52 protein-coding genes and 2 pseudogenes (2 of these 54 cut by a window edge) are annotated in these 57,671 nt (G+C 41.5%); 28 read left to right on the forward strand and 26 right to left on the reverse strand.

Annotated elements, in window-relative coordinates:
• Window positions 1-418: the final stretch of an alpha/beta hydrolase gene (locus RM049_RS10165; RefSeq protein WP_322704074.1), read on the forward strand. Its footprint begins 485 nt before the window's first position; the window shows 418 of its 903 coding nt (coding positions 486-903); its start codon lies off the left edge, out of view; its stop codon occupies window positions 416-418.
• 80 nt (window positions 419-498) lie between these two features.
• Here the strand turns inward: RM049_RS10165 and RM049_RS10170 are convergent, their stop codons facing one another.
• Window positions 499-1,512, reverse strand: coding sequence for a HEAT repeat domain-containing protein (locus RM049_RS10170; RefSeq protein WP_416212629.1), 1,014 nt, complete (start codon window positions 1,510-1,512; stop codon window positions 499-501).
• 132 nt (window positions 1,513-1,644) lie between these two features.
• Window positions 1,645-1,848 carry a hypothetical protein gene (locus RM049_RS10175; protein ID WP_322704075.1) on the reverse strand — a complete coding sequence of 68 codons (204 nt, stop codon included), beginning with the start codon at window positions 1,846-1,848 and terminating at the stop codon, window positions 1,645-1,647.
• Between the two features lie 306 nt (window positions 1,849-2,154).
• Between RM049_RS10175 and RM049_RS10180 the strand changes: the two genes are divergently transcribed.
• The 5 genes from RM049_RS10180 (at window position 2,155) to RM049_RS10200 (ending at window position 6,716) form a co-directional block, all read left to right on the forward strand.
• Entirely contained in the window at window positions 2,155-3,126 is a 972-nt protein-coding gene (locus RM049_RS10180) for a GTP-binding protein (protein ID WP_322704076.1), read from the forward strand.
• 86 nt (window positions 3,127-3,212) lie between these two features.
• The gene (locus tag RM049_RS10185) at window positions 3,213-4,274 is read left to right on the forward strand and encodes a WD40 repeat domain-containing protein (RefSeq protein ID WP_322704077.1); all 1,062 of its coding nucleotides are present in this window, start codon (window positions 3,213-3,215) and stop codon (window positions 4,272-4,274) included.
• 78 nt (window positions 4,275-4,352) lie between these two features.
• Entirely contained in the window at window positions 4,353-4,622 is a 270-nt protein-coding gene (locus RM049_RS10190) for a hypothetical protein (protein WP_322704078.1), read from the forward strand.
• A gap of 14 nt (window positions 4,623-4,636) precedes the next feature.
• Window positions 4,637-4,780, forward strand: a complete 144-nt coding sequence (locus RM049_RS10195; protein WP_322704079.1) for a hypothetical protein — start codon at window positions 4,637-4,639, stop codon at window positions 4,778-4,780.
• Window positions 4,781-5,111: 331 nt separating this feature from the next.
• On the forward strand, window positions 5,112-6,716 hold the full coding sequence (locus tag RM049_RS10200) for an NAD(P)H-quinone oxidoreductase subunit N (protein ID WP_322690090.1): 1,605 nt from the start codon (window positions 5,112-5,114) through the stop codon (window positions 6,714-6,716).
• A gap of 85 nt (window positions 6,717-6,801) precedes the next feature.
• Here the strand turns inward: RM049_RS10200 and RM049_RS10205 are convergent, their stop codons facing one another.
• From RM049_RS10205 to RM049_RS10220, 4 genes are all read right to left on the reverse strand, one after another.
• The gene (locus tag RM049_RS10205) at window positions 6,802-8,193 is read right to left on the reverse strand and encodes an ATP-binding protein (protein ID WP_322704080.1); all 1,392 of its coding nucleotides are present in this window, start codon (window positions 8,191-8,193) and stop codon (window positions 6,802-6,804) included.
• A gap of 86 nt (window positions 8,194-8,279) precedes the next feature.
• Window positions 8,280-8,822, reverse strand: a complete 543-nt coding sequence (locus tag RM049_RS10210; RefSeq protein ID WP_322672000.1) for a methanogen output domain 1-containing protein — start codon at window positions 8,820-8,822, stop codon at window positions 8,280-8,282.
• Between the two features lie 250 nt (window positions 8,823-9,072).
• Entirely contained in the window at window positions 9,073-9,201 is a 129-nt protein-coding gene (locus RM049_RS10215) for a hypothetical protein (protein ID WP_322672001.1), read from the reverse strand.
• Window positions 9,202-9,243: 42 nt separating this feature from the next.
• Entirely contained in the window at window positions 9,244-10,563 is a 1,320-nt protein-coding gene (locus RM049_RS10220; RefSeq protein WP_322672002.1) for a response regulator, read from the reverse strand.
• Window positions 10,564-11,235: 672 nt separating this feature from the next.
• Here RM049_RS10220 and RM049_RS10225 point away from each other — a divergent pair.
• A complete protein-coding gene (locus RM049_RS10225) occupies window positions 11,236-12,204 on the forward strand; it encodes a terpene synthase family protein (RefSeq protein ID WP_322704081.1) in 969 nt (322 codons plus the stop codon).
• Between the two features lie 116 nt (window positions 12,205-12,320).
• Window positions 12,321-13,712, forward strand: a complete 1,392-nt coding sequence (locus RM049_RS10230) for a cytochrome P450 (protein WP_322704082.1) — start codon at window positions 12,321-12,323, stop codon at window positions 13,710-13,712.
• Between the two features lie 145 nt (window positions 13,713-13,857).
• Here RM049_RS10230 and RM049_RS10235 read toward each other — a convergent pair whose 3' ends face one another.
• Complete coding sequence (locus RM049_RS10235; protein WP_322704083.1) at window positions 13,858-19,536, reverse strand: AAA family ATPase; 5,679 nt, start codon at window positions 19,534-19,536, stop codon at window positions 13,858-13,860.
• Between the two features lie 386 nt (window positions 19,537-19,922).
• Window positions 19,923-20,573, reverse strand: coding sequence for a response regulator (locus RM049_RS10240; RefSeq protein ID WP_322684915.1), 651 nt, complete (start codon window positions 20,571-20,573; stop codon window positions 19,923-19,925).
• 234 nt (window positions 20,574-20,807) lie between these two features.
• Between RM049_RS10240 and lipA the strand changes: the two genes are divergently transcribed.
• The 3 genes from lipA (at window position 20,808) to RM049_RS10255 (ending at window position 22,103) form a co-directional block, all read left to right on the forward strand.
• A complete protein-coding gene (lipA, locus tag RM049_RS10245; RefSeq protein WP_322704084.1) occupies window positions 20,808-21,728 on the forward strand; it encodes a lipoyl synthase in 921 nt (306 codons plus the stop codon).
• Between the two features lie 101 nt (window positions 21,729-21,829).
• The gene (locus RM049_RS10250) at window positions 21,830-21,964 is read left to right on the forward strand and encodes a hypothetical protein (RefSeq protein ID WP_322704085.1); all 135 of its coding nucleotides are present in this window, start codon (window positions 21,830-21,832) and stop codon (window positions 21,962-21,964) included.
• Window positions 21,954-22,103 carry a photosystem I protein PsaX gene (locus RM049_RS10255; protein ID WP_322669294.1) on the forward strand — a complete coding sequence of 50 codons (150 nt, stop codon included), beginning with the start codon at window positions 21,954-21,956 and terminating at the stop codon, window positions 22,101-22,103. The genes RM049_RS10250 and RM049_RS10255 overlap by 11 nt, the downstream gene beginning before the upstream one ends.
• Before the next feature lie 21 nt (window positions 22,104-22,124).
• Here RM049_RS10255 and RM049_RS10260 read toward each other — a convergent pair whose 3' ends face one another.
• Window positions 22,125-22,991, reverse strand: coding sequence for a branched-chain amino acid ABC transporter permease (locus RM049_RS10260; protein WP_322690097.1), 867 nt, complete (start codon window positions 22,989-22,991; stop codon window positions 22,125-22,127).
• Between the two features lie 206 nt (window positions 22,992-23,197).
• Between RM049_RS10260 and hrmK the strand changes: the two genes are divergently transcribed.
• Together hrmK and larE are read left to right on the forward strand one after the other, a co-directional pair.
• Window positions 23,198-25,093: a hybrid histidine kinase/response regulator HrmK gene (hrmK, locus tag RM049_RS10265; protein ID WP_322704086.1), complete on the forward strand. Its 1,896-nt coding sequence runs from the start codon at window positions 23,198-23,200 to the stop codon at window positions 25,091-25,093.
• A gap of 99 nt (window positions 25,094-25,192) precedes the next feature.
• Complete coding sequence (gene larE, locus RM049_RS10270; protein ID WP_322704142.1) at window positions 25,193-26,020, forward strand: ATP-dependent sacrificial sulfur transferase LarE; 828 nt, start codon at window positions 25,193-25,195, stop codon at window positions 26,018-26,020.
• A gap of 24 nt (window positions 26,021-26,044) precedes the next feature.
• On the opposite strand, the gene RM049_RS10275 is transcribed toward larE, so the two are convergent.
• The gene (locus tag RM049_RS10275) at window positions 26,045-26,401 is read right to left on the reverse strand and encodes a DUF4864 domain-containing protein (protein WP_322704143.1); all 357 of its coding nucleotides are present in this window, start codon (window positions 26,399-26,401) and stop codon (window positions 26,045-26,047) included.
• A 63-nt stretch (window positions 26,402-26,464) separates the two neighbouring features.
• Window positions 26,465-27,520 carry an SGNH/GDSL hydrolase family protein gene (locus RM049_RS10280; RefSeq protein WP_322672009.1) on the reverse strand — a complete coding sequence of 352 codons (1,056 nt, stop codon included), beginning with the start codon at window positions 27,518-27,520 and terminating at the stop codon, window positions 26,465-26,467.
• An 875-nt stretch (window positions 27,521-28,395) separates the two neighbouring features.
• On the opposite strand from RM049_RS10280, the gene RM049_RS10285 reads away from it, so the two are divergent.
• Window positions 28,396-28,590: a hypothetical protein gene (locus RM049_RS10285; RefSeq protein ID WP_094342069.1), complete on the forward strand. Its 195-nt coding sequence runs from the start codon at window positions 28,396-28,398 to the stop codon at window positions 28,588-28,590.
• 97 nt (window positions 28,591-28,687) lie between these two features.
• On the opposite strand, the gene RM049_RS10290 is transcribed toward RM049_RS10285, so the two are convergent.
• Window positions 28,688-29,593, reverse strand: coding sequence for a site-specific DNA-methyltransferase (locus RM049_RS10290; protein WP_322704087.1), 906 nt, complete (start codon window positions 29,591-29,593; stop codon window positions 28,688-28,690).
• A 116-nt stretch (window positions 29,594-29,709) separates the two neighbouring features.
• Between RM049_RS10290 and RM049_RS10295 the strand changes: the two genes are divergently transcribed.
• The gene (locus tag RM049_RS10295; RefSeq protein ID WP_322704088.1) at window positions 29,710-30,222 is read left to right on the forward strand and encodes a tetratricopeptide repeat protein; all 513 of its coding nucleotides are present in this window, start codon (window positions 29,710-29,712) and stop codon (window positions 30,220-30,222) included.
• A 107-nt stretch (window positions 30,223-30,329) separates the two neighbouring features.
• Here the strand turns inward: RM049_RS10295 and RM049_RS10300 are convergent, their stop codons facing one another.
• The 3 genes from RM049_RS10300 to psaA form a co-directional block, all read right to left on the reverse strand.
• Entirely contained in the window at window positions 30,330-30,800 is a 471-nt protein-coding gene (locus RM049_RS10300) for an REP-associated tyrosine transposase (protein ID WP_322704089.1), read from the reverse strand.
• A 153-nt stretch (window positions 30,801-30,953) separates the two neighbouring features.
• On the reverse strand, window positions 30,954-33,185 hold the full coding sequence (gene psaB / locus RM049_RS10305; RefSeq protein ID WP_322704090.1) for a photosystem I core protein PsaB: 2,232 nt from the start codon (window positions 33,183-33,185) through the stop codon (window positions 30,954-30,956).
• Window positions 33,186-33,305: 120 nt separating this feature from the next.
• Window positions 33,306-35,564 (reverse strand): photosystem I core protein PsaA, encoded by a 2,259-nt coding sequence (gene psaA, locus RM049_RS10310; protein ID WP_322699816.1) that lies wholly within the window; start codon window positions 35,562-35,564, stop codon window positions 33,306-33,308.
• A 541-nt stretch (window positions 35,565-36,105) separates the two neighbouring features.
• Here psaA and RM049_RS10315 point away from each other — a divergent pair.
• Both RM049_RS10315 and RM049_RS10320 read left to right on the forward strand, forming a co-directional pair.
• Complete coding sequence (locus RM049_RS10315) at window positions 36,106-36,243, forward strand: hypothetical protein (RefSeq protein WP_322704091.1); 138 nt, start codon at window positions 36,106-36,108, stop codon at window positions 36,241-36,243.
• Window positions 36,191-37,768 carry a hypothetical protein gene (locus tag RM049_RS10320; RefSeq protein ID WP_322704092.1) on the forward strand — a complete coding sequence of 526 codons (1,578 nt, stop codon included), beginning with the start codon at window positions 36,191-36,193 and terminating at the stop codon, window positions 37,766-37,768. The genes RM049_RS10315 and RM049_RS10320 overlap by 53 nt, the downstream gene beginning before the upstream one ends.
• Before the next feature lie 363 nt (window positions 37,769-38,131).
• Here RM049_RS10320 and glsA read toward each other — a convergent pair whose 3' ends face one another.
• Window positions 38,132-39,046 (reverse strand): glutaminase A, encoded by a 915-nt coding sequence (gene glsA / locus RM049_RS10325; protein ID WP_322704093.1) that lies wholly within the window; start codon window positions 39,044-39,046, stop codon window positions 38,132-38,134.
• A gap of 206 nt (window positions 39,047-39,252) precedes the next feature.
• Between glsA and RM049_RS10330 the strand changes: the two genes are divergently transcribed.
• The 5 genes and pseudogenes from RM049_RS10330 (at window position 39,253) to RM049_RS10350 (ending at window position 43,715) form a co-directional block, all read left to right on the forward strand.
• Window positions 39,253-39,870 (forward strand): Uma2 family endonuclease, encoded by a 618-nt coding sequence (locus tag RM049_RS10330; protein ID WP_322684922.1) that lies wholly within the window; start codon window positions 39,253-39,255, stop codon window positions 39,868-39,870.
• A 38-nt stretch (window positions 39,871-39,908) separates the two neighbouring features.
• Window positions 39,909-41,423: a thioredoxin-like domain-containing protein gene (locus RM049_RS10335; protein ID WP_322704094.1), complete on the forward strand. Its 1,515-nt coding sequence runs from the start codon at window positions 39,909-39,911 to the stop codon at window positions 41,421-41,423.
• Between the two features lie 92 nt (window positions 41,424-41,515).
• Window positions 41,516-42,085, forward strand: a pseudogene (locus RM049_RS10340) (HAD family hydrolase); the annotation flags it as partial.
• Between the two features lie 120 nt (window positions 42,086-42,205).
• Window positions 42,206-42,556, forward strand: coding sequence for a DUF952 domain-containing protein (locus tag RM049_RS10345; protein WP_322704144.1), 351 nt, complete (start codon window positions 42,206-42,208; stop codon window positions 42,554-42,556).
• A 241-nt stretch (window positions 42,557-42,797) separates the two neighbouring features.
• A complete protein-coding gene (locus RM049_RS10350) occupies window positions 42,798-43,715 on the forward strand; it encodes an RluA family pseudouridine synthase (RefSeq protein WP_322704145.1) in 918 nt (305 codons plus the stop codon).
• Window positions 43,716-43,897: 182 nt separating this feature from the next.
• Here the strand turns inward: RM049_RS10350 and RM049_RS10355 are convergent, their stop codons facing one another.
• The 3 genes from RM049_RS10355 to RM049_RS10365 all read right to left on the reverse strand — a co-directional run bounded on the left by RM049_RS10355 (window position 43,898) and on the right by RM049_RS10365 (window position 46,331).
• Entirely contained in the window at window positions 43,898-44,665 is a 768-nt protein-coding gene (locus RM049_RS10355) for a phycobilisome rod-core linker polypeptide (RefSeq protein ID WP_322672019.1), read from the reverse strand.
• Window positions 44,666-45,182: 517 nt separating this feature from the next.
• On the reverse strand, window positions 45,183-45,725 hold the full coding sequence (locus tag RM049_RS10360; RefSeq protein ID WP_322704095.1) for a hypothetical protein: 543 nt from the start codon (window positions 45,723-45,725) through the stop codon (window positions 45,183-45,185).
• Entirely contained in the window at window positions 45,726-46,331 is a 606-nt protein-coding gene (locus RM049_RS10365; RefSeq protein ID WP_409882169.1) for a phycobiliprotein lyase, read from the reverse strand.
• 302 nt (window positions 46,332-46,633) lie between these two features.
• Between RM049_RS10365 and RM049_RS10370 the strand changes: the two genes are divergently transcribed.
• The 4 genes from RM049_RS10370 to RM049_RS10385 all read left to right on the forward strand — a co-directional run bounded on the left by RM049_RS10370 (window position 46,634) and on the right by RM049_RS10385 (window position 49,010).
• Entirely contained in the window at window positions 46,634-46,804 is a 171-nt protein-coding gene (locus RM049_RS10370) for an NblA/ycf18 family protein (RefSeq protein WP_242060871.1), read from the forward strand.
• A 278-nt stretch (window positions 46,805-47,082) separates the two neighbouring features.
• On the forward strand, window positions 47,083-47,640 hold the full coding sequence (locus tag RM049_RS10375; protein WP_322672021.1) for a bleomycin hydrolase: 558 nt from the start codon (window positions 47,083-47,085) through the stop codon (window positions 47,638-47,640).
• A gap of 78 nt (window positions 47,641-47,718) precedes the next feature.
• Window positions 47,719-48,213: a bleomycin hydrolase gene (locus RM049_RS10380; RefSeq protein ID WP_322697648.1), complete on the forward strand. Its 495-nt coding sequence runs from the start codon at window positions 47,719-47,721 to the stop codon at window positions 48,211-48,213.
• 194 nt (window positions 48,214-48,407) lie between these two features.
• The gene (locus tag RM049_RS10385) at window positions 48,408-49,010 is read left to right on the forward strand and encodes a HEAT repeat domain-containing protein (RefSeq protein WP_322672023.1); all 603 of its coding nucleotides are present in this window, start codon (window positions 48,408-48,410) and stop codon (window positions 49,008-49,010) included.
• Between the two features lie 53 nt (window positions 49,011-49,063).
• Here RM049_RS10385 and RM049_RS10390 read toward each other — a convergent pair.
• From RM049_RS10390 to RM049_RS10400, 3 genes and pseudogenes are all read right to left on the reverse strand, one after another.
• A pseudogene (locus RM049_RS10390) lies at window positions 49,064-49,423 on the reverse strand (helix-turn-helix domain-containing protein).
• Window positions 49,424-49,427: 4 nt separating this feature from the next.
• Window positions 49,428-50,336 carry a HEAT repeat domain-containing protein gene (locus tag RM049_RS10395; RefSeq protein WP_322704096.1) on the reverse strand — a complete coding sequence of 303 codons (909 nt, stop codon included), beginning with the start codon at window positions 50,334-50,336 and terminating at the stop codon, window positions 49,428-49,430.
• A 32-nt stretch (window positions 50,337-50,368) separates the two neighbouring features.
• Window positions 50,369-50,608, reverse strand: a complete 240-nt coding sequence (locus RM049_RS10400) for a hypothetical protein (RefSeq protein ID WP_322704097.1) — start codon at window positions 50,606-50,608, stop codon at window positions 50,369-50,371.
• A 287-nt stretch (window positions 50,609-50,895) separates the two neighbouring features.
• On the opposite strand from RM049_RS10400, the gene RM049_RS10405 reads away from it, so the two are divergent.
• Window positions 50,896-52,167, forward strand: a complete 1,272-nt coding sequence (locus RM049_RS10405) for a HEAT repeat domain-containing protein (RefSeq protein ID WP_322704098.1) — start codon at window positions 50,896-50,898, stop codon at window positions 52,165-52,167.
• A 32-nt stretch (window positions 52,168-52,199) separates the two neighbouring features.
• On the opposite strand, the gene RM049_RS10410 is transcribed toward RM049_RS10405, so the two are convergent.
• The 4 genes from RM049_RS10410 to RM049_RS10425 form a co-directional block, all read right to left on the reverse strand.
• Window positions 52,200-52,760, reverse strand: coding sequence for a sugar O-acetyltransferase (locus RM049_RS10410; RefSeq protein ID WP_322704099.1), 561 nt, complete (start codon window positions 52,758-52,760; stop codon window positions 52,200-52,202).
• Window positions 52,761-53,017: 257 nt separating this feature from the next.
• Window positions 53,018-54,460, reverse strand: coding sequence for a glycogen synthase GlgA (gene glgA / locus RM049_RS10415; RefSeq protein WP_322704100.1), 1,443 nt, complete (start codon window positions 54,458-54,460; stop codon window positions 53,018-53,020).
• Between the two features lie 134 nt (window positions 54,461-54,594).
• Entirely contained in the window at window positions 54,595-55,566 is a 972-nt protein-coding gene (gene hemC, locus RM049_RS10420) for a hydroxymethylbilane synthase (protein WP_322672029.1), read from the reverse strand.
• Window positions 55,567-55,976: 410 nt separating this feature from the next.
• The gene (locus RM049_RS10425) at window positions 55,977-56,714 is read right to left on the reverse strand and encodes a phycobilisome rod-core linker polypeptide (RefSeq protein ID WP_322704101.1); all 738 of its coding nucleotides are present in this window, start codon (window positions 56,712-56,714) and stop codon (window positions 55,977-55,979) included.
• A gap of 831 nt (window positions 56,715-57,545) precedes the next feature.
• Here RM049_RS10425 and RM049_RS10430 point away from each other — a divergent pair.
• On the forward strand, window positions 57,546-57,671 hold the 5' portion of the coding sequence (locus tag RM049_RS10430) for a YegS/Rv2252/BmrU family lipid kinase (protein WP_322684931.1). The gene runs 846 nt beyond the window's last position; the window shows 126 of its 972 coding nt (coding positions 1-126); it begins with the start codon at window positions 57,546-57,548; its stop codon lies off the right edge, out of view.

Below are 57,671 nucleotides of genomic sequence, written 5' to 3' on the forward strand. Positions count from 1 at the left end.
GCGATCGCCTATACTTGGTCAAATTCTCTACAAACTCAACACTACCCCATCCTTTTTAAGTTTCATGTACCGCCGTCATGTTTTTACTGACGCGGCTAAAATTACACCCAGTTTCATTGAGCAGAAATGGGAAACAACTCAACAACCAGGAGCGCGATTTGCATCTGCTGCCTTTGTAACTGGTAATCTTGATGCTGTACGCGAACAATCTGATTTTTTGGAACTTGTAAAATCTTTAACCGTACCGCTCATGGTAGTAATTGGAGAATCCAGCCCCCCTAAATCACGAGAAGAAATGAACGCTTTGGTAGCCTTACCAGGAGTGAAAAGCGTTGTTATTCCTGGTTCTTTGGGATTGCATGAAGAATATCCAGCAGTTGTTTTAGAAGGAGTTCAAGATTTTTTGTTCTCCCGATAAAATTCAATCCTCATACCAAGACGCAAAGAATCATTTTGCGCCTTGGTGCGAGATTAAAATTAGTTCAAGCTACTGCTTCCCTACCTTGGGCGGGTTTTAGAAAACAAGCGGGAATCTTTTTCTTTTTTGAGGAAATTAAGAGAGCGACGCAAACGTTTTTTTCCTTCTGCAAACCCAAATAAATTTGCATACTCAGACTTGGGATTTTCTGCAATATTTAAAGCCGTTTCTAAGTAGGATATGGCGAGATCCACTTCTTGATTAGATAGCTTAGTTGCGTTATCTTGCCAGCTTTCAGCGATGCGTCCCAAAGCTTCTTCTGCATTATATCTAAGCTCCGGTTTCTTCAAAGCTTCAATAAGCACCGGGACGGCTGTTGTTGCTTTTTCCCCCAGGCTTTCTAAGGCAGAGGCAGCACTTGAACGAACCTGAAAGTCCAAATCATTTTTCAAAGCTTCAATAAGTGCGGAGACTACGATTGCTACTTTTTCACCGATGAATTTCAAAGCATAGGCAGCATTTGAGCGAACTTGTGTATTTTTATCCTCTTTCAAAGCTGTGATGAGTGCAGGCACGGCTTTTACTACTTCTTCACTCTTGCGTTTCCAAATACCAACACTTCCCAAGACAGAGGTAGCACCTATACGAACCAAATCATTTTTGTCTTTCAATCCTTGGATAATTACAGGAACTAGCGATGTTGTATCTTGCCCCATATTGCTCAAAGCACTAATAGCATTCGATCGCACTTGCTCGTTGTCATCTTTAAGTGTTTCCATAAGTACAGGAATTGCCGCTTTCAGTTCGTTTGTGAGTTTGACGTTAAAGTTGTCATCGCTAGAATAAGTAAAACTCATAGATTGAAAGGCCATGAGCGCAGCTAAACGTACTTCCGTATCACTGTCTTTCACTGCTGCAATCACAACGGGGATGACTGCTTTCACTTCAGGGGTAGATTTATTTAAGTCTTTGCCAGCAATGCTAATCAAAGCTGAGACAGCACAAACGCGAACTTCCGCATCTGGATCGTTTTTTGAGGTGGTAATTAAGTTTGGAATTACCTGACTAGCTACTTTTTTATCAATGCTTCCCAACAGGTGAGCAGCATCGGCACGCAGTTTTGTATCCCGGTTTCGTAACGCTTTAACTAAATCAGAAACAGCTTGTGAACCAATTCTTTGCCTAGCTCTAGCTGTTCTTTCAGAGCCACAATAATTCCTGTTTGGTTATTGGTAACTTGAAACACTCAGTGTGCGCTCCTTCTCTTGTCCCCAGGCGTTGCCCATCGGCAACATAGATAACCAAAGGCATAAAAATGAAATTTCTAATGCCACTTGAAATTTAACTAAAAAGCTAACTGGAATAGATGCAGATGCTTGACCTGTTTGAGTTACTTGCTTTTTCGAGCAGCTAGTGTTTTTTGAAACCACCACGCTTCTCCATCAAAGTATAGTTTTTTATGTGATGATTATCATAAATTTCCTATTCTTGTCAAGCTACTAACCTGCAACTTATGGCAGAGTAAACTAGCTTGGATGCAATATTCCTACCAAGCTATGCCAACTTATGAATATTTATTACTTATTACAGATGCACAAAAAGAAAGTGCTTCTTGATTAAATTATGTAATGATTTTGCTGAAACCCAAAATAACAGCAAGTTCGCACAAAAATATAAAAAGATTTATCATGGGCGATAATGATTATCCACAAGGTGAGACAAGAGGAATTTAGAGTATGGTGGCTGACGTAATCAACAATTCAGTTCCCGTTACTGTTCTTACAGGCTATTTGGGAGCAGGTAAAACGACTCTACTCAATCACATCCTCACCTACGAACACGGCAAAAAAGTTGCTGTGATTGTTAATGAATTTGGGGAAGTGGGTATTGATAATCAATTGATTATCGATGCAGATGAAGAAATATTTGAAATGAACAATGGTTGTATCTGTTGTACAGTGCGCGGCGATTTAATTCGCATCATTGGCAATTTGATGAAACGGCGCGATAAATTTGACCATTTAGTAATTGAAACAACTGGATTAGCCGATCCTGCGCCAGTGATTCAGACATTTTTTGTTGATGAAGATTTGCAAAGTCAACTGTCTCTCGATGCAGTGGTGACAGTCGTAGATGCCAAGCACATTTGGCAGCACTGGGATGCAGACGAAGCCCAAGAACAGATTGCTTTTGCCGATGTAATTTTACTTAATAAAACAGATTTAGTAGCGCCAGAAGAGTTAAATGAATTAGAAAAACGGATTCGGGCGATGAATGCGATCGCAAAAATTTACCGCACCCAAAATTCTGAACTAGGAATGGATGCTTTATTAGGTGTACAAGCCTTTGATTTGAACCGCGCATTAGAGATCGATCCAGATTTCTTAGGCGAAGATGCCCACGTACACGATGAAACTGTCTATTCTGTAGCTTTAGTAGAAGCAGGTGCAGTTGATGGAGAAAAATTAAACGCTTGGCTTTCGGAGCTACTGCGTACTCAAGGCCCCGATATTTTTCGGATGAAAGGCATTTTAAATATTGCTGGAGAAGATAATCGATTTGTATTCCAAGGAGTACACATGATATTTGATGGCAAACCCGATCGCCCCTGGAAACCCAGCGAAACCCCTAAAAATGAACTAGTCTTCATCGGTCGCAACCTTGATGCAGCCAAACTTAAGCAAGATTTTCTCGCTTGTTTAGCGTAAATAAAAAGTTAGGAGTTAGGAGTTATGAGTGATGAGTTAAAAATTCCTAACTTCTAACTCTTAACTCCTAACTCCTGCACATAACTATGAATATTACAACCAGCAAATCTAAGGAATTTGAACAACATTATTCCGGGACACTTTCAGATTATGTAACTGCGATCGCTTGGTCGCCACAAGGTCAAACTTTAGCAGCAACTTCTGCCGCCGGTGAAGTAGTTTTGTGGAATGATGGCGAACTGACAAGTTTACAAACTGGTAACGCTAAATCAGTAGATTGTCTCGCCTTTTCACCAGATGGGAAGTTTTTAGCCGTTGGTGGACAAGATGGACAGGTAAAAATTTGGCGCGACACTGAATTAATCGCCACGTTAGAAAATGCTCCCGCATGGGTTGACAAGCTAGCTTGGAATTACACCAGTAACCAACTCGCTTTTAGTTTGGGGCGTTATGTCCAAGTCTGGGACGCAGAGACTCGTGAAATTGTCGTGACGCTGAATTTCGACAACTCTTCAGTATTGGGTATAGATTGGCGCATTGATGGGCAGTATTTGGCTATTAGTGGTTACAAGGGAGTGAAAATTTGGCATAGTCAAAGCTGGGATGAAGAACCATACAGTTTAGATATGACTACTGTCAGTTTAGCGATGGCTTGGTCGCCCGATGGTAAATTCCTGGCTTCTGGCAACATGGATCGTAGTGTCACCGTTTTGGAATGGAACAACCCCGATCCTTGGGTAATGCGCGGCTTCCCTGGTAAAATTCGCCAATTGGCATGGTCAGAAGCTATGACCAAAGTAGGTGCGCCAATATTGGCATCCTCTAGCGTTGAAGGTATTGTAGTCTGGGAAAAGCTAGAGGATGATTCATTAGGTTGGGAAGCACGAGTATTAACTAATCATGTGGGTGTGATTAATGCGATCGCCTTTGCACCCAAAAGCTTCCTTCTGGCTTCTGCTGCTGCTGACGGTTGGTTGTGTTTGTGGAACCAAGCTAAGGAAGTATCCCAAATTATCACAGGTGTCTCTGGAGGATTTTCTAGCCTAGCTTGGCATCCCCAAGGTAAGTTACTAGCCGCAGGCGGTGAACAGGGCGAATTACTTGTATGGTCAAAGGTTTTGCGGGGTCAAGGATTTGGACGTAGTTAAGCAATACTTGGTAATTAAAATTGAAGCTGGGCAATTTATTAGCTATGCTGTATCAGCAAAGCTATCTTTGTGTGAATTATGAACATTGTCAAACTGATTTTACTTGCCTGTCCCGCATTTCTGGTATCTATGCTGCTGGTAATCAATCCAGCAAACGCATCCAGCCTAAAATCTGCTGATGCTACCCAATTTATGACGGTAGTATCTACACAACAAATTCCTGAGCCAACACCACATTTGATTCAAACATCTAATCCGATTATCGATCCAGTTGGTTGCAATTGTGCCAACTGTGTTCAGTCTAAATTTCAGTCGCTACAAGGCAAACTGCCATCCGCCGATTTTTAATAAATTTAGGAGTTATGAATATTGTACGGGCACAGCATTGCTGTGCCCTTATTAATTTTATGAGCTTTTTGTCGGTGGCGATCGCCTACGGCACGCTACGCGATCGCGCTGACTGCGACATAATTATTTATGTAATCAAGGTATTCACTAAAGATTAAAATAATTCGTAATTGATAATAAGTAATTCTTAATTACTATCAGTAACAACTTGTACCATTTTTCATTACAAATTACGAATTACGTAGCTTGCTTCTCCCCTTTGGCGAGTATTACGAATTATTTGGTCACGCCTGAAAAACGAAGTAGGAAAGTTGTTAAGTGAATCCCTGGATACTGAGAAAGCTGCTGGTAAGCTGGTGAAGTTGGTGCAGATAGCGATTGCACCCAAGCTGTTAAGCTCTTGTTAAAAGAGCTAGTCCGGGGATTAGAAAACTTGCTAGAGTGAACAGAGTTAGCCTTAATGTCTAATCCCCAAAACCTATACATCTCATGGATTTTGCTAATATTGCATCCCAGCTAAACGCTGGAACGATTTTGCCAGAGGGGATTGTTATTCTCACCCTCTTGGGGGTTTTGATTGTTGATTTGATTTTGGGGCGTACATCTGGACGCTGGATTGGATATCTAGCGATCGCAGGTTTATTTGCTTCGATTGTCGCCCTATATTTTCAATGGGACTCTCCCAATCCTATCGGTTTTACCGGTGGCTTTAATAGTGATGACTTGAGTATCGTCTTTCGCGGTATTATTGCCTTGTCTGCGATTGTGACTATACTGATGTCAATTCGCTACGTTGAGCAGAGTGGCACCGCAATAGCCGAATTTCTCGCTATTTTGCTGAGTGCTACTTTGGGAGGGATGTTTTTATCCGGGGCTAGTGAGTTGGTGATGATTTTCATCTCTCTAGAAACCCTGAGTATTTCCTCTTACTTGTTGACAGGTTATACCAAGCGTGACCCCCGCTCCAACGAAGCGGCGCTGAAATACTTGTTAATTGGAGCTTCCAGTACAGCAATATTTTTGTACGGTGTATCCCTGCTGTATGGACTATCTGGAGGACAAACCGAACTTAGTGCGATCGCTAATGGCATTGCTACAGCAAAAGTGGGACAATCTTTAGGTTTAGTGATTGCCCTGGTATTTGCGATCGCGGGTATTGGCTTCAAAATCTCCGCTGCACCCTTCCACCAGTGGACACCAGACGTTTACGAAGGCGCTCCCACCCCAGTCATCGCCTTTTTATCTGTCGGTTCCAAAGCAGCTGGTTTTGCCTTAGCCATCCGCTTGTTAACAACAGCCTTCCCCCTTGTTGCTGACGAGTGGAGGTTTGTCTTCACAGCTCTAGCCGTTCTCAGCATGATTTTGGGTAACGTAGTCGCCCTAGCCCAAACCAGCATGAAACGGATGCTAGCTTATTCATCGATTGCCCAAGCTGGGTTTGTGATGATTGGCTTGATTGCTGGTACTCAGGCAGGATACGCCAGTATGATATTCTACTTACTGGTTTACCTGTTCATGAACCTGTGCGGCTTTACCTGCATCATTCTGTTTTCACTGCGGACAGGAACCGACCAGATTGCCGAATACTCTGGCTTATATCAGAAAGACCCACTCCTAACACTAGCGTTGAGTATCTCCCTGCTTTCCTTGGGTGGTATTCCACCATTAGCTGGGTTTTTCGGCAAGATTTACTTATTCTGGGCTGGTTGGCAAGCAGGACTTTATTGGTTAGTTTTGCTGGGCTTAGTTACCACCGTCGTCTCCATCTACTACTACATTCGCGTAGTTAAGATGATGGTAGTAAAAGAACCCCATGAAATGTCCGACGCAGTGAAGAATTATCCCCAAGTGCGTTGGGATTTGCCTGGGTTAAGACCTTTGCAGGTTGGGTTGGTGGTAACATTTATTGCCACTTCTATAGCAGGGATTTTGTCAAATCCACTGTTTACGCTGGCTAACAACTCTATTTCCCATACCGCATTTTTGCAAGCAACAATCAACACTAATGTAAAAGCAGAAAATCCACTGCTTTTACCAAAGTTAGATTCGGTTAGTCAGTCGGAATCCTCTGTTGATTCTACTGCCAAGATATAACTGAGTCTCAACCAGATTTTGTAATCAAAAACACGCCTGTTTGCTAATTAGCATACAGGCGTTGTTATATCTTTTAACTTAAATTTTATAAAGCTGATTGAATAGGTATTTTAATTACAAATTCTGCACCTTTTTCTGGAATAGAAAAACAGTTAAGTTGCCCGTTATGTTTTTCAACTATAATTTGATAGCTTATATATAGCCCTAGTCCAGTACCTTTACCCACAGTTTTAGTGGTAAAAAACGGATCGAATAGCTTTGAGCGAACTTGTTCATTTATCCCCAAACCATTATCAGCAATACTAACTTCTATCCATTTTTCATCGATTAGCTCAGTTTTAATTTGAATTTGGGGATTATTATTTATCAGTTTTTGACTTTCAGTTTTTTGTGTATTTACTTCTGAATACTGACTGTTGAGCGCTGATGCTTCCAGTGCATCGATTGCATTAGCAAGAATATTCATAAACACTTGATTGAGTTGACCAGGATAGCAAGTTACATTTGGTAGCTGACTATATTTTTTGATGACTTTGATTTCTGGGTACTCATGCCTAGCTTGCAGGCGATGCTCCAAAATCATCAAGGTACTATCAATTCCTTCATGAATATTGACTTGCTTAAGTTCTGCTTCATCCAGCCTGGAAAAATTACGTAGTGATTTAACAATTTCCTGAATGCGTTCTGCTCCCACTTTCATGGATTGGAAGAGTTTGGTTATATCTTGAATCAAAAAATCTAAGTCTATTTCTTCTACTTGCTGTTGGATTTCTGGAAGAGTATTTGGAAAAGCTTGTTGATAAACTTCGACTAATTTCAGTAAATCCTGAGTGTATTTATGAGCGTGGTGAAGGTTCCCATAAATAAAACTCACGGGGTTATTAATTTCATGAGCAATACCAGCGACCATCTGACCTAAACTAGACATTTTCTCAGCTTGGATAAGCTGAGTTTGGGTAAGCTTTAGCTCATTTAGTGTGTCTTGTAAAGCAGTTGTACGTTCCTCGACCCGAATTTCTAGCTCTTGATTCGCTTTCTTGAGCGCTTCCTCTGCTTGTTTCCGTCTCTGAATTTCTTTGGCTAACTCATCAATTTTTTCGTTCAAGAGAACGAAATTACTGCTGGTCAGAGTTCTATTTTCCAAGCGTAAGAGAATTAAAGCTGAAGATTCAGGAGACCAAGGTTGAATAACGGCTCCTTGGCTACGACATATTAACGTTTGTCCATCATTCTTTCGTAAAGTCAAAGAGCCAATCACCATTGCCCTGCTACTTGAACAAGCTTGCAGATACTTTACAATATCGTTAGCAGGCTCAGTTACAATTTCAAAAAGTATTTTTCCCTGCAATTCTTGACGGCGTAACCCCAACATATCTGCTAATGGTTGATTGGTAGCTAACAGCTGACCCTCTCCACTTACCAGAAGTAAAGGTTCTGGTAAAACTCTGGCAAATTCAAGAAATTGTTCAGGAGTCATGGGGCTTCTACTTTCACGGTTTGACTCTACTTTACATATCTGCACTAAGCTTAATCCTGGAGTTATTTTGTTCGATAGTGAAGGATTTACACAGATTCTAGTCCCCTAAAGTATTCTCGACCTTCTGCATCTTCTGCTTCTTCTGTAAGTTTTAAGTAAACAATAACTTTACATCCAGAATTACCTTCTGCTATTGTCTCTTGCAATTCTACTTTTGCATATCCTAGATTATTAGCTGCGATCGTTCCAAAAACGTTTGAAGTCATCATGCACATGGCAGGGCGATTAATTACTTTATCGCCAAATGGGCAAACACGGTTGCCAAAGACAATTTTTTCATCATTCTGCTCAATGACATAAAAATCGCCCTGGATTCGTTTTTTTAAATCAATCAAGACATCAGCTACCTGCTTACGAGAAAGGTTAGAGATTTCCAGGGCAGATTTATAATCTTGGTTAATCTGCCTTCCCATCCTTTCACCAACAACGCTAATAAATCCCGAAGCTTCTTTTAAACCCACTACATCCTGCAAAGTACCAGATAATTCTCTGATTAGTGTACGTAAAAATATGTCGCGTTCTAAAGAAATATTAAGCGTAGCTATTGAGTCCTTGGGTACATCGATCATAAATTTTGAGAATACAATCTTGGAAGTACACTTATAGAGTTCCCCAAAATTTCTCTAAAGTAACTACTTAATCTTTTTATTTTGAGAATTTAATGTTTGCTTTTGGTTCTAATGAAAAAATGTCGATAAGAAATTATGAGCCTTATCGTTGTGACAGTTTACGGTTTTGCATAGTCTCTTCTAGGTTAAGTCCCCATTATTTTTTCTAACCCTCCTTCAAGAGTGGGGAATTAGATCGAGTCTTAAAAGGTTAGCCAGCAAAAATAATCCCAGCTTTTGGTATATCTTTTGCAAGAGAACTGGCACATTGCTGAAGAACTTCTTCAACTGCTGCAAGAGAATCTGGATCGTTACTGTGGTCTACTACTGCCTCGAACATAAATTTATTTATTATGTTAATAAATGTAGCTTACTATAATTATTAAATAGGAAGTTTAATGATAAATTCTGAACCTTGCCCTATTGATGAATTTACCTCTAGAGTTCCTCCATGTTTTTCGACAACAATCTGACGAGCAATTGATAAGCCTAATCCTGTGCCTTGACCCACAGGCTTGGTGGTGAATAAATAGTCAAAGATTTTTTGTTGGACATCAGCCGACATTCCCACGCCATTATCTTTAATCCTAATCGAGATATAATTTTTATCTTCAGTGAGAGTGGTTTGAATCAAAATTTGATTAGGATTTGCATCAATTTCCATATAGGTAAGTCCTATATTAGACTCCTCTAAAGCATCAATAGCATTAGCTAATAAATTCATAAATACTTGATTTAGTTGTCCGATAAAACATTCTAATTCTGGCAATATATCGTAATCTCTAATTACTTGAATATCGGGTCGATCTTCGGATGCTTTTAAACGGTGTTTTAGAATCATAATTGTACTGTCTATACCATCATGAATGTTGCAATACACTTTGCGATCGCTATCTGCTCGAGAAAAGGTTCTCAAGCTGGTACTAATGTTGCGAATGCGCTGAATTCCCTCTTTCATTGAGGAAATTAAATTAGGTAGATCGGCAAGTATATACTTCAAATCTATAGCTGCAATTTCCTCTTGAATTTCTGGAACTGGATTAGGATAGTGTTCCTGATAAAGGTCAATAATGTTAATCATGTTTTGGAAATATACTGAAGCGTGTCCAAGATTGCCATGAATAAAACCAACTGGATTATTAATTTCATGAGCAACTCCTGCTACTAATTGACCAAGAGCAGACATTTTTTCCGTCTGTACAAGCTGAAGTTGAGACTCTTGTAAGTCTTTTAATGCCCTAGATAATGCTGATGTCCTTTCTAAAACTCGTTTTTCTAAAGTTTTTGTGAGATTTCGTAATTGAAGATGGGTTTTAATTCTAGCTAATAATTCTTCTTGATGAAAGGGTTTTGTGATATAATCAACTGCTCCTATATTTAGACCCTTTACCTTACTATGAGTATCAGAATTAGCTGTCATAAAAATTACGGGGATATCACAAGTAGCTGAATTTTCTTTTAGTCTTTTGCAAGTTTCAAATCCATCTATTCCTGGCATCATCACATCTAATAAAATTAAATCGGGAAGTTGATACTCAACCTGCTTCAGTGCTTTTTCTCCATCATTTTCTGTGATAACTTTAAAGCCTACATTAGTTAATGTATCAAAGACAATTTCTAAATTAGTAGTAGTATCATCTACCACTAAGATTAAACTATCTTCTGGGGTGTAAAGCATTTTCATATCTGGTTTTTCATTCATATATTTAAATTAATTTTATTCATTGTTAGTTATTGCCTCTTGCCTTGCGATCGCAGCTAATTCCCCTCTATTTTCTTGGTAGACAGGCTGCCAATTTATCGTCTGACAACCCTATAGTTCCCAAAAACTCTGATAACAGCAACATTTTCACGCTAAATTGCTTATAGCTTTGCGTTGGGGCGATCGCTACATGAGGATACATTAACCACCAATCTTCATTTCAGTAGAAATAAGTATCTTCCTTTTGGAAGCTCGTGACTCATAAATTAGTTATTATTACCCTTGTCTTTTTACCAAATTAGTGCACTGCTAGCTCAGAAAAAGATTGTTAATGCTACAAGTTCATTGTTTCATTTAGTCAATAGTGTTTATCATGAGTATTTTTATATGTAACTTTTTTTTTACAAAAAATATAATTACATATAATTACGCTATAGTTACAACTATGTTTTTTAAAAAACATAACTAGTTAAGTTTGCAAATATTCATATAGATTTACATACCACTAGCAGTGACGTAAATATAATTTACACACTGCATAACGTGTGGTATTACAGTGAGTTCTTTTCAAAAATTTGTCATAGGCTTTTTATTAAGTCTATTGATTTTTTCTTCTGTAATTCATGTTCAGGACTTCTGATTTCTAACTCTGACTTCTAACTAATAATTACCATGAAGGAACTACTTTCCTCCGATTTATACTGTCCATTTTCATTGCATATTAATAAGTATGTTGATGTTTTGGAAGAGTATGCTTTTGAATGGGTACTACGCTTCAACCTCCTAGCAGATGAATCGTCTTATCAGCGTTTCTCCAAGGCGAAATTCTTTTTATTAGCAGCAAGTACTTACCCTTCCTGTCCGCTTGAGGAATTGAAGATTGCAAATGACTTATTGAGCTGGTTATTTATTTGGGATGACCAATGTGATTTGTCAGATTTAGGAAAACAACCTGAACTACTAAAGTGTTTTCAAAATAGATTTTTGGAAATATTAAATGGGGAAGAACTTACAAATCAAGATGTACCCCTTGCTTATGCCTTAAATAACTTAAAAAATCGAATACTCGAAAGAGGAAACACAAAATGGTTTCATCACTTTCTCTGTAGCTTTAAAGGCTACTTCCAAGGATGTGTGGAGGAAGCAACTAACCGTATACAGGGAGTTGTACCTGATATTGACACTTATATGGCGATACGTATATTAGCCGGAGGGGTGGAGCCTGTTATCGAATTGATTGAATTTTGCGACCATTTAATAATTCCTGATTTTGTACGAGAACACAACATGGTGAAAGAACTAAAACTGATGGCAAATAAAGTTCTTTGCTGGGGTAATGATATTTTCTCAGCACTCAGGGAAATGGAAGATGGCGACGTTCATAATTTAGTATTGGTACTGCATTATCAACAGAAGTTGCCTTTAGTACAAGCAATCCAGCTTGCTGTTGAAATCCACGATCAAGACGTGCTAACTATGATGAATTTAGAAGCATCTATTCCAAATTTTGGAGAAGAAAAAGATGCTGAACTCGCAAAATATATATCAGGATTGCATAGCTGGATAAGTGCCAACCTCGCTTGGTGTGCTCAATCTACTCGCTATCAGACTGCTGAAAAGCTTGAGGTAATTAAATCTTAAAAGAATTGCAAATTTCTAAGCCAAGTAAGAAACATTTGAACATAAAAATTGAATAGCCACTTATTACTCTAAAAATAAGGGCGGAAAATTAGCACAATTTCAGAATTAAACATTAAATGCAACTACCTAATCCTCTCAAAACCTCCTCTTTGCTACAAAAGCTTCAGTGGGTTACTGACCCTGTTAGCTATATGGAAAATGCAGCTCAACAGTATCCCGATATTTTTACTGGTAAAATAATCGGTTTTGGTGACACAGTAGTCTTTGTGAACCATCCCAAAGCAATCCAGGAAATTTTAACTAATGATAGAAAGAAGTTTACAGCCGTTGGGAAACTCAACGGAATTTTGCAGCCGCTTTTGGGGAATTATTCAGTCGTGATGCTGGAGGGCGATCGCCATAAACGTCAACGACAACTGGCAACACCCTCTTTTCATGGAGAGCGGATGCAAGCCTATGGTCAGCTAATCTGTAATGAGTCTGAAAAAATCTTTAGTCAGTTACCACTAAATAAGCCCTTTTTAGCTCGTAATCTAACACAGGAGATATCCCAGCAAGTCATTTTACAGGCTATCTTTGGCTTGTATGAGGGAGAAAAAATTCAAAAACTCAGGCAACTATTGCCGTTGCTGTTAGAGCTTTTTCAATCACCTTTCACTTCTAGCTTATTCTTTTTCTCATTCTTGCAACAGGATTTAGGAGCTTGGAGTCCCTGGGGGAAGTTCCTACGCAATCGAGAGCAAATCGATCAATTTCTCTACACTGAAATTGCCAAATGTCAGCAACAACCCGATCTAGAACGCATCGATATTCTCTCTTTGCTGATATCATGTCGGGATGAAGCCGGCCAACCGATGACGGTTCAGGAGTTGCGCGATCAGTTAATAACCCTAATACTTGCCGGTTATGAAACTACTGCATCGGCAATGGCTTGGGGATTGTACTGGATTCACCAAAAGCCTCTAGTCCGTGAAAAACTGCTCCAAGAACTGGACACTCTCGGTGATTACCCAGACCCTATGAGCATTTACCGACTTCCATATCTCACCGCTGTCTGTAATGAAACCTTGCGAATTCACCCTGTTACAATGTTTTCGTTTCCCAGGGTAGTGCAAGAACCTGTTGAATTATTAGGACATCCTTTAGAGCCTGGAACTGTACTGCTTCCCAGTATTTATCTCACTCATCAGCGAGAGGATTTATATCCCCAGCCTAAGGAGTTTCAACCAGAGCGCTTTGTTGAACGGCAATTTTCTCCCTATGAATTCCTGCCTTTTGGCGGTGGTGCCCGTCGTTGTATTGGCGAGGCTTTGGCTCTATTTGAAATGAAGCTAGTATTAGCAACCGTTTTGTCACGCTATCACTTGGCGCTAGTTGATCGGCGTCCAGAGCGACCTCAACGTCGAGGTTTTACCCTTGCGCCTTCCAGTGGAGTCAAGATGGTAATTACAGGGCGACGTGCGCGTCAAGAGTCTTTAGTTAATATGACAACTACACCCATATTCTAGTAGCTTGCCTGAGTTGTTTTGATAAGTCTTAGAACATCACCCAGTTTTTGTGACAAACTGGGTTTTTAGAATTGTATAGCAATTCTAAATGATAGGTTTTGCTTTACTTAACCCAACTTTGTATTTTCAAAGAAGCGTTACTAGTCTAAATATCTGACTGTTGCATTGGGATCTCAATCACGAACTCAGTCCCCTTTCCTAATGAGGAATCACAGGTTAAACTACCCTTGTGTTTGTCCACAATAATCTGATAGCTAATCGATAACCCCAACCCCGTGCCACTTCCTACCGACTTGGTGGTGAAAAATGGGTCAAATATTTTCTGCTGCACCTCTTTTGTCATACCAGAACCGTTATCGGCAATCCGAATTATCACCGTATTAGAATCTGTTAGTTCAGTAAAGATATGAATTTTTCCTACTTTATGAGGAGCTGCTGACGCGTCTATGCCCTTTGTGATTTGTTCCTTGTCATTTATTAATGCTAGATAACCAATGGCAAATGACTCTTCTAAAGCATCGACCGCATTACTCAAGATATTCATAAATACCTGATTGAGTTGACCAGGGTAACAAATAACTTCCGGTAATTTCCCATATTCTTTGACGACTTCTATTTCAGGTAAATTGATCTTTTGTTGAAGTCGATGCTGCAAAATCATTAAGGTGTTGTCTATACCCTCATGAACATCTACAGGCTTCATCTCAGCTTCATCTAAGCGAGAAAAGTTGCGTAAGCCCAAAACAATATTTCGGATACGCGAACTCCCCATTTTCATTGAATCTAAAATCTTGGGCAGGTCTTCTGATAAAAAAGCTATGTCAATCTCCTCAGTTTTCTCCTTAACTAAAGGCGAAGGATGGGGATATTCTTGCTGATAAATAACTATCAAATCCAGCAAATCTTGGACATAATCACTAGCATGATTAATATTACCATGAATAAAGTTAATAGGGTTATTAATTTCATGAGCAACTCCCGCCACCATTTGTCCTAAAGAAGACATTTTTTCACTTTGAATCAATTGAATTTGGGTACGTTGCAATTCTTGTAAAGTTTGTTGTAAACACTGATTTTTGTCGTTGAGTTCCTGCGTTCTTTTCTGAACTTTTTCCTCTAGGGTATGGTTGTATTCCTCCAAGCTTTCTTTAGCTTGCGCCAAATTTTTGTAGAGGATAGCATTCTCTAAAGATATTGCTGCTTGAGTAGTGAGGAGTTTCAGGACTTCTACGCGATCGTGTGTAAATGCTCCTGTCGTTAGATGATTTTCTAGATAAATAATCCCAATTAATTTACTTTGATTTAGAAGAGGTATAGACAATAAACTCTTAGGCTCTTCACTAATAATATAGGTATCACCTGCTAGAAAAGAAACAGCCATTACATCATCAATAACCAAGATTTCTCTGGAGCGTTTAACATAATTAATCAAAGTAATGGGAACATCGTAGCTTGATTCAAGGCAAGTTGATGGAAACTCAGTGTAGGTATGCTCAAAATTGGAACTTGAACAAACTGCTGTGACAGTTAATGCTAAGTTGTCACCTTCACTCAAAATTAAAGCGCATTTAGATGCTCCTGCATTCTCTATAACAACCTCCATCAAAGTAGAAAGAAGTCGCTCAAGCTCGATTTCTCCAGAGAGTGCTTGAGATGCTTTGATAAATGCGGCTAAATCCAGAGAGTCAGAAATACTTGTCTTCGAGCCAATAACAGTTTGTTGATTACTTAGGGTAGATAAAGATGATATAGATGTGTTATTGAAAGAAGTACTTTCCTCGCTGGAATGGATACTCAGTTTTTCTTGCTTAAATATGGAAGCCAGTAATTGGGGATAGCGTTTTGCCAAATCGTCAACCTTGGCTAACGCTCCCCAGCGAACGTAGCTATAGTAGGCATCAGTTAGGTAAGTTTGAGCAATCTTATCTTTGTCCCACTCTAGATAAAATTTAGCTGCAAGTTCATTAGCCAGAGCTTCTTCGTTGATATACTCATGTTTTTTCGCAAGGGAGATAGCACGATCATACGATTCCATCGCTTCAATATATTGATCTCCAATTCGATGCCGTTCAGCTTCTACAAGATAATATTTGTGTAAATAATTCATGGGGGCATGATGCGCCCATTTTTGCATTTTATCCTGATTGGCTTGTACTTTATCAAGAATAAACTTTTGCTCAGAAGCAGATACCTCAGAATACACCGCAAGTCTAGCCAATGAATCATAAAAATGGAAAAGAGGAAAAACTAACTGCCCTATACCACCATCTAAATACTTTTCTGCTAAATTAGCATTTTCAACCGCTTGAGAGAACTCATAAAATGAGTAGCATAATTGCAATTTGTTGTAATATAAATATAAAAGTCCTATAGCATCCTTCTTTTGAAGATGAAGCGGTTGTGTTATCTCCTCATTATATGCTTTACCGATCAGATAGCAGGGATTTACAACATTTCCTAGCCAGTTTAAAGTACTCTGCTGATATATACTATTCCAGTTAAATACTGTTTCTTGCTTGATTTGTCTGATGGCATTGCTGTAAGTTGCTATCTCCCATTCCAACTCTGTCAGTTCTTTACCAATGAAATATGTAGAGTAGCAATAATTATTAAGACAGTAAGCTGCATATTCTAAATCTCCAGTTTCTAGCCCGACAGAGTAAGCCTCAAGCAAAGGTTTTAATATTTCCCTACTATGCTCCTTCCAATGCCAGATAGATGTATAGAATACCATCATGATCTTAGTTTTTACTTCTTTAACATTAGATTTAACTAAAAGGCTCAAAGCTAATTTGCCAAATTGATAGCCAGATTCAATATCTCCTACTATCCCGCAGAGAATTACCCCGTAAGCAACATAGGCATAAGCAGACGAGGAAGCATTACCATATTTGAGTGATAAGTTGATTTGTTTAATAACAATCAGCAAAAACAGTTCAGGAGTGACTGAATAGGTCACGGCTGTTACAGCCGATAGAATACGCATAGCTACTATCTGCTGGGCTTCTGTCATCTGTGGTAGGTTCATTAAGTCATCAATGCGCCTGCCGTTCAGATTTAATGCTAATTCCGCCATTGCTAGTTGAATATCAGACTGACTTGGATGTTCAGGAAACTCCACTTCCAAAAGTTTCAAAAAGGTTAGAGCAGTATTTACAGCCTTCAGTGCTTGGTTCTGCGCCCCATAAGCTTTAATTTTGACTTCATAAACTTTTACTTTTTCTAGCAGTGTTTTTGCTCGTGCCAACACTACTTCTACTAATTGCTCCATTTGCCTAAAGTCGCCAGCTAGATATGCAGCCTCTGCTCCTGTCTCATACAAAGCTAGGATTAGTTGATATTTAGTCTCCCAACTATCACTTGCCAGCAATTGGATGCCGATAGTTAAATACTTAACAGCAGCGGGATAAGCTGTTGATGCTAAAGCCTTACGTCCAGCAATTAGATTCATCTGGGCCAGTTCATCTCGTTTAGCTTGAGGGGAGATGAATTCTACTGCGATATTAAACTGATTGACAAGCTCAAAAATCTTTTCTTCCTGTTTTGCAACAGGAATATTGTTCAATAACAGTAGCCCAATTTTTAAGTGAATTGGCTTTTTTTGTTCTTCAGGAATTAAAGAATAAGCGGCTTGCTGCACTCTATCATGGACAAATTTATACTTGGGTAGCTGTAAATGAGAATTTGAACATTGTGTAGATTCTATTCCATGAACAATGAATTCTTGATTAGTATTATCTTTTGAAAAAATGCTGTAATTTTCAGATTGTGGTAAAATTAGCCCATCAAGTAACGCTTGCCACAAGTCTGATGCTGTATCTACTACAGATTTTTCATTAACGATCGCCAGAGTTTTTAAGTCAAATTGATTTCCAATACAGGCAGCTAGTTTCAAAACTTTTTGGGTATATATTGGCAATTTTTCTATTTGCAGGGCGATAAATTCTACTACATCATCTGTAAGAGCTAAATCTTTGATTTTTGAAATATCATACTGCCAATGACCAGCATCAAAATTTAATACAATTAGCCCATCATCATGTAAAGTTTTGAGAAATTGAACAGAAAAGAAGGGGTTGCCTTTAGTTTTAGCAAACACCATCTGGGTGAGAGGAACAGCAACCAATTCTGGACAATGAAGTGTCTCAGCAATTAGATGATTTAAATCGCCTTGATTTAAAGGTGCTAAGGTAATCGTATTAATGATTACTCCTGCTTTTTGAATCTCCTGTAGTGTCAAAGAAAGCGGATGTGCCTTGGAAATTTCATTATCTCGATAGGAACCAACTAATAAGAAACCTCCTTTTGTTTCACGCATCTGTTCTGTCTCTTCTGAAATAGAAGACAACATACTTTCACACATTAATAACTGAATTAATTTCAAAGAAGCTGTATCTGCCCATTGCAAGTCATCGAGAAAGATAACTAGGGGATGTTCTTTAGTTGTAAAGATTTGGATGAATTTTTGAAACAATAAATTGAAACGATTTTTGGCAGCGCTGCCAGAGAGTTCTGTAACCTGAGGTTGTTTACCAATAATCTGTTCGAGTTCAGGAATGACATCAATAATCACCTGTGTTTGTGTACCTAATTCCCGCAGAATTTTGGATTTCCATTGTTGAATTTGAGCATCAGTTTCTGAGAGCAGTTGCCCAATTAAGTCCCGAAAGGCTTGCACTAATCCTGACAAAGGAATGTCACGTTGAAACTGGTCAAATTTTCCTTTGATGAAGTAACTACGCTGCCGCACAATAGGTTTGTGGACTTCATTAACCACGGCAGTTTTGCCAATGCCAGAGAAACCTGCAACTAATATCATTTCTGTTGCCCCGTCTGTCACACGCTTAAAAGCAGCAAGTAGAGTTTCAACTTCACTTTGGCGACCGTAGAGTTTTTCGGGAATTACGAAACGGTCAGAGATGTCTCTGACACCGAGTTTAAAGGGTGCAATATTTCCTGTTTCTTGCCACTGGCTTTGGCACACCTCCAAGTCATGCTTTAACCCCAAAGCACTCTGATAGCGGTCTTCGGCATTTTTTGCCATCAGCTTGCTGATGATGTCAGACAAAATTAGCGGAATATCGGAGTTAATCCGACTGGCTCTTGGCGGTTGTTTGGCAATGTGAGAGTAAACTAACTCCGTCGGATCTTTGCTGGTGAAAGGTAACTGTCCGGTGAGGAGCTGAAAGAAGGTGACACCGAGGGAATAAAAATCAGTGCGGTAGTCAATACCTCGGTTCATCCTTCCAGTTTGTTCTGGGGAAATGTAAGCCAGAGTACCTTCTAAGATGTTGGGATTCGTGAGAAATTGAATTTCTCTTGGCAGAAGGGTGGCAATACTAAAGTCGATGAGTTTGATTTCATTTGTGCTAGGGTTGATGAGGATGTTGGCAGGCTTGATATCTTTGTGAATGATGCGATCGCGATGCAGTCTTTCCAGGGTAGAAGCAATTTTAATCGCAATGTGGAAAAACTCGTTCAGGGAAAGCCAGTTTTCCTTTTTTACTTTGTCATCTATTTGCCAGTTTTGGAGGGAAATGCCACCAAAGTCTTCCATCACCAAAACATAGCTGTTACGGTAATTTTCTAAGCTATAGGTTTTGACTATGCCAGGAAAATCGAGGTTTTTGGTGATGATATATTGATTTCGGAACTGAGCTATTTCCGCAAAGGTAGGATATTCATTCCGCATCAATTTGAGAACGACTGATTTTTGGTCTTCTTCTCTAATACCTCGATAAACTAGGGTTTTACTACCTGAGTAGATTTGTTCAGTAATGCGATAACCAGGAAACGAATATAATGTATCTAATACTACTAACATTGCGGACTATGCTCATAATTATTGTTTCTATGGCTTATTATTCCCGCGCAAAGACTATCCTCATCATGAAAGAGGATTTTTTTGTTTAATTTGTATTAGAAAATGTGACTTGTAATATATTTTTATTACTAAATATCTGAATCTTAAACTGTATGTTTTCTCATCAAGTGAAGTACATATCGAAATCTCAACACAACCCTTCTTTGAACTTACGAAGAGAGAAGATAAAGTACAGCTTTACCGGGCTTAGGTCAAGCTGTACCTCACTAAATAATGATGATTTATCAACATAAGTGTTTTTGAACTAACTATTTTTATCCGCTTTTAATCGGACACCAGTATAGATGGTGTATTTTTGGCTGCGATAATAATAACGAGCACAAATACTACTTGATTTTTTGTTTAATAAAAGTCACAACCTGAGTAAGCTGTTTCTTCAAACCATCAATTTCTGCTTGCATTTTGACAATTTTCTCATTCAATGCATTAATTTCTGCCTCGGAGACTCCTCCAGTACTTGGGGTTGTGATGCTGGGGGCTGTGACGCTAGAGTTTGCAACGCTAGGAGCTACTACCGTACCATTGGCGACACCAGAGGTTGCTACTGTGCCATTTTTGACAGCAACCGCTGCTCCTACTGCGACTAGTTCTGGGCGTGGCTGTTTTGCCTTGGCCATAGCTAGCTTAATTGCACCAATTAGTTGTTTCTGATCGAAAGGTTTGCCCAGAAATTCAAAATATTCAAATGGTTCTGTGATTTTCTCAGTCACCTCTTCCTTGCGACCAGACATGATCACTAAAGGAATTTTCCTTAACTCTGGATCGGCTTGAACTTTCTGGAAAACTTCCCAGCCACTCATTTTAGGTAACAGAAAATCCAGCATAATCAGGCTGAGTTTTTCCTGAAGGATGAAATTTAGTCCTTCCACACCGTCTTTTGCTTCTAGTACCTCAAAATTGCCCGGAGGCAACATTTCTCGTACTTTTACCCTGACAACTGTAGTGTCATCGATAACTAAAATCTTGTTACTTGCCACGACTGTTTGCTCTAACAGAAACTATAAGTGTAAATAGCGGCTTTGCCGATTGTCCTTGAGAATCCTCCCACTATATACATAATTTCTAGCAATTGGGGGATAGTATATTTCGGTATAAATGACATTGTTAGAGGTGTTTTGCAAAACTTTTGCTTGCGCTCTTTTAAATTTGTGTCATTGTGATATTTAATCAACAGACCACTACATCTATATCCGCATCTTGCTTGGATGTTTATGATTTCGTCACAACAAGCCGAACTAAAGTCTGAAATTAAGGCAATGCCTAGCTGGTTACGTCGCCCGATTGGTAAAGCCAGTGAAATCTCTACCGTACAACGCATTATTAAGCAGCGCCAAATTCACACGATTTGTGAAGAAGGACGCTGCCCTAACCGAGGGGAGTGCTATGCCCAAAAAACTGCAACTTTTTTGCTAATGGGGCCTACATGCACACGCTCTTGTGCTTTCTGTCAAGTAGATAAAGGTCATGCACCAATGCCTCTTGATTTAGAGGAACCTGAAAAGGTTGCCCAGGCGGTGCAGCTTTTGGGATTGCGTTATGTGGTGCTGACTTCTGTAGCCCGTGATGACTTGTCCGATCGGGGTGCAGGGCATTTTGTAGAGACGATCGCGACTATTCGCCAATTGAATCCAGAGACTCAAATAGAAGTGCTGACCCCAGATTTTTGGGGTGGTGCTGGTGTTGGAGAAGAAGGTCAACGTCAGCGGATAGCGATGATTGTCAAAGCCAAACCAGCTTGTTTCAATCACAATATTGAGACAGTGCGGCGGTTAACTGGGCCAGTGCGCCGGGGAGCCAAGTACGATCGCTCACTTTTGGTGCTGGCTACGGTTAAAGAAATCGATTCGACAATTCCCACCAAATCAGGTTTGATGCTGGGACACGGAGAAACAGTTGATGAAGTTATTGAAGCAATGGCTGATTTAAGGGCTGTAGGATGCGATCGCTTGACTCTTGGGCAGTATATGCGTCCTTCTTTAGAACATTTGCCAGTCCAAAAATATTGGACTCCAGAGGAATTCGATCGACTTGGCAGATTAGCATGGGAAATGGGATTCAACCATGTTCGTTCTGGGCCTCTGGTTCGCAGTTCTTACCATGCTGGAGAGGAGGGAGTAGGGATTGGGGAGTAGGGGGGCAGAGGGGCAGGGGGGCAGAGGGGCAGGGGGACAAGTTTCTCCTTTGTCTCCCCCCTCTTCCTTGTCTCTTCTCCATGCCCAATGCCCAATGCCCAATGTCCAATTCCCAATTCCCAATGCCCAATTCCCAACTTCACACAAATATTCTTAAAGAATTTGAGTATTTGGTACACCAGTTTGGTATTTCTTTAAAAGTCATGACATTAGGAGAATCGGATTATGACCTCTAAAACAACGAAGAATCCTACAGATTTACCAGTTGCCGACAGTGGAGCTAAACCTCCCTACGCCTATCGCACAGGCTGGGCAATATTCTTGTTAGCTATCAATTTCCTGGTAGCAGCCTGGTATTTCCACATTATTGAATAATTAGAAGTGGAGTGGTGCTGCTCAAATCGTTCCTTTGAATAAACCTTTGGGGCGAATGAGCAGCACCAAAATCATGATTAACAGTGCTACACCTTGTTTGTATTGTGAACCCAGCCAAGGAGTGCTGATTTCCTGGACGATGCCAATGATAAAAGCTGCTGCGATCGCACCGTAGGGATTGCCAATTCCACCAAGTATTACTGAGGCAAACAATGGTAATATTAAAAACCAACCCATATTCGGGCGCACAGCTGTAATTAACCCATACATACTGCCGCCCAATGACGTAATCGTGCCAGCAATTACCCAAGTCCAAAAAATAACTCGGTCAACATTGATACCTGAAACTCTAGCTAAGTCCAGATCGTCGGCAACTGCTCGCATCGCCTTACCAATTTTGGTATTTTGCAGCAGATAATGCAGCGCCAAAATTGCTAGCACCGCCAACCCTAATACCAATAATTGATTTTGCGGTATCTTTAAACCCAAAATATCTAAAGCCGGAGTAACAGGTAAATTATAATTTTGGTTCCTGCCACCCCAGATAAAAATAATCCCATTGCGAATAAATAAGGCAAGTCCGATAGAAATAATAATCAGCGTAGTGGAAGTAGCACGGATAGAGCGCATCTTTGACCACAGTAACTTTTCCGATAACAGCATTGCTGCTACTGTTCCCGCCGCCGCCAAAATCATCGACAGCCAAATATTGACTCCAATGGTGTTCATCAGCCAAGTTAGATAGGCTCCTAAAGTGAGAAAGTCACCATGAGCAAAGTTAGATAGCCGTAAAATTCCATAAGTAAGAGTCAGTCCGACTGCGGCTAGAGCAATAATGCTCCCTACCGCAATCCCATTCACGATTAGTTGGGCGAATTGTGCATCCATAAGTTTTCAGTTGCGTTGAAAAAATTTTAGGTTAGGTTCATACAATAATTTTTTTTTGGACTAGCTGCTAAACTCGACATCATAAGTTATGGTTTATAACAACATAAGTTATCGTTTATAAATAAAAAAGAATTGTCCGTTAATATACATAAAATCCTGTTGGGATTTTTATGCGTAGCTAAACTTGTTCAGCGGTCTAGTTGACCATGCAGCAGTATTCAAGCTTACCAGACCAGAAATCACTGATAGATGCAACGCCAAAACTTAAACTTTTGACAACAATTGAGCAACTTCGCGCGCAGCTGTGGCTGGAGAGCAGCTTAAACCAGTTGCAAAGTCGCCTTAATGATTGCTTGCTTTCTGCTTGTAACACTGTCCCACAGCCAGAAGCAGCACAAGCGGAAATTTTCCAAACCGTGGTTAACGAGATTAACAGTGCTATTCACAGCAGTAATCTGGCACTTACAGAATGTGCCGTAGGCATCGCTATGTGTCAACCACAAGAAACTGTTGCCACAGTTTGCTATGTTTCTGGTTCTCCATCCCCAAATTCACCACCTTTATTTCTAGAAGTGCTGACAGCAGAAAAAAAGCTGCTGTTGAGATTGCAAGAAGTCATAAAAATTGAAGATTTACAACAGCTTGAGAATCAGCAACTACCGAGCGCTTGGCGGTTAGCGGATGATTCTGGCAGCGTTATCGGCTGGCTAATTCTTGCCACAGCGCCCCTAAGTTCTCATCATGAGTCGTTCATAGAATCGCAAGCTCAACTCAGATCGCAATTGATAACAAGGTCTGCCAAATGCTGTACTACAACCTTAGTACAACTTAGACACATCCTGTCTTGGCCGCAACGGTGTCAACAGTTAAGTAATTCTAATCAAGAATTGGAGCGCACCAATCAACTGAAAAATCAGTTTCTGGCAAACACCAGCCACGAAATTCGTACACCGCTTAGTTCCATTATTGGGTTTACCCATCTGCTTTTAGCTCCAGGGTACGAACCAACTAAAGAACGGCAGCAAGAGTATTTAAATATCATTCAGTCTAGCGGTAAACACTTACTAGCTCTGATTAACGATATTTTGGATCTCTCTAAAATTGAAGCAAATCAGCTAGAAGTACAGTGGGAAACAGTAGATGTCCCACTGTTGTGTAACAATGTTTTGGCATTGGTGAAAGAGAAAGCTGCTAATAAAAGTTTGAAACTGTGCCTAGAACTTGAACCTGATATTACAACCTTAGTAGCTGACCCCTTACGACTCAAGCAAATGTTGTTGAATTTACTCTTCAACGCCCTAAAGTTTACAAGTATTGGAAGTGTTGGCTTACAGATTGCTTCCAAAGGTGTATTTGTGCATTTTACAGTTTGGGATACTGGCACTGGCATTTCCCAGGAAGACCAAGTTCAACTGTTTCAGCCATATTTCCAAATTGCCAAGGCCGTAGCAGATGGTATTGAAGGTACTGGTTTGGGTTTAGCAGTGACTCAGAAACTCGCCCAAATTCACGGTGGTTGGGTGAAAGTTGAATCTGAAATAGATCGTGGCTCCCGTTTTACTCTTGTACTTCCTCTTAAGCAAGAGATGGGAGTGAGGGTAGATGAGGAAGCAGGAGAAACAAATTTTCCCTCATTTCCTCTGCCTTTGACACCTAGTTCCTCTGTAGAAATTTTGCTGGTAGAAAATGATTTACCCAATGCTGATTTGATGCAAATTTATCTACAAAAATTGGGATATCAAGTGACTTGGGTTAAGAATGCTGACGAGATGTGGGAAGCCCTAACACAGTTAGATCCAGCGGTAATTTTAATGGATGTTTGTTTGGCAGATGGAAATGGTCTTAACTTGGTACAACAACTGCGAGAACATCAGCAATATCGGACGATTCCGGTAATTGTTCAAACAGCAATGGCGATGAAAGGCGATCGCGAAACCTGTCTAGCGGCTGGAGTAAATGACTATATTTCTAAACCAATTGATTTACCACTTTTAGCCAGTCTGGTGGCTAAGTACAGTAAAGCACCAATGTTGGTTGATGAGGAGCAGGGGAGCAGAGGAGCAGGGGAGCAGAGGAGCAGGGGAGCGGAGGGGAAGTTATAGTAAGTCTTTCCTCTCTACCTTTTGTGCCCAAAGCGCCATAAGTAATGACTACAATATAAATGATTGGATGCTACAAGGTTTTGGCAGGATTGGGAAATGATGCTGACAGAAAAATTTGAGCAATTAAGAGCCTTATTTAAAGAAATGGAGCAGGCGTTGATTGCCTACTCTGGGGGCGTTGATAGCACTTTGGTTGCCAAAATTGCTTATGATGTGTTGGGCGATCGCGCTTTGGCTGTCACTGCTGTTTCTCCTTCACTGTTACCAGAAGAATTGGAAGACGCCAAAATTCAAGCTGCAACAATTGGGATTCCTCATAAAATCGTCCAGACTCACGAGATGGAAAATCCCAATTACACTTCTAACCCAGTTAACCGTTGTTATTTTTGCAAAAGTGAGTTGCACGATACCCTCAAACCTTTAGCTTTAGAGTTGGGTTATCCTTATGTGGTGGATGGGGTAAATGCTGATGATTTGCATGATTATCGCCCAGGAATTCAGGCGGCTAAAGAAAGAGGGGCGCGATCGCCTTTAGCAGAAGTCGGTCTTACCAAGGTTGAAGTTCGCCAACTTTCGCAACAACTCGGTTTACCTTGGTGGGATAAACCCGCTCAACCTTGCCTAAGTTCGAGGTTTCCTTACGGTGAAGAGATTACTGTCGCTAAGTTGCAACGAGTTGGTAGAGGAGAAATTTATCTGCGAAAACTAGGTTGGCAGAATTTGCGCGTGCGATCGGAAGGTGATACAGCACGTATTGAATTACCACCAGAACAAATCAAAGAGTTTGTATTAACTAACGATTTACAAACATTAGTTTCGGCATTTCAAGATTTTGGATTTATCTACGTAACCTTAGATTTAGAAGGTTATCGTAGTGGGAAGTTAAATCAGGTTTTAAATAGGGAAGCCTTGGGCGTTAAAGTATAGGATTTTAGTTCTATAAAATAGAGTTTATTTACCCTCTAGAGAAACTAGAAAGCAACCGTTAATTCCCCAGATATTATTGGGCTGTTTTTCCATAAAATATAAAGCCCTCAAGGGGACTCCATCAGGAGCAAGTAGCAGCACTGGTTGAGTTATGTTTCCCTGGATGGTTGTTATGTTCTCAAAAAATACAGAACGAGGACGGTATACTGCTTGGTAGCTTGTTTTTACCATCTGCATAAAATTTTCTGGGGTTACAAATTGCGCCTGAATCGCCGGACTAGCAAAGGCAAAAGCGCCTTGGGCATCATCTTTTTTAAAGGCTGCTAATTGGTATTCAATTACAGAACGTATGTTGATGGCATCAGTATGACTAACTTCCATAAATTTCAAAATTGCGTAGGCGCAGCCCATCGTAGACATCGCTGCAAGTGTCGGCACGATCGCTCAATTCTCACGCTGAGTGAGTGTGTATTCTATCTGCTGTAGTGCCGTTCGCCACACATCATATCCCTCTTGAGACAGGTGCAAGCCATCTGTGGTCAACTCTGGGCGCAAATTGCCTTCCATATCCGTAAACCAGCTATAAATATTGAGATAATTAGCACCTTCTTGTTTAGCGATCGCGGTTAGTTGGATGTTGAGGTGACGAATACGGCTATTGGAAATTTTTGGTAGACGAGTAGGCAAAATTGATTGGACAATGATTTGAGCTTTGGGATGAGTCTGGCGTAAACGCCGGACAATCCGGCGATAATTATGCAAAATTGTTTCATCACTAGCGCCTTTTCGTAGGTCGTTAATCCCAGCCATAATGTAAATAACATCTGGTCGCGTTGCTGAAAATGCCCCCAATCTTTTTAAAACGCCACTAGAGGTATCTCCAGATATGCCTTGATTGAGCCACAATTTACCAGCAGGCAGTTTTTCTCTGGGAAACCACATGCTCAAAGAATCACCAACCAAAATACTTAGATGATTGGCACCTTGACCTTGAGCGATCGCTCTAGCTTCTAAAGCTAATAAACTTTTCCAGTCGTCATAAGTTAGTTGACGTTTCTTGATCGACTCCCACAATGATTGCAAATTATCACTATCTACGCGTGTATAAATCTGACCTGTTTTCAGAGCTGCCAATCTTTGGTAGTAAAGTTGATTTCCAGATGTCAATAAGAGGCTAGTTGCTTGGGTGCTGGGGTTAAGTGATGACTCTGTTGATACTGGTAATCCCTGAGTGCTGAATTCTGGTACGCTAGGGACGTTTTTTTCACTTACTATTGGCTGCGAACTTTTTAGGGGTTGGAACGCTTGAGAGCTGAGTTCGGGTAAGGAAAGGTCGACGCTCTTGATAATTTTTGTACTGACTATTGTCTGCGAACCTTGTTTTAAATCCCACAGGAATCTAGAACTTTCTGGCAGGACAATTGACAGATGTGGAAGAGCCGATGCTGGTATTGCTAATCCTGTTAACAAGCCTGCTGCCAACAGATAAGGGTCCCTCATCGCTTTCTCTCTCCTCTACTCACTGCTTTTCCTTATGACGGCATTAATTGGCTGTATTCAGGAAAATTTTACTTCGGTTAAGTTATTATTCTTATTTACGCTGTATAGTTCTGTAAAGCGTGTTCATGAGATTATATTTGACAATTTACGATCTCTTTAAAGTAGGGTTTTCCCGGTGGTATACAAGTCTTATTTGTGCGAATACTTCTACTGAAAGCACTGTTTTCATCAGCCACTCGCTTTTTCTAACTCAGTTATCACAAATATAACTAGGTTTGCAAACTGGCGATTAGTGAGTTATTTTAGAGGATCTAAGAACAGAGGTTTTTGCTTTTGATGTTGCTAATATGTGAAATAAACAGCAGATTTTAGGTTTCTAGATTTCAGCTAATTGTCGCGATCGCGTGAGAGTTGGCTAGACCGAGAAAGCTACGGTAATACGTATACATTTTCGTTTTGTCAAGCACAAGTGAAAGTGTGGTCACTAAAAGAAGCTTCTGACCATTGTGGGGTAATTTGCAGCAGAGTTACAAGCTATGCGCGTCGTCAGAAAACGATAACAGTTGACTTTCCTGCTATATCTAAATTAGCTCGTATCTTTAATCTGACGATTGAGAACTTAGTAGAAATTTTGGAAAAAATAGCCAAAATTTTAACTTTTGAGAATATTGATATCATACGATAACGTGTCCTCAATGAGCAAGTATCAGGTTTGCCATACTGAGAATTTGATAACTCACTACACGTAATTTAAAATTTCTGTTTACTCATTGAAGTATGAGTTGAAACACACTTAAATTAAGTTTAGCTCTAGAGAATAACCTCATTGAAAGTGCTAAGATTTAGGCTGAATCATTAGTGTTTCCTTTTCTTCTGTGGCTAGAGCTAGTACAGCGATTGGTGTCAGTCCCATTATTAAAGAGATTGTGCAAAAACAGGCACATTCCACACGTTTGACCCTAAAAGAAGTTATTCTGATGGGGATGTTAGCTATTGATAAACTAGATGATCGAGGTCGTCAAGAGCTAGCCGATCGAGTTCATCAAATGCAAGTGAATGGAGAAATTTAATTGAGTAGCTATGAGTTAAGAGTTATAAGCGATGCCCTGAGCCTGCCGAAGGGTTATCAATTTTAACTTCTCACTCCTGACTCTTTACTTAATTTGGTTATTGGCTAAATCGATAACGACTTCCCATTACATAATTTTCATTAATTTCAAAAGATATCCATCGGCGTTGCAGAGTTTCAGCAACAAACCCAGTTGTATTAGAACCTGCGAACGGATCTAATACCATATCACCTTCATCAGTTAAGAATTTGATGAAGAACTCGGCAAACCCTTGAGGAAAACGTGCTGGATGGGGTCTAATTTCTGCTGCTTTGCAGCGTCGTAAATAAGCACTATTCGATTCAGTATTAGCAATTTCTAGCAAATTTGGCGGAATTGCACCTTGATTATCTTTTTGAAATTTATCAGAAATATCATGTCCACTAGGACGTATTTTTGCTTTATAGCCATTTTTGAGTAATTGTTTCATACTTTGGCTATATGGCTTTAAAACTTTTCTGTTATCTGCTTTAGGATTCGGTGTTTTAGACAACCACCAAACTGTGTTTACTGAGTCTTTCACACGAATTCGCCTAATTGTCACCCACTCAGCAGGGGTTGGCAGTCGAGCCGGATTATAGTGGTAAAATTCTTGAGCAAGAAAGAAACCTACTTCTTTGCATAATCTGACTAAAAGTTCGTATTGGTAGATACTCCGCACGGGATTGCCAGGTAAGTAAGCGCCGCCTAAATCTAGTACGAATGAGCCATTATCTGCCAGTACTCTTTTAAATTCATAGGCAAAAGGTAGAAACCACTCAATATATTTTTCAGCAGTTTCGTTACCGTATTCTTTTTTTCGTGTCAGTGCGAATGGAGGTGATGTGATAATTAAATTAATACTATTATCATCAATGAATTTAATAAGTTTAAGGCTATCACCTAAATATGCTGCTCCGTTCTGCTGGGTATAGTAGGGATTAATAATTATTTTTTTTGCTGGCGTTATTGGCTCTTCTTGCAAGATTTATCAAGTAATCTCAGTTTTATAGTTATAACTTGTTTTGATGTTATTGAAATACTACCATTTTTTGTATGGTAGAAATTTACCAGACATAATGATTTTAACGCGATCGCCGCTTGCGCGCTAGATTAAAAAGTGAATTAGGGAATAAACAGGGTGCTTTACAAGACTACAATAAAGTAATTGAGCTTAACCCTATAGATGATTTTGCTTACAGATTGCGCGCTAGATTAAAAAGTGAATTAGGGGATAAACAGGGTGCTTTGCAAGACAGCAATAAAGCAATTGAGCTTAACCCTAAAAGCTCTTTTGCTTACAGCGATCGCGCTGCATTACGGAGCGAATTAGGAGATAATCAAGGAGCATTACAAGACTCCAACATAGCAATTAAGCTTGTACCTGAATTTGATAATGCTTATAACAATCGAGGTGTTGCTCGCTACAATTTAGGTGATAAACAGGGAGCTTTACAAGATTATAATAAAGCGATTCAGTTAAACGCAAAAAATGCTACTGCCTATAATAATCGAGCTGAGGTTCGCTATAACTTAGGAGATAAGCAAGGTGCAATTAAAGATTGGCAGCAAGCCGCTAACCTTTATTTACAACAAAATATGCAGAGGCAATAGAAATAATTAAATTATTTCAATAGTCAATTATAGACTGGCACTTAAGGCTACAAAGGGGCGGGCAAGATGCCCACCCCACAAGAGAAGAGAAAATGTGATGATTGAGATTATTCAGGGAGTTGCCAAAAGAAGGGGTAATTTTCTGGGCTTGATGAGAGTCCTGCTTTTACAGGATTTTGTCTGATATATTCCCAACATTGTTGAAACTCTTGGTCATTCCTAACAATACGGTCATATCTTTCATCTTGCCAAACTGTTCCTATATGTTTCATAACTTTCGGAATTTGTTTAGCACTATAACCTTTAATACTTTTCATAATGCTACTCAATGACCAAAACTCATTTTTCGATTTGAGTAATGGCTGAATAAGCAAATGCACATGATTTGTCATGACTACAAAAACAAATATTTGATATCTGTTTTGATCAAAAAACAAGCAAGAATTAAAAACTATTTCTCTAGCTTCTAGGCTAAGTTCTAACTTTTCCCAAGTATTAAAAGTAATGAAATAAACCGCCCCATCTAACTCCCAATGAGGTAATCTTCTCCGAAAAATTTTCAACTTTGGCTCTTGCATTCAATATACTATTTCTAATTTTTCTATAACTTTTCTTGTGGGGTGGGCATCTTGCCCGCCCCTTTCTCTATTTTTCCCACCCAAAACCCAAAAAAATCCCCCACCTTGCGGCAGGGGATTTTTATTACTTATCTACAAAACTAGCAGTCGAAATTAACCGAACTTACCAGCAGTAGAAGCAATCAAGAATGCTGCGTAAGTCACGATGTAGCCAACAGTGAAGTGAGCTAAACCAACTACACGACCTTGAACGATGGACAGAGCCACGGGCTTGTCTTTCCAGCGAACTAGGTTAGCTAGAGGAGTGCGTTCGTGTGCCCAAACAAGGGTTTCAATCAACTCTTGCCAGTAACCTCTCCAGGAGATTAAGAACATGAAGCCAGTAGCCCAAACTAGGTGTCCAAACAGGAACATCCAAGCCCAGACCGACAGGTTATTTACGCCGTAAGGGTTGTAACCGTTAATCAACTGAGCAGAGTTAGCCCAGAGGTAATCGCGGAACCAGCCCATGAGATATGTAGAGTTCTCATTGAACTGAGCTACGTTGCCTTGCCAAATACCCAGATGTTTCCAATGCCAGTAGAACGTAACCCAACCAAGGGTATTGAGCATCCAGAACGCAGCGAGGTAGAAGGAATCCCAACCGGAGATGTCGCAAGTACCGCCACGACCGGGGCCGTCACAAGGGAAGGCATAGCCGAAGTCCTTTTTATCGGGCATCAGCTTAGAACCACGGGCATCCAAAGCACCTTTGACCAAGATCAAGGTGGTGGTGTGCAGACCTAAAGCGATCGCATGGTGTACCAAGAAGTCGCCAGGGCCAATTGTCAAGAACAGGGAGTTAGTACCAGCATTGATGGCATCTAACCAGCCTGGCAACCAAACGTTAGCGTAGTTGGGCCATGCTGTATGGGCAATACTATCTGGGTTAGATAGTAAGGTGTCTAAACCGTACAGTACTTTACCGTTAGCAGCTTGAACGAATTGAGCAAACACTGGCTCAATCAAGATTTGCTTTTCAGGAGTACCGAAAGCAACCACTACATCATTGTGGACGTACAAGCTGAGGGTATGGAAGCCTAAGAAAAGGGATACCCAGCTAAGGTGGGAGATAATCGCTTCTTTATGCTTCAATACGCGCTCAAGAACGTTGCCCTTGTTTTGTTCTGGGTCGTAATCACGTACCCAGAATATTGCTCCGTGAGCAAAAGCACCAAGTATCAAGAAACCAGCAATATATTGATGGTGCGTGTACAGCGCTGCCTGAGTTGTATAGTCCTTAGCAATAAATGCATAAGGAGGCATGGCGTACATATGCTGTGCCACCAAAGAGGTGATGGTTCCCAGAGCAGCTAGGTGAATACCTAACTGGAAGTGCAGTGAATTGTTATAGGTGTCATACAACCCTTGGTGAGGCAGGTTGAACTGACCTTCACTGTTGGTACCTGGTACTAACCCAGCTTTGGAGTTCAGCATTTCTTTGATGCTGTGACCAATTCCGAAGTTAGTCCGATACTGATGACCGGCAACAATGAAGATAACTGCGATCGCCAAGTGGTGATGAGCCATGTCAGTCAGCCACAAAGCTTCTGTCTGAGGATGGAAGCCACCCAAGAAACTTAGAATTGCAGTTCCTGCACCTTGAGATGTCCCAAAGATATGTCCAGGAGTGTCAGGGTTTTGAGAGTAAACACCCCAGTTGCCTGTAAAGAATGGTGTCAAACCTGCTGGGTGGGGTGGGGTATTCAGGAAGTTATCCCAACCTACGTGCTGACCGCGAGATTCGGGGACAGCAACGTGAATTAAGTGACCAGCCCAAGCCAGAGAACTAACACCAAACAGACCTGCTAGGTGGTGGTTTAGGCGATGTTCAGCGCTCTTAAACCATGCCAAGCTAGGACGATACTTGGGTTGCAAGTGCAGCCAACCAGCAAACAACAGTACGGCTGCCAGTATTAACAGGAATACTGAACCGTTGTATAGTTCGCCGTTCGTCCGCATTCCGATGGTATACCACCAATGGTAAAGACCAGAGTAGGTAATGTTTACCGGATTGCTAGCGCCAGCTTGGGTAAAAGCTTCGATCGCTGGTTTACCAAAGTGGGGGTCCCAAATCGCGTGGGCGATGGGACGGATATGAAGGGGATCTTTAATCCACTGTTCAAAGTTACCTTGCCAGGCTACATGGAACAGGAGGCTGGATGCCCACAGGAAGATGATTGCCAAGTGACCGAAGTGAGTTGCGAAAATCTTTTGGTAAAGATTTTCCTCTGTGATGCCATCATGGGTTTCAAAATCGTTGCCTGTAGCGATCGCATACCATATCCGACGAGTCGTCGGGTCCTGTGCGAGATCCTGGCTAAATTTCGGAAATTTTGTCGCCATAGGTTTAATAAATCCTCTGACCTTTAGCCATCAAATACCAGCGTCTAGAGTCCTGAGTTCTGAGTACCAAGTTTTGAGTATTTTCTCAGCACTTAGCACTCAGCACTCCACAACTGATTGCTACCCTACTGAAAGGATGTGTGCATGGAAGAATGCCCAGGTTGTGGCAATTCCTCCCAAGAGGTAGTGAGCTACCCCTACAGCCCGACCCTGAATAATGCTCAGAGCGCGAGGCTGAATTGCTGGTGCTACCTTCAGTTTGTTATGCGCCCAAACAATGGACTCAATTAATTCTTGCCAGTAGCCGCGACCACTGAACAGGAACATCAAGCTGAATGCCCAGACAAAGTGAGCGCCTAAGAAGAGTAGACCATAGGCAGATAGCGCGCTGCCATAGGAATTGATGACTTGTGTAGCTTGTGCCCACAAGAAGTCTCGCAACCAACCGTTGATGGTAATGGCACTTTGGGCAAAGTTACCACCAGTGATGTGAGTCACAGCACCATCTGCATCTACGGTTCCCCAGACATCTGATTGCATCTTCCAGCTGAAGTGGAAAATTGCGATGGATATTGTGTTGTACATCCAGAAAAGTCCGAGGAACACATGATCCCAACCAGACACTTGACAGGTACCGCCACGACCAGGACCGTCACAAGGGAAACGGAAGCCTAGATTTGCCTTGTCTGGAATCAGACGAGAGCTGCGGGCAAACAGAAATCCTTTTAACAGAATTAGGACAGTGACGTGGATCTGGAATGCGTGAATGTGGTGGATCATGAAATCCGCTGTACCTAAAGCAATGGGCATCATTGCCACTTTGCCACCTACCGCTAAGATTCCACCGCCAAACGCATAGCTAACTGGTTCTAAGGCATTGGGAGCAGTGCCACCAGGAGCTAAGGTGTGGATGTTTTGTACCCACTGGGCAAAAACTGGTTGCAATTGGATTGCTGTATCCGAAAACATATCTTGGGGACGACCCAAGGCACGCATCGTGTCATTGTGGATGTATAACCCAAAGCTATGGAAGCCAAGGAATATACACACCCAGTTTAGGTGAGAGATGATTGCATCTCGATGACGAAGTACCCGATCCAAGAGGTTGTTTTGATTAACCACAGGATCGTAATCCCGCACCATGAAGATACTAGCGTGAGCCGCACCGCCTACGATTAAGAAGGCTCCAATCCACATATGGTGGGTGAATATGCACAACTGTGTAGCATAGTCGGTTGACAGGTACGGGTACGGAGGCATCGCGTACATGTGATGCGCGATGATGATGGTCAGCGAACCCAAGAAGGCCAGGTTAGTTCCTAACTGAGCGTGCCAGGATGAGGTCAAGTTTTCGTAGAGACCTTTGTGACCTTCACCGGTGAAAGGACCTTTGTGGTTTTCTAGGATCTCTTTAATGCTGTGACCGATACCCCAGTTAGTACGGTACTGGTGACCAGCAACGATAAAGAGAACTGCGATCGCTAAGTGGTGATGGGAAATGTCCGTCATCCATAGGCTGCCTGTTACTGGGTTCAGACCGCCCTTGAAGGTGAGGAAGTCAGCATACTGACCCCAGTTCAAGGTGAAGAAAGGTGCTAAACCAGCAGCAAAGCCGGGATACAGCTCGGTCAACAAGTCTTTGTTCAAGATGAACTCGTGGGGCAAGGGGATGTCTTTGAGAGCAACGCCTGCATCCAAAAGCTTGTTGGTCGGTGCGGATACGTGGATTAAATGACCTGCCCATCCCAAGGAACCACAACCTAGCAATACTTGCAAGTGGTGATTCAGCATCGACTCCACATTCTGGAACCATTCCAATTTGGGAGCGCGTTTGTGGTAGTGGAACCAGCCGGCAAATAGGAATAAGCCTGCTAGTACCAAGCCACCGATCGCTGTGCAGTAAAGCTGGAATGAGTTGGTAATACCCCAACCACGCCATACATAGAACAAACCAGAGGTGATTTGAATACCGTGGAAACCACCGCCAACATCACCATTTAAAATGTCTTGTCCAACAATGGGCCAAACGACTTGGGCACTTGGTCTAACGTTTAGAGGGTCGCTTAACCAAGCTTCGTAGTTAGAAAACTTCGCCCCGTGAAAAATCATCCCGCTCAACCAGATTGTCACTACAGCCAAGTGGCCGAAGTGGGCTGAGAATATCTTGCGGGAGATGTCTTCTAAATCGCTTGTATGTGTATCAAAATCATGGGCGAGTGCGTGCAGGTTCCAAATCCATGTGGTGGTTTTGGGACCTCTGGCTAAGGATCTGTCAAAGTGCCCTGGTTGTGACCATCTCTCGAAAGACGTTGGAACCGGGTCGTTATCGACGATTACTCTTGCCTTCTTTTCCTCTCGCTCCGGAGGACTTATTGTCATTCGACCTCCTCTCTTGATAAGGAATGAGGAATCATGAATACCACAAAGTTAACCATTACCGCAAATTCCATTTTGCTGAAGCCGCGATGAAGACCTATGTGGATTGTTGTTTCTCGTTGAATTATAAAGTCTTCACTTGTACATTGTTAGAGATATTTTAACAATAATTCAAACTTGCTCAAATATTGCTGAAATTCATGCCTTAACTGGCTTTTAACTTCAAACTTTTTGTCCAAAAGTCAATAGTTTAGCTATTTAATTTACAAACAATAACAATTCGTAAAATTTATGATTTGACTGTATGTAACCGATGTCCCAACTTTTACTGCGATTACTCATGAACATTTATGTCATATTTCAATTTTTGCAAGTAAAACGTTGTAGAGAATATGACTTATTTTAAAATTTCATGAGATACAAAGGAAAACTTATGGGATGTGAGGTAGATTTCACCTTTTGGGCTATAGTTCCAGATGGACAGTTTGAGCCAAAATAATCTGTCAATTGTTGAAGACTATCACTGGGTGCAACGCATGAACTCGTGGCAGAAAAGGGTGTTAGAGAAGCTCCTCCCTCAGAGGTTTCCGATTCTCAGGTGGGTAATGATAATAGTGCTGGTATTAAGCTTGACCAGTTGCGGCGAGAAAGCCGACAGCCAGGAAGTATCTACTGGTTATAAAGAAAACTCCCCCAAGATTTCTCAAATTTCAAAGCAATTTTCGGAAGTTTCCCCTCCATCTGTTATTCAAGAACTGCGTCCAACTTTGGAAGTTTATCAGCCACAAGTAACAATTGTTACTCCAAAATTTGATGAAGTTCTTCAAGACAATAAAGTTACAGCCAGTTTTCAGGTTAAGGATCTACCGATATTTAAAGACCCACAATTACAATTGGGGCCACATTTACACGTAATTCTGGATAATCAACCTTATATACCTGTTTACGACCTGAATCAGCCCTTAGTTTTGCCAGACTTGTCTCCAGGTAGTCATACCTTGCGTGTCTTTGCCTCTCGTCCCTGGCATGAAAGCTTTAAGAATGAAGGCGCTTATGCCCAAACAACATTTCACGTCTTCACTAAAACCGACGACAACACCCCAGATCCTAAATTACCCCTGCTAACTTATAGTCGTCCTCAAAGTAGCTACGGGGCAGAACCAATCTTACTGGACTTTTACCTAACTAACGCTCCTCTGCACCTTGTTGGTAAGGAAAACCCCAACGACGAGTTCAGTGATTGGCGCATCCGCTCCACTATTAATGGTGAAAGCTTTATTTTCGATCGCTGGCAGGCAGTTTATCTTAAAGGCTTCCGTCCAGGGAAAAACTGGGTAAAACTAGAATTTCTCGATAATCAGGGAAATGCTGTCAAAAATGCTTTTAATACTACAGTTAGATTGATTGACTACCAGCCAAAGGGTAAAGACACTTTGTCGAGAATTGTCAGAGGAGAACTCACAGCAGATGAGGTGCGCCCTATTGTAGACCCGAATTATAAACTTGCACCTAAACCCACACCCACACCTTCTGTAGAAAAAACACCCCCAACACAGCCTAAGGTAGAAAAACAGCCGCTTCCGGAAACTGAAATTCCAGAACAATCCAAAATACAGCCAGAACAACCAAAATTAGAAGTTCCCACAGCTACACCAACTCCCAGCTTGTCCCCAACACCACCAGAAATTATTGAGTCTCCAGCACCAGAACCACAGCCAGAGGTAATACCAACTCCCGAATCAACACCGTTACCTGAAAAAGTAACGCCTCAGCCAACAAAACCTAGATTTGGTGGATTTTTTAACCGTGGGGCTGGTAAAGTTCCTACCCCAGAAGCACCAGTTGCACCATCTCCTAGTTTGCCACCCACACTGCCAGAGATTATTGAGTCTCCGACACCAGAAATTATTACGCCAACACCAGAACCACAGCCGGAGGTAATACCAACTCCTGAATCAACACCGTTACCCGAAAAAGTTACGCCTCAGCCAACAAAATCTAGATTTGGTGGATTTTTCAACCGTCGAACGACCAAAACACCTACTCCCCAAGTAACAATTGCCCCATCTCCTAGTTTGCCACCAACGCTGCCAGAGATTATTGAGTCTCCAGCACCCGAAATTATTACGCCAACACTAGAACCACAGGCAGAGGTAACGCCAACACCTTCTGCTGAATTACCCGAAAAACAAGTGCAACAGCCATAAAAAACAGGATTTAGTTATACCTTGAAGGCTGGTAGAGGCAGCAGAGAAGTGAAATAAATCACTTTTCTTCTGCGTCATCGGACTCAGCAAGATGTGTTAGAAAATTTCAAAATTTTTGCTTTTACTGAATAACTGGGAATTCTAAGTAAGTATTGACTCTTATTTTACTTAGGATTAATCTGGCTTTCTAGACTCCAGATGCAAATTTTCCATCAGTTTTCGGTGATATCGCCGTCGTACAATTGAGCCGAAAAGGGTGGTTCTCAAAAATATACCAAGCTTTTTTGACGAGTCGAACCATTACCCATCCTGTCGAAGTGCTGACAAGAATTTATCATTTCTCTGCCTATTCAAAAACAGGATTTAGCCAAAAATACTCAGCTGCAACTCTTGTGCTAAAGCCTCAACAAAAGCAAGACCCGCTACCGGATTTCCTACTTTATCCAAAGCTGGACTATAACAAGCGATCGCTCCCTCACCTGGTACTATTGCTACAAGCCCACCACCAATTCCTGATTTCATTGGTAAACCAATTCTGACTGCAAACTCGGCAGAAGCTTCATAAAGTCCACAAGTTAACATCACAGCATTGACAATCCGGCGGTTTTGTGCTGATAAATAGCTATTTTCACAAGCTAGCAGTTTTCCTAACAAGGCTAAATCTTCAACTTGCCCAGAAATACAGCATATTTGCTCGTATGTGTCAAGTGCTGTTTCAATATTTTCGAGATGACCAGCTTCGGCGAGATAATTAGCGATCGCTTCATTGGCTGTTGAACGGGTTAATCGCACTGAAGCCAGCATTTCTTCATCTAAACTTAGTTGGCAACCTGCTAATTGGTTAAGCCATTGACAGAATAAAAGAGTGCGTTGATTAGCGTTCTGTCCTGGTAACTTCTCAGACAGGGTAATTGCCCCACTATTAATCATCGGGTTGCGGGGATGGGCGCGATCGCTAATTAATTGTTCTAAAGAATTGAAGGGTGCATCTGATGGTTCCACCCCAACCCAGCCAAAAACAGTTTCTGCTCCAAGATGTTCTAGCAGATAAAGTAGAGAAAATGTCTTAATCACACTCATTAGCGGGAACACACAAGCTGTATCCCCAAAGCTGATGGTGTGTCCAGATTCACAGCAGATATGAACTGCAAACCAACCAGGATTAGCTAAAGCTAATTGCGGAATGCGATCAATAACTTTTCCGTGTTCAGCCTGAATTTTAGCTAGTTGAACCCAGGCGCATAAGTCCGTAATAGTTAGTTTGTCAAGTCCTTTCAAAGTATAAATTTTCTAAAAGTTCATTTATTAAATAGCAAGTAACAGTGATTTCTTATAATTGTACGTACGTTTGTCTAAGCCTCTAGTAGCAGCACGCGGTAATATATGATTATTTTTTATCGGCTTATTTCATCAAATTGGAAGGAAGAAACCAAGGAAGGTACAGCACTCTAGAATAAAAACACAACCTACAGTAATCAATTATTATGACCAAAACCTTACCTAAAATAGTTCCCTTTGACGAATTTATCACCTGGTATCCCGAAAACTCTGGGGTAAGCTACGAACTACATAATGGGGAAATTGTCGAAATGGCACAGCCAACTGGGAAACATGAAAGGATAAAAGGATTTTCATCTGCTGAATTGACTTTAGAGTTTAGACGATTAAATCTCGCCTACTTTATCCCCAATCAAGCAATTGTAAAACCACCGGAGAGAGAATCAGGTTATTTCCCTGATGTATTAATATTAAATGATGTGGCTTTGGTTGATGAACCTCTTTGGGAAAAATCTTCTATTGTGACTAAGGGTACATCAATTCCTTTAGTAATTGAGGTTGTCAGTACTAATTGGCGTGATGATTATTATCTGAAACTTGCCGATTATGAAGAGATGGGTATTCCTGAATATTGGATTGTTGATTATGCCGCTTTAGGAGCTAGGAAATTTATTGGTAATCCTAAACAACCCACTATTTCAGTTTATCAACTAATTGATGGAGAATACCAAGTCAGTCAGTTTCGGGGTAGCGATCAAATAATATCTCCTACTTTCTCTGAGTTAGAGTTGACGGCAGAACAAGTTTTTAATGCTGGTCAATAAATATTGATTTTACTAAATTATCAGAGTAGGCAATAAAGATGATTCCTCGTGTCAGAGCGCCAGAATTACCCCAAAATTACTCTTGGCTCAACACCGATAAACCCTTATCTCTTAAACAACTTAAAGGTAGAGTCATAATTTTAGACTTTTGGACATACTGCTGTATCAATTGTCTGCATATTTTGCCAAACCTGAAATATTTAGAACAAAAATATAAAGATAGTCTTACCGTTATTGGCGTACATTCTGCCAAATTTGACAACGAAAAGGAAACAGAAAATATTCGCCAAGCTATCCTGCGCTACGACATCGAACATCCAGTTGTAGTTGACAGAGGTTTTCGGATTTGGGAAGAGTATGCTGTGCGTGCTTGGCCTACGTTAATAATTATCGATCCAGAAGGTTACGCGATCGCCCAGATTTCTGGTGAAGGAAATCGTGACACTTTAGATGAGTTGATTCAAAAGTTAATTCAGCAACACCAAGACAAAGGCACAATTAATTTCCAAGAAATCAGCTTAACTTTAGAAAAACAGCGCCAACCATTAATCACACCTTTAGCTTTTCCTGGGAAAGTTCTAGCTACTCAAATGGGTTTATTCATTGCTGATTCTGGACATCACCGCCTAGTTATGAGTAGTTTCGACGGAGAAATTCTACATTTAATTGGTACTGGAAAATCTGGCTTAACTGATGGTTCGTTTAGCGAAGCGCAATTTTTTGCACCGCAAGGAATGGTTTATGATGCCGAAAATCAGATTCTTTATGTTGCTGATACAGAAAATCATGCGCTGCGGCGAGTTGATTTCAAGCACCAAATCGTTGAAACTATTGCGGGAACTGGCGAACAAAGCCGTAATATTCATCCTCATGGCGGTGCTGGTTTAGAAACCGCACTAAATTCTCCTTGGGATTTAGTGAAAGTAGGAAATACTTTATTTATTGCAATGGCTGGGCCGCATCAAATTTGGCAAATGGACTTAGAAACTGGCATCATTAAAACTTATGCTGGTACTGGTGCAGAAGCGTGTATTGATGGTTCACTTACTGAATCTGCTTTTGCTCAACCTAGTGGTATTACTAATAATGGGCAAGAATTATATATTGCTGACAGTGAAGTTAGTTCAATTCGTAGTGTGGAAATTGTCGAACCGTATCAAGTAAGAACTGTTTGCGGTAGTGGGGGTTTATTTGGTTTTGGCGATATAGATGGACAAGGTGAAGATGTCCGTTTACAACACTGTTTAGGAGTGGAATATGTTCAGAATTTTTTGTGGGTGGCAGATACTTATAACCATAAAATTAAATTAGTTAGCCCTAATGGGAATTGTCAAACAGTTTTGGGAGATGGTTCTGCTGGTTTACAAGATGGTCAAGGTAAGAACACTCGCTTTTTTGAACCTTCGGGATTGAGTGCTATAAATTCATATCTATATATTGCTGATACCAATAATCATGCTATTCGTAGCGTAGATTTGAATACTTTTGAGGTGACAACGCTGCAATTTCCTGGTTTATGCGCACCGGATATTTGTATTCCGCCTAATTTATAGAAGAATTATCTTCCTTAAAGGCAGAAATCAAAAATTTGTATTTCGTCGTCTGAGTATGAAATTTTAAAGAATAATATTTAGCGATCGCTCGTATGAAATTAGTCGTTTTTGATATTGATGGTACACTAACAAATACCAACAAAATTGATGAAAATTGTTTTGTACAAGCCTTTACATTGGAGTTTGGTATTTTTGGTATAAATACGAATTGGGCTGAATACGCATACACGACGGATTCTGGAATTACCCAACAAATTTTCAAAGAAAAATTAGAACGTCTTCCTTCAGATGAAGAGATAGTTAGACTCAAAACACGTTTTGTTAGCCTACTCCAGGAAGCGTTTATTAACAAGCAAGATTTATTCAGCGAAATTCCTGGTGCTGCAAATGTATTAGCTAAATTACAGCTAGACCCTGATTGGTGTGTTGCGATCGCAACTGGTGGTTGGTGTGAATCTGCCAAATTAAAACTTCAAAAAGCTAATTTACAAATAGAAAGTATTCCATTGGCTTCAGCTAATGATGCACTTTCACGAGAAGATATTATTAAGACAGCTATTATCAAAGCGAAGAATGTTTATCAAGTTGAAAAATTTCATAAAGTTGTTTTTGTAGGTGATGGTGTTTGGGATGTCAAAGCAGCCTATCAGTTGAATATTGCTTTTATTGGAATAGCTGATACTAAATTAAAAAATATAGGTGCTAGCAAAGTAATTAAAGACTTTACAAATTTAGAAGATTTCCTGAAAATATTACAACATGCAGTAATTCCTAAATTTTCTATGAACACTATTCTCCACATTACCAAACGCCAACAATGGGAACAAGCAAAAAATATCAATAGATATCGCGCTGATTCTTTAGACAGTGAAGGTTTTATACATTGTTCAAAGTCCACGCAAATACTCAAGGTTGCAAAAAGATTTTTTTATAATCAAAAAGAATTGGTACTACTTTTTATTGATTCTGATAAAGTCCAAGCTGAAATTCGTTATGAAGAAGCTGAAGTTGGCGAATTGTTTCCTCATATTTATGGTGAATTAAATATTGATGCTGTGTATCAGGTAATTGATTTTGAAGCTGGGGAAGATGGTTTATTTGATTTGCCGCAAGAAGTTATAAATTTAGAATAACGAATTAGCTTGTCTGCGACACCTACGCGAACAGCAAGGATGCAGAAGAAGAAAGACGAGAAGCCATTTAAAGCATTCCGCGCTTTACTTAAAGAAGGGGAATTAATAATCTAGAGCAATTGTGACCGAATTTAATTTACAAATCCAAGAAAATAGCGATCGCTTTGCCAACGGCAAGGGCGATCGCTTGTCAACTCCACATGAGGATGCTATACCTAGCTTGCTTCCCCTTAAGAGTACGATCCACTGCGTCAACACCAAAGGCGATCGCCTTGACCGTTACCTTTCCCAAGAATTACCAGACTTATCCCGTTCCCGCATCCAACAGTTAATCGAACAGGGTAATGTCCAACTTAACGATCGAGTTTGCACATCCAAGAAGATCAATGTCAAGGTAGGCGATCGCATCACTCTGGAAATACCAGAAGCGCAACCTTTAGAACTACAAGCCGAAGATATCCCCTTAGATATCCTTTACGAAGACGACCAATTACTTATTCTCAATAAACCCGCAGGTTTAGTTGTCCATCCTGCACCCGGCCATCCAGATGGTACTTTAGTAAATGCCCTATTGGCTCACTGTCCCAATTTACCAGGAATTGGCGGAGTCCAACGTCCAGGAATTGTCCATCGATTGGATAAGGATACTACGGGTGCGATCGCGATCGCTAAAACAGATATTGCCCATCATCATCTACAAGCACAACTGAAAGCAAAAACTGCACGACGAGAATACTTGGGCATAGTTTACGGTGCGCCAAAAACTGAAAGTGGCACTATCGACTTGCCCATTGGTCGCCATCCCCAAGACCGCAAAAAAATGGCTGTTATGCCTGTCGAACAAGGCGGACGAGTCGCCGTCACTCACTGGAAAATATTAGAACGCCTTGGTAACTTCACCTTAATTCACTTTCAATTAGAAACTGGACGCACCCATCAAATTCGCGTCCACAGCAGCAAAATCGGTCATCCTATTGTCGGCGATCCAGTTTATAGTTCTGGCCATTCAGTGGGTGTAAATTTACCTGGTCAAGCACTACACGCTTGGCGACTCAAGTTGCAGCATCCCTTATCTGAGGAGTTGATTGAGGTGACAGCGACTCCTCCCGCCCACTTCACAAAACTTTTAGAGATGCTAAAAAGACGAACTACACTTTAACGCCCAATGCCCAATCCCCAATCCCCAATCCCCAATCCCCATTAACAACTAGCGTGCATAAGACATGGAATAGAGTCTGTTTCACTTAGTTATATCTAAATAAAACTCCTACATAACCCAAGACTTATGCACGCTATAAAGCGATCGAATGGATGTACTAGCCAGCCACCGAGTAAAAATCGTTATTTAATTCCTGACAGTTGCCGATAAGGTACAGACTTTTCGATATCAATATTGTATGGCGAGATCCGTTGTGGAGCATTGCCAGTTGCATTGATACTTTGTGCTAAACCCAAGAATAAAGCTGGATCGCCAGCCTTGGGCTTTTGCTCTTGTGGAAGGAATCTGCGTACTTCGACTTGCCAAATGATTTGGGGGAAACCCAGTTTGGCACGGTGATAATCTTCGTATCGCGGAGATTTGATGTTGAATGGCAACTCACCCTCAGATTGGGATGGGAGTATCCGACGGCGCTGATAAGGCACTGTGGAGTATCCAAAATTGCTCAGGTACTCTTCAGTATTGAGCACTTCATCAATAAAGCCTACAATACCCTTGGTAGCGACTACAATTGACCAGGCGATTTTTTCCCGCTCGTTGTATGGATCGCGTCCTAGAACCCGCTGAATTACTTGCTCAACAAAACGATAGTTATTGTTGAGGTCGTAGAAGCTTTTCTTAAAGGTATTGGAAAGCACCAACCCACGAATAAAGTCCCGTACTGTAATTTGTCCATTACGGAGTTGAGACTCTAAATATGTTTCGCGATCGGCAGCAAAGGCGTAAAAGAAAATTTGACGATATGCTGCTTCTATCAGATCGCCTAAATCTGACGGAGAAAGTATATTGTCAGTAGTGAAAATCCTGGGTTGTTCATCACCAGGTACTTCATACGCAGCTACACGCTGGTTTTGACTTGAAGGGCTATATTCTAACAGAGGAAGTGGCACTCTAAAGCCTCCATGTTCTTAATTAAAGTTAACAACTTTTAATCACATATTAAGGGAGTAGTTGTATCAGAACTTCAGATTCTGATAAAATTTCACGAAACTTAACTAAGGGAAATTTAAGTATTCGTAGTATAAATGATTAGTTTGCTGGATTCAACCCATAGCTAATCAAGAAAAATAGGTAATCAGACTTCCAGCTTAATGACTACGTAAATGACTAAAAAATTTTATTCACATATTTTAGATTAGGAGATTCAGTTTCACCTTTTTGAACTGAAGCAATAATTTTTAACATTTAGCAAAAGAAATTAATAGGATATAGGAGATTGGGCATTGGGCATGGGGCATTGGGCGTTAGGAGTGCTGAGTTAGGAGTTAAGAGTTAAGAGTTTTGCTTATCCCCTTGTCCCCTTGTCCCCTTGTCCCCTTGTCCCCTTATCCCCTTGTCCCCTTATCCCCTTGTCCCCTTGTCCCCTTGTCCCCTCATCTCCCCTGTCCCCCTGCCTCCCTCGGCGACTCAGCGACCTATCCAAAATTCCAAGGGATCTATGGTTGATTTACAGTAAGGCCAGCTACGCAAAGTTGCTTCCATTCCTGCCTCCCAGTAGGGTGGTTCCAATCCCAGCCCTAAGCATAGATGAGATAGGATGCTAGCAAACTGCTCGTTGTGACCAAACTCTCCTAGATGGGCATGGGCGTATTCATGGACGACTACACCAAACCAGTCTTTAGGTGCAACTCGACCAACATCTACCAGAATAGTGATTGGGTTTGTGAGAATGTTGCACAGCCCATCTATGCCAAAAGATTGAGCTATGGGGACTGCAAAAATTTGGATGTGGCGACGCTCTTGGGGATGAAAACACTGATGACAAACTTCTAGATAGGTGTTGATCTGAGCGTTCACAGCGTTAATATTCTCACCGATCCAAGTGCAAATGGGAATGCGATCGCGCAGGTTATCAAACACATTCACCATATCCGCTTCTAAGGCAAATCCTTGTACCAGACGCAGATAATCTTGCCCACGAGTAAAAGCATCGCTCTGCTTAAGAATCATTCACCAGCCCAAAACTGAATAAAACTGTCTTTTTTCCAAAATATCCGCTCCTTGTCTTTGTGTTACTTCTTCTGAGCTAGAAGCCTCAACAGAATCAATGCGGCTTTCGCTACAAAACGATGCGGTGCTAAAGCCACCAAACCTTTTGACTGTACTGGTTCTTAGTCGCATATTTGGGCTGGCGAACCAGAATCGCTCAATGGAACTCATTGTTTCATATTCGGTTGTCAACACTAGTCCATCTTCATCATCCATGTGAAAAAGACCAACTACAGGCACTATTTCCGCATAACCTCTTTCACGGAGTAATTTGCCTTGCCTTGGATTATCGCCATCAGGCACGATCGCAAATATGGTTTTCCCCTGATGATTCTCCTCATCCTCTCGATCCCAGGCCATTGTCCCTAGCCAACGCACACGCGAACCACCGACACAAAGGCTGGGGTCAATCTCATGATAGCGGCACAATTCTATGATTTCGGGATGATTAGCATCGAGAGTTTCTACCTGTATATCCGATTCTCCTATCTCTGAGCGTTTGAACGCCAGATGATGAGTTGCACGTTGCGATCGCCACTTACCAGCACTTAGCTGAAAAAATTCCATTGCGTCTATCAATCTTCTGACTCCTACTTATTACTCCTGCGGATGATGTTTTACGAGGTCTTTGTTTTTAGAGTAGTTGGTATATAAACATTCTAAACATTACAGCGATTAGTGGTCAGCTTCAATAAACACCCTAGAAAGGGAGGGACAAATATGTTGTCATGTAATTGTAAACTTTTATGAGTCTGATTTCTTATAGCTTGACAATGTAGACATTTTAATATCCAAGTGCTAAACTAGTAGAAAGCGATCGTCTTCCACTAACAACAAATACTTTTCGATTCAATCAATCACAGGAGTGAATGATGGACTTTCCAGTCGAATTAACTTTAGAGCAACAGTTTCGCTTACAAAATTTGAAAGATCAGGTAAAAAATTTGAGTCAACAAGAGGCTCAAGAATTTTTACTAGAAGTTTTACGGCAGATGATGGTGAAAGATAATTTGGTCAAACATTTGTTAAAACAAGCTTGATCGAATAAAAAACAAAATTTTTTCCTTAAGACTTACGCAATGGGAGAGTTCCATCAAAATGCGTAAGTCTTAATTTTTTTGCTCAATTTCGGCTAAAACTTGATTTCTCGATCGGGAAAGCAAATTCCAGGTAAATATTACAGATTATTACTTTCTCTCTCATAGTAAAGACTAGGGCACTATCGATCCCCTATGTTTTTGTTTGGCTACTCGCAGTTAACCTGCTTGAAAACACGCCAGAAATAATATCCGCCATTTGTGAATATTAAGGAGAACTCATGGTTCTTGATGCTTTTTCCAGAGCTGTAATTTCAGCTGATGCTAAAACCGCTCCTATCGGTGGTGCTGACTTAGCAGCCCTTAAGTCTTTCATCGCTGAAGGCAACAAGCGCCTTGATGCAGTGAATGCGATCGCCAGCAACGCTAGCTGTGCGGTTTCTGATGCCATTGCTGGGATTGCTTGTGAAAACACAGGTTTGATTCAATCTGGTGGTAACTTGTACCCCACTCGTCGGATGGCTGCTTGCTTGCGCGATGCTGAAATCGTTCTGCGCTATGTAACTTATGCATTGTTGGCTGGTGATTCTTCCGTATTAGACGATCGCGCTTTGAACGGTTTGAAAGAAACTTACACAGCTTTGGGCGTACCCACTGGATCTTCTGTACGGGCTTTCCAAATCCTGAAAGCGATCAGCGTTGCTCACATCACCAACACCAACACTGAAGCTAACGCTGGCAAAAGATTCCGCAAACAAGAAGTTGTTCAAGGCGACTGCTCTGCTCTAGCTGCTGAAGCTGCTAGCTACTTCGATCGCGTTATTTCTGCTCTGAGCTAATCGCTCATGGTTAAAGGCTATTAGCCAAGCAAACTGAAATTAAAACTCGATCAAATCTAATCTGGAGTATAAAAAGCAATGAAATCAGTTATCACTACAGTTATTGGATCTGCTGATGCAGCAGGTCGTTTTCCAACCACCTCCGATCTAGAATCCGTTCAAGGTAGTATTCAACGTGCTAATGCTCGTTTAGAAGCTGCTGAAAAGCTAGCTTCTGGTATCGATGCTGTAGCTAAAGAAGGTTATGATGCTGCCTTCAAAAAATATCCTTACCTGAGCCAAGATGGTGAAGCTGGCGACACTCAAGTTAAAAAAGACAAGTGCCTCCGCGACATCAAGCACTACCTACGCTTGATCAACTACAGCTTAGTTGTGGGCGGTACTGGCCCTCTGGATGAGTGGGGTATTGCAGGTGCTCGCGAAGTTTATCGCTCTTTGAATCTGCCTACCGCTCCTTATGTTACCGCAATGACTTACACTCGCGATCGCGCTTGCGCTCCTCGCGACTTGTCTCCTCAAGCGTTGGTTGAGTTCCGCAATCTCCTCGACTACGTAATCAACTCCCTTTCATAGTCATAGGGATTGACTAGACGTAGACGAGCGATCGTCATACTCTAAAACTTAGGGACTCTCAGTCTGTTGCTTTGCCTGTATCAGGTTGGGTGATTGACCAAGAGTCCCTCTGTTGTTAATAATTCGTAATTTGTAATTCGTAATTCGTAATTAATGATTGAACTTGGGGGATTTAAACAGGGAAATTTTCTTTTATGACAATAGATTCTCTATTTGCACAATTAAAACACCCCAATCCCAATTTGCGGGAACGAGCTATGTGGGAACTGGCTGATGTCCGTGATGAAAATACCATTCCTCGGCTGATGGGTATTTTAGATGAAGAAGATGTCACTTATCGTCGAGCTGCGGTAAAAGCACTGGGTGCTATTGGGACAGATGCTGTACCGCTACTGGTAGAGTCATTAGTAAATAGTGATAATGCAACCATTCGGGGTAGTTGTGCTAAAGCCCTAGCACAGGTTGCTGCTAATCATCCCGATGTTCCCTTCCCGAATGAGGGCTTACAGGGATTGCAAACAGCGCTTAATGACCCAAATCCAGTTGTTTATATTGCATCCGTAATGGCACTGGGTGAGATTGGATCTCCCGCCTTTGAAATTTTGACTGAAGCTTTGAAAACAATAGATAATGTGGCGGTAGCTGTGGCGATCGTCAATGCACTCGGTTCGATGGGCGATATCCGTGGGGTGGAAGTGCTGACGGCATTGACAAATGATGAATCTGTCGATCCGTATGTTCGAGAGTCAGCAGTGAGCGCTTTGCCCCGATTAGATCAAGTGATTAAATATAACTGAGAGTAGCGATCGCTCTTACAACTACTTTTATCAATCCTAATAGGGCGGATACATTAGATGAACAGACTGGGTTTCACCTTGAAGTACTCTCCAAGTGCCTTAGCTTGTGCCTTACTAATCGACCGCTTACCGTTCACAACCTCAGATACCACGCCGCTCGACCCGATGATGCCCACCAAGTCCGCTTAACGGGTGCAACTGACTTCCATAATGTGTTGGAGAATTTCATGCGGTGCAGATTCATCCATTGGATAGTTCTGTGCCTCATACGCTTCAACCAGGGTTACTATCAGCTTATGCAGAGCTTGCTCTTCTGGAGTCCGGTTTTTGCAAAATGTTAGGCGCTCTGCTATTGCTAGGGCGCGATCGTACTCTTCTTCCGTCTCAATCACCTTGGGAGTGTAAATGTCCATCGCCTTATTCCCAAGCTTCTTCCTCTAACTGCTTCTCAATTTGAGAAATCGCCAACTTCATCACCGCCTGAACTCCCGCTTCTTCTTCCTCAGTTAATGCAGCTTGCAGGGGTTCTAAAGCAGCACCATCGCCAATTTTCATCAATGCCAGAGCTGCTGCTTTTCGGGTTTCCCAATCGGGATGATGTAGTAATTCAACAAGGCTAGGAATTGCGGAACGATAGGTCAGGCTACCCAAAGCTGCTGCGGCTTCACACCTGACAATTTCAGATGGATCGTTGAGAGCATTAATTAAAATATTAAATGCTCCTTCTTGAGTGCCTTCTTGAGCAATTTTAGCGATCGCACCCACCACCGCAGCCCGAACTTCAGCGGAGTCGGAGTTAATCTCTCGATATAAATGCTCCTTCGCCTCTGCTCCAATAAATCCTAACGCCCATACGGCATGGCCTTTGGCACTTTCTGGATACTCGGTTGACGCTAAGATTTTCAGCAATGCTGGTACAGCTGCCTCACCTATTTTGGCAAGCCCCCCCACAGACGAGGTTTTGACCACCATATCTTCATCATTTAACAGGGCATTGACCAAAGTCGGAACTGCGATCGGGTCAGCAATCAGTGTCAAGGTTTTAGCGCTGGCTCTCCGCACAACTGGGTTGGGATGATTTGCCACAGCTTCCATCAATAAAGGGGTCGCTGGTTTGCCGATTTTACCCAAAGCCTCTGCAAAACTCAACCTAACCATGCCTCGTGAGTCTCCCATACTCTCAACCATCCGCTTTACTAGCTCTTGGTCATCCGAGTTGAAGGTGTTTAAACTTAATTGCTCACTCACCGCTTTAAATAAAGCGTCAGTTTCTGCATGGGACAGATTTAACGAATCTGCCCCGGATTGAGTTTCAAAGTTGAGCATATAATCTCTAGCTAAACGATCGAGACAAATGACTAGTTGCTGCCACTCAGCGCAGCTTGCTGATTACGGAGTTCCTGGAGGGCAGAATCAATCTTGGCAAGCTCAGGCTCCAGGTTTGCCATAACGCTTACTTTCTTCAACTTAGCCCGTTTTGCAGTTTCCGTAGTTTCTTGAACTAGACGTTCCCGATATTGCTCAAGTTCTGCAATCACTTCTGCTACATCTTGAGCGGTTACGTTATCGGTTGTTGTGAGTTCTGAAGTTTCATCCATAAGTTTTGTTTCCTAAATATGTGTTTATATGAATGATGTGCGAGCGGTGTTCCCAAAAATGTTTGTATTTGGTTATTCGTTAAAGAGAGACAACTAACTAATAGCTGACAAATGTATATGTTTCGATCTTCTCAGATCGCGTTACCACTGGTAAAGCTTTTTGATGTAAATCTTCAAAAGTCTAACTCAAATACATTATTTTCTAATGCCCAATAACTAGTACCCAGTCCCTAGTACGATAGTAAAAGTGACTTCAAAGCAATTATCCAAGAGCAATTTACAGATCAATGGATAAACGTTTTTTTAAAATGTTTGGGCTAACAGAAGAAGAAGCGATCGCAATTATCGATACACCATTAGAACAACTCGAAGACGCTTCTGATAAGTATATTGCTGTTTCCCATTTAATTAACTTCCCGACTGAGCAATCGATCGCGGCTTTGGTGCGGGCGATTGAAAACAGTAACCCTGATGAGTTAGACCACCGCATTGTCCGACGCAAAGCTGTGGAAAGTCTGGGGCGATTGCAGGCACAATCAGCTTTACCTGTAATTAGGCAATGTCTTAAAGATGATGATATTTATACTGTTGAAAATACCGTGTGGACGATTGGAGAAATCGGGACTAAAGATCCAGAAATTCTCGAAGAGGTGGCGCAACTCCTGGATAAACCAGGTCAAATCTATCGAGTCATTATTCACACTTTAGCTAACGCTGACTATCAACCGTCCCTTGAACGTGTACGAAAATTTACTTTATCTGAGGATGAACCTACTCGTAGTGCGGCGATCGCTACAGTTTGTCGCTTCACGGGTGACTACTCCCAAATTACTGAAGTAATGGCGCTACTGCAAAGTTCAAGCGTCAATGCACGACGCGGTTGCATTCAAGATTTGATTGATTCTCGCTACTACAAAGCGATCCCAGAAATCGCTCGTTGTCCAGTATCTCTGGTATTCCGGTTACGAGCATTGCGGATGCTTTTGGATGCAGGCGTTCCCAGTGGTGAAATTACCTTTACAGAAATTCAACCTTACTTAGAGCAAGTACTCTACGATCGTCCCAACGACCTCGATCTAGTACATGAGTATGACGCCACCCCTGTTCTAGATTTTGTGATTAACGAACTCTACGAAACCGATTTTGGACGTTGCTATTTAGCGACAAAAACCTTACTAGATATCTATGCACAAGAAGCACCAGCAGCACTGTTAACAACTTATGGCGACAAAGCATATAACGACTATGGCGCTCATTATCATGTGATGAAACTTTTCGGTTGGCTGAAATATGCTCCCGCCTACGATTTATTAGTAGAAAACCTGCACAACCGCGAACCTCAGTTTCAAAAATCTCGTGCGGCGTGTGCGATCGCTCTTGGTGAATTGGGTGATTCGCGAGCAATTCCTGAAATCAAAATTTGCCTGAATACACCGATTTGGGATTTGAAATACGCTTGTTTATTAGCACTAGACCGCTTAGGAGACTCGTCTGGGCGGGAAATTTGCACTGGCGATCGTGATTGGTTAATTAGGGCGAAAGCAACAAGTACTCAATAGTTAGAAGTTAGAATTCAAAAGTTATATTGAACCTAGATATCCGTTATTTCCCGGATAACACGGCAGGGGTTGCCAGCAGCTAACACCCCGGCAGGAATGTCGTGGGTGACTACGCTACCCGCGCCGATGACGCACCCCGAACCGATTGTCACGCCCGGACAAATGACAGCCCCGCCGCCAACCCACACGTCAGAGCCGATCTCGACCGACTTGCCGAACTCCTGCTGGCGGCGCAACTTTGCGTTAAGCGGGTGGGTGGCAGTATAAATCTGCACCCCTGGGCCAAACAATGTGTAATCTCCGATTTTGACCTGGCAGACATCGAGTACGACGCAGTTGAAGTTGAAAAAGCACTTCTTCCCGATCAGTATGTTGAACCCGTAGTCGCAGAAGAATGGCGACTGTATCCACACGTCCTCGCCTCCTGCGCCTAACAGTTCTTGGAGGATGTGCTGACGCTCCTCGTGTTGGGAAAAGCGCATGGCATTGAGGTCTTGACACAAGTCCCGCGCCCGGTCGCGAGCGCGGACTAGTTCAGGGTCAAGCTTGTTATACAGCTCTCCTACCAACATCTTCTCGCGTTCACTAAGCACAATGACGCCTCTTTACAGCAGATTGCAGGTTCATGAAGTACAATACTAAACCAGATTTCAATTTCAGTAAACCGAAAAGTTTTGCGTTAGCGTACCCCTTTGGGGCAGCGTCTCTTACAGAAGCTCACCGTACCCCTTTGGGGATCTTGCTATGCATAGCGTCTCGTAGAGAAGGTATCGCCCGAATCCATAACTAGCAAATTGAGTTATTTAAAGTTAGGAGTAGAAACGCACATCTGTACGCCTCTACTGGCGGTTTAGGACTTACTACTGGTGACTGCTTCGTTTAAAACTAACTTTGGTTCTGGTGTCTCCTCTTCTTCTTCTGGCAAGCCGAAAATTGACCTGTACAACTTCACGTACTGCTTGGCAGATTGATACCAGCTAAAATCTTGACTCATGCCACGTTGCTGTAGTTCTTGCCATTGCGGTTTGAAACGGAAGCCTTCCCAAGCTCGGATCATAGAGGTGAAAAGGTCTAACGGTTCATAGCGATCGAAGCAATAACCAGTACCAGCAGCATTTTCAGGGTCATGATGGCTTACAGTGTCAACTAATCCACCTGTGCGACGGACAATCGGCACAGAACCGTAACGCAAAGCCATCATTTGGCTAATACCGCATGGTTCAAAACGGCTAGGCATCAAGAAGGCATCAGTACCAGCGTAGATCCGGCGAGACAAGGCATCGTTATACAGTAAGTAAGTTGCCATGCGTCCGGGGAAACGGGATGCTAATTGCCACATCTGAGTTTCATAGTAGCGATCGCCTGTCCCCAACAGCACAAACTGGGCATCTGTATAAGATAGAAAGCGATCGAGGATTTGCAATATCAAATCAATCCCTTTTTGTTCTACTAATCGGGTAACAATCCCAATAAAAAAGGCTTTGGAATTGACTTCTAATCCTACTTCTTGTTGCAAAGCAATTTTATTGGCTTTGCGTTTTTCTAAAGTATCAGTAGTAAAGGTTTGCTCAATGTATTTGTCATTTTCTGGGTTATAAACTTCGGTATCAATACCGTTGATAATCCCAGATAATTTACCGCTAATAAAAGACAGCAAACCTTCTAATGTTTCACCGTAAGTAGCTGTCTTGATTTGATCGGCATAGGTAGGCGAAACTGTATTTACCTTATTGGCAAATTGTACCGCCGCCGCCATGACGTTGTGTCCTTGCATATACCAGGGACACCAAGTAATTTTCTCTAAATACCAACGCCACGGCCCTTGATAAGCCAGGTTATGGATGGTAAACACTGTGGTGATATCAGGATCTTGGTGCATCCATACGGGAATCATTCCTGTATGCCAATCGTGACAATGGATAATATCTGGCTTCCAGTAATTCCAGGCGAACTCGGCTGCACCATTAGCAAACAATGTGAACCGCCAATCTTCATCATCTCCAGAATAGATGCGGCGCGGCATGAAGGCCGGATGTCCAAATAAGTACAAGGGAACATCAGTACCAGGCAGAACACTTTCATACACTGCAAAGTGCTGGAACATCGCATCTCCCCACCAAATGGGTTCATAGGGAATTTCCATTTTGTCTGGCAGGAAGCCGTAGTAAGGCAAGAATATCCGCACATCATGCCCCATTTCTCTCAGGACTTTGGGTAATGCCCCGACAACATCACCCATTCCTCCTACTTTCGCAACTGGTGCTGCCTCTGCTGCAACAAATAGAATCCGCATGGTAATTTTTGCTTCCCTGAGTCAATATTGTCAAATTAACTTTTTGAAATCCCGACCAACGCGACAAGTCGCGTCTGGCACATCAGTGCAACGGCGATCAATTATTATCTAATCACATCGGCTTGCCCAATTGCTTAGGAACCGCGCTGAATCACCGCAAAAATTTCTGATAAAATTTCTTGCGCACCCTGTTTTCGCAACAGTTCTGCTAGTTCTGTGCCTAGTGCTTCGGCGTTATTGGCAAGTCCGGTGACGGTATCTTTGACAAACTTTTGACCATCTACACTGGCGACTATCCCGGTTAAAGTTAAATTATCACCAGATATTTCTGTATTTACACCGATAGGTACTTGACATCCACCCTCTAGAGAACGGAGAAAAGATCGTTCGGCAAGACAGCGATCGCGTGTTTCAGTATGTTCAATTGCTTTGAGTAGAGATAGCACTTCACTATCATCAGCACGGCATTCTATTCCCAAAGCTCCTTGTCCAACCGCGTGGAGGGAGATTTCTTTAGGGAGAATTTGATGAACGCGATCGCCCATTCCCAATCTTTCTAATCCTGCTGCTGCCAAAATCAAAGCATCGTATTCACCTGCATCCAGTTTTGCCAACCGTGTAATTAAGTTTCCTCGCACATCCTTAAAGGTAAAGTGAGGGAAATGATGGCGTAACTGTGCTAACCGCCGTAGAGAAGATGTACCAATTACCGCACCTTCTGGCAACGTATCGATTTGTTTATCTTTGTGCTTTTCATGCACCACTAATGCATCTGCTGGGTTTTCCCGTTCAGTAATTGCTGCTAACGTTAATCCTTCTGGTAAGTGAGTCGGCAGATCCTTAAGAGAATGAACTGCAAAGTCAATCTCTTGATCGATCATTCCGAGTTCAAGTTCTTTAGTAAAAAGTCCTTTATCGCCAATCTTAGCTAATGCTACATCCAAGATTTTATCGCCTTGGGTAGACATGGTGTGGACTTCAAAAGTGATATCAGGAAAGCTTTTCTGGAGTTGCTCTTGTACCCAGTAGGTCTGAACCAGAGCAAGTTGGCTTTTACGTGAGCCGATCCGAATAGTGCGTGGGGGACTAGAAACAACTGAAGTCATAAAACAATATATCAAAGGAGGCGATAAATTCACTCTCATCTAGACTACCGTAGTCAGGGACTCATGCGAATTTTGGGTTTTGGATTTTGGATTTTGGATTACAATTCTTTACCAAAAGCTTGTTTGTGGAATCTCAAATATATAGAAGGGGATGGGGAACTTGTACTGAGCTTGTCCTGAGCGTAGCCGTAAAGCCTGCGGCATAGCTACGCTTAGGGCGCAGTTGAAGTATGGGGAATGGGGAAAAGGAATTTTCATTGCTCCTTGTAAGCGGACTTTAGCTAACTATTGAGTCCGTTGTTGAAGGCAGTGTTCTAGTTCAGCGTTGAGTGTTTGTAGCTGTTTGTAAAGTTCTGACTGTTGAATGTAGCGATCGCTCACAATGGCGATCGCTACATCTCAAGTTTCAGCTAGTACCCACCAAATTTTGGGAAATAACCAAATGCAGTCAGCAAACTAAACAAGACAATCAGTGCCAGTGTCGAAGCTAATAGCAATAACACCACATCTCTGTCAGAACTGCGTAAGAAGGTTTGTAAATTAAAAGGCTCAACCTGCTTTTTCGTCAAGGTAAGCGGTAATTTATCGCGATAATCTTCGCCATAACGAGCTATTCTGGCAAATGGTAATTCTCCTAAAGAGCGTCCTTGTAAAATCCGTCGCCGTTGATAGGGGACTGTATTGTAACCAAAGTTACTCATATACTCCTCACTATCCACCAAATCGTCGATAAACCTGTGCAGTCCTTTACTAGCTAGCACAATCGACCAGGCTAGTTTTTCGCCTTCATTGTAAACCTCACGACCCAATAAGCGCTGTATGCATATCTGCACAAAGCGGTAATTGTTGTTGCTTTCGTAATTGAGTCGCCGAAATGGATCGGATATTGCTAACCCTCGAATGAAATCCCTAGTTGTAATTTGACCAGTTCTCAGTTGGGATTCTAGACAGATTTGGCGGTTACTATCAAGCATCTGTTGTTCGTGGAAAATCTGGCGATAGGCTGCTTTAATCAAGGCATCCATTTCTAGTGATGATTGCAGATATTCGGTTGTATAAATTTTAGGTTGCTCGTCGCTAAGAATCTCATATCCAGATACACGATGATTTCGAGATGAGGGGAAATAGCTTAACAAAGGAATAGACATATTAGAGCTATAAATTTGCAGGGATTGGGAATTATGTATGAGCCAAAACATTTCTGCTAGCGAGGCGTTGAGTCAGTACCGAGTTCTGAAGATTCCCAACTCAGCATTCCTGAAGGGCATTTAATTTTGCTTTTGTCTCCCTTATCCCCAGTTATTAGCCCTTTGAGTTGTAATTGCCGTAAAATTGATTACTAGTATGCCAAGTTTAAGTTTGTAGTAAGGACTTCAGTCCTTATTTTCTAAGCACTAAAGTGCTTACTACAAACCCTCAAGATTAACTTAGACATTGTACTAGTAGGCTGTAGTGTAATTTTGTCTACCTTTAATAAGTTGCTCAAGCAACTTGTCTGATTAATGGAGATAGTAGCTAGATTTACGTATTGATGAGAGCGCAACTGAAGAGATGCCTAAAGTTTAATTCAATTGCCCTTCGCTACTAAACAGATAAACTTGCGATCGCTAATTTCACTTTGCTGAAACTACGACTCAAGAACAGTAATTTGCTCACTTCCCATAATATAGGAATTTCCTAAAACCTGTCTATATACAATTCTGATGATGGCTTTAAATTTTTCTACCGACTAACCAAATACCTTTCCAGTTGAGTAAGTCTGTTGAAAAAGGCGGCTGAAAATAGGGTTATTTGGGAAGGTTTTAATAACGATTAAAGGTTCTTGCCTTTTCTTGGTGGTATGATGCGATCGCACATCGCGCTGAACTTGGTCAATATCTCTAAAAAACTCAGCCCGAAAAAGGAAGTTGAAAATTTACAGGAATGCTAAGAATAATTTGTTATCTTCATTAGTTATCCAAGCTTAGTTATTATACCTTATGAATCGTTCCGCCTGTTTAATCTTCAATCCTGTTGCGGGTCAGGGCGACCCAGATACAGAGCTAGCAGAAATTCGGGCAATATTAGAGCCAGAGATCGATCTAGATATTTATTTTACAACTGAA

It is taken from the genome of Nostoc sp. DedQUE04 (assembly GCF_034530995.1).
Taxonomy (GTDB): Bacteria; Cyanobacteriota; Cyanobacteriia; order Cyanobacteriales; family Nostocaceae; genus Nostoc.

What these genes read in the sequence shown, in the direction of transcription:
- RM049_RS10180 (WP_322704076.1), top strand. Translation starts at nt 2,155, where the DNA reads ATGGTGGCTGACGTAATCAACAATTCAGTTCCCGTTACTGTTCTTACA.
- RM049_RS10185 (WP_322704077.1), top strand. Translation starts at nt 3,213, where the DNA reads ATGAATATTACAACCAGCAAATCTAAGGAATTTGAACAACATTATTCC.
- RM049_RS10190 (WP_322704078.1), top strand. Translation starts at nt 4,353, where the DNA reads ATGAACATTGTCAAACTGATTTTACTTGCCTGTCCCGCATTTCTGGTA.
- RM049_RS10195 (WP_322704079.1), top strand. Translation starts at nt 4,637, where the DNA reads ATGAATATTGTACGGGCACAGCATTGCTGTGCCCTTATTAATTTTATG.
- RM049_RS10200 (WP_322690090.1), top strand. Translation starts at nt 5,112, where the DNA reads ATGGATTTTGCTAATATTGCATCCCAGCTAAACGCTGGAACGATTTTG.
- RM049_RS10205 (WP_322704080.1), bottom strand. Translation starts at nt 8,193, where the DNA reads ATGACTCCTGAACAATTTCTTGAATTTGCCAGAGTTTTACCAGAACCT.
- RM049_RS10210 (WP_322672000.1), bottom strand. Translation starts at nt 8,822, where the DNA reads ATGATCGATGTACCCAAGGACTCAATAGCTACGCTTAATATTTCTTTA.
- RM049_RS10215 (WP_322672001.1), bottom strand. Translation starts at nt 9,201, where the DNA reads ATGTTCGAGGCAGTAGTAGACCACAGTAACGATCCAGATTCTCTTGCA.
- RM049_RS10220 (WP_322672002.1), bottom strand. Translation starts at nt 10,563, where the DNA reads ATGAATGAAAAACCAGATATGAAAATGCTTTACACCCCAGAAGATAGT.
- RM049_RS10225 (WP_322704081.1), top strand. Translation starts at nt 11,236, where the DNA reads ATGAAGGAACTACTTTCCTCCGATTTATACTGTCCATTTTCATTGCAT.
- RM049_RS10230 (WP_322704082.1), top strand. Translation starts at nt 12,321, where the DNA reads ATGCAACTACCTAATCCTCTCAAAACCTCCTCTTTGCTACAAAAGCTT.
- RM049_RS10235 (WP_322704083.1), bottom strand. Translation starts at nt 19,536, where the DNA reads ATGTTAGTAGTATTAGATACATTATATTCGTTTCCTGGTTATCGCATT.
- lipA (WP_322704084.1), top strand. Translation starts at nt 20,808, where the DNA reads ATGATTTCGTCACAACAAGCCGAACTAAAGTCTGAAATTAAGGCAATG.
- RM049_RS10250 (WP_322704085.1), top strand. Translation starts at nt 21,830, where the DNA reads ATGTCCAATTCCCAATTCCCAATGCCCAATTCCCAACTTCACACAAAT.
- RM049_RS10255 (WP_322669294.1), top strand. Translation starts at nt 21,954, where the DNA reads ATGACCTCTAAAACAACGAAGAATCCTACAGATTTACCAGTTGCCGAC.
- RM049_RS10260 (WP_322690097.1), bottom strand. Translation starts at nt 22,991, where the DNA reads ATGGATGCACAATTCGCCCAACTAATCGTGAATGGGATTGCGGTAGGG.
- hrmK (WP_322704086.1), top strand. Translation starts at nt 23,198, where the DNA reads ATGCAGCAGTATTCAAGCTTACCAGACCAGAAATCACTGATAGATGCA.
- larE (WP_322704142.1), top strand. Translation starts at nt 25,193, where the DNA reads ATGCTGACAGAAAAATTTGAGCAATTAAGAGCCTTATTTAAAGAAATG.
- RM049_RS10275 (WP_322704143.1), bottom strand. Translation starts at nt 26,401, where the DNA reads ATGGAAGTTAGTCATACTGATGCCATCAACATACGTTCTGTAATTGAA.
- RM049_RS10280 (WP_322672009.1), bottom strand. Translation starts at nt 27,520, where the DNA reads ATGAGGGACCCTTATCTGTTGGCAGCAGGCTTGTTAACAGGATTAGCA.
- RM049_RS10300 (WP_322704089.1), bottom strand. Translation starts at nt 30,800, where the DNA reads ATGCAAGAGCCAAAGTTGAAAATTTTTCGGAGAAGATTACCTCATTGG.
- psaB (WP_322704090.1), bottom strand. Translation starts at nt 33,185, where the DNA reads ATGGCGACAAAATTTCCGAAATTTAGCCAGGATCTCGCACAGGACCCG.
- psaA (WP_322699816.1), bottom strand. Translation starts at nt 35,564, where the DNA reads ATGACAATAAGTCCTCCGGAGCGAGAGGAAAAGAAGGCAAGAGTAATC.
- RM049_RS10330 (WP_322684922.1), top strand. Translation starts at nt 39,253, where the DNA reads ATGACCAAAACCTTACCTAAAATAGTTCCCTTTGACGAATTTATCACC.
- RM049_RS10335 (WP_322704094.1), top strand. Translation starts at nt 39,909, where the DNA reads ATGATTCCTCGTGTCAGAGCGCCAGAATTACCCCAAAATTACTCTTGG.
- RM049_RS10345 (WP_322704144.1), top strand. Translation starts at nt 42,206, where the DNA reads ATGAACACTATTCTCCACATTACCAAACGCCAACAATGGGAACAAGCA.
- RM049_RS10360 (WP_322704095.1), bottom strand. Translation starts at nt 45,725, where the DNA reads ATGATTCTTAAGCAGAGCGATGCTTTTACTCGTGGGCAAGATTATCTG.
- RM049_RS10365 (WP_409882169.1), bottom strand. Translation starts at nt 46,331, where the DNA reads ATGGAATTTTTTCAGCTAAGTGCTGGTAAGTGGCGATCGCAACGTGCA.
- RM049_RS10370 (WP_242060871.1), top strand. Translation starts at nt 46,634, where the DNA reads ATGATGGACTTTCCAGTCGAATTAACTTTAGAGCAACAGTTTCGCTTA.
- RM049_RS10375 (WP_322672021.1), top strand. Translation starts at nt 47,083, where the DNA reads ATGGTTCTTGATGCTTTTTCCAGAGCTGTAATTTCAGCTGATGCTAAA.
- RM049_RS10380 (WP_322697648.1), top strand. Translation starts at nt 47,719, where the DNA reads ATGAAATCAGTTATCACTACAGTTATTGGATCTGCTGATGCAGCAGGT.
- RM049_RS10385 (WP_322672023.1), top strand. Translation starts at nt 48,408, where the DNA reads ATGACAATAGATTCTCTATTTGCACAATTAAAACACCCCAATCCCAAT.
- RM049_RS10395 (WP_322704096.1), bottom strand. Translation starts at nt 50,336, where the DNA reads ATGCTCAACTTTGAAACTCAATCCGGGGCAGATTCGTTAAATCTGTCC.
- RM049_RS10400 (WP_322704097.1), bottom strand. Translation starts at nt 50,608, where the DNA reads ATGGATGAAACTTCAGAACTCACAACAACCGATAACGTAACCGCTCAA.
- RM049_RS10405 (WP_322704098.1), top strand. Translation starts at nt 50,896, where the DNA reads ATGGATAAACGTTTTTTTAAAATGTTTGGGCTAACAGAAGAAGAAGCG.
- glgA (WP_322704100.1), bottom strand. Translation starts at nt 54,460, where the DNA reads ATGCGGATTCTATTTGTTGCAGCAGAGGCAGCACCAGTTGCGAAAGTA.
- hemC (WP_322672029.1), bottom strand. Translation starts at nt 55,566, where the DNA reads ATGACTTCAGTTGTTTCTAGTCCCCCACGCACTATTCGGATCGGCTCA.
- RM049_RS10425 (WP_322704101.1), bottom strand. Translation starts at nt 56,714, where the DNA reads ATGTCTATTCCTTTGTTAAGCTATTTCCCCTCATCTCGAAATCATCGT.